The 47,733-nt window shown below is 61.3% G+C and carries 49 protein-coding genes, 1 tRNA gene and 1 pseudogene (1 of these 51 running past the window's edge); 29 read left to right on the forward strand and 22 right to left on the reverse strand.

Going from position 1 to position 47,733, the window contains the following annotated elements; translation table 11 throughout:
• Positions 1–238, forward strand: the 3' portion of a protein-coding gene (locus GA0061101_RS18925) for a succinylglutamate desuccinylase/aspartoacylase domain-containing protein (RefSeq protein WP_092574483.1). The gene continues 824 nt to the left of window position 1, outside the view; the window shows 238 of its 1,062 coding nt (coding positions 825–1,062); its start codon lies beyond the left edge, outside the window; it ends in the stop codon at positions 236–238.
• Here GA0061101_RS18925 and GA0061101_RS39455 read toward each other — a convergent pair.
• Together GA0061101_RS39455 and GA0061101_RS18930 are read right to left on the reverse strand one after the other, a co-directional pair.
• A complete protein-coding gene (locus tag GA0061101_RS39455; protein ID WP_162693711.1) occupies positions 235–390 on the reverse strand; it encodes a hypothetical protein in 156 nt (51 codons plus the stop codon). The two genes, GA0061101_RS18925 and GA0061101_RS39455, sit on opposite strands and share 4 nt — an antisense overlap.
• A gap of 132 nt (positions 391–522) precedes the next feature.
• The gene (locus GA0061101_RS18930; protein ID WP_092574485.1) at positions 523–1,044 is read right to left on the reverse strand and encodes a MarR family winged helix-turn-helix transcriptional regulator; all 522 of its coding nucleotides are present in this window, start codon (positions 1,042–1,044) and stop codon (positions 523–525) included.
• A 155-nt stretch (positions 1,045–1,199) separates the two neighbouring features.
• Between GA0061101_RS18930 and GA0061101_RS18935 the strand changes: the two genes are divergently transcribed.
• From GA0061101_RS18935 to GA0061101_RS18945, 3 genes are all read left to right on the forward strand, one after another.
• Positions 1,200–1,556 carry an ArsC family reductase gene (locus GA0061101_RS18935; RefSeq protein ID WP_047556420.1) on the forward strand — a complete coding sequence of 119 codons (357 nt, stop codon included), beginning with the start codon at positions 1,200–1,202 and terminating at the stop codon, positions 1,554–1,556.
• 10 nt (positions 1,557–1,566) lie between these two features.
• Positions 1,567–2,040, forward strand: a complete 474-nt coding sequence (gene ybaK, locus GA0061101_RS18940) for a Cys-tRNA(Pro) deacylase (protein ID WP_092574487.1) — start codon at positions 1,567–1,569, stop codon at positions 2,038–2,040.
• A 93-nt stretch (positions 2,041–2,133) separates the two neighbouring features.
• Complete coding sequence (locus GA0061101_RS18945; RefSeq protein ID WP_037197211.1) at positions 2,134–3,387, forward strand: aminopeptidase; 1,254 nt, start codon at positions 2,134–2,136, stop codon at positions 3,385–3,387.
• Positions 3,388–3,399: 12 nt separating this feature from the next.
• Here GA0061101_RS18945 and GA0061101_RS18950 read toward each other — a convergent pair whose 3' ends face one another.
• Positions 3,400–3,990, reverse strand: a complete 591-nt coding sequence (locus GA0061101_RS18950; RefSeq protein WP_092574489.1) for an NAD(P)H-dependent oxidoreductase — start codon at positions 3,988–3,990, stop codon at positions 3,400–3,402.
• Positions 3,990–5,591 carry an exodeoxyribonuclease VII large subunit gene (gene xseA / locus GA0061101_RS18955; RefSeq protein ID WP_092574491.1) on the reverse strand — a complete coding sequence of 534 codons (1,602 nt, stop codon included), beginning with the start codon at positions 5,589–5,591 and terminating at the stop codon, positions 3,990–3,992. Before xseA ends, GA0061101_RS18950 begins: the two co-directional genes overlap by 1 nt.
• 239 nt (positions 5,592–5,830) lie before the next feature.
• On the opposite strand from xseA, the gene GA0061101_RS18960 reads away from it, so the two are divergent.
• Positions 5,831–6,061 carry a hypothetical protein gene (locus tag GA0061101_RS18960; protein WP_037197208.1) on the forward strand — a complete coding sequence of 77 codons (231 nt, stop codon included), beginning with the start codon at positions 5,831–5,833 and terminating at the stop codon, positions 6,059–6,061.
• Here GA0061101_RS18960 and GA0061101_RS18965 read toward each other — a convergent pair.
• Positions 6,058–7,902, reverse strand: coding sequence for a hypothetical protein (locus tag GA0061101_RS18965; RefSeq protein ID WP_037197207.1), 1,845 nt, complete (start codon positions 7,900–7,902; stop codon positions 6,058–6,060). The two genes, GA0061101_RS18960 and GA0061101_RS18965, sit on opposite strands and share 4 nt — an antisense overlap.
• On the opposite strand from GA0061101_RS18965, the gene GA0061101_RS39460 reads away from it, so the two are divergent.
• The 3 genes from GA0061101_RS39460 to GA0061101_RS18975 all read left to right on the forward strand — a co-directional run bounded on the left by GA0061101_RS39460 (position 7,835) and on the right by GA0061101_RS18975 (position 9,539).
• Positions 7,835–8,053: a hypothetical protein gene (locus GA0061101_RS39460; RefSeq protein WP_162732653.1), complete on the forward strand. Its 219-nt coding sequence runs from the start codon at positions 7,835–7,837 to the stop codon at positions 8,051–8,053. The two genes, GA0061101_RS18965 and GA0061101_RS39460, sit on opposite strands and share 68 nt — an antisense overlap.
• 89 nt (positions 8,054–8,142) lie before the next feature.
• Positions 8,143–9,156 (forward strand): glycosyltransferase, encoded by a 1,014-nt coding sequence (locus GA0061101_RS18970; protein ID WP_037197205.1) that lies wholly within the window; start codon positions 8,143–8,145, stop codon positions 9,154–9,156.
• Complete coding sequence (locus GA0061101_RS18975) at positions 9,153–9,539, forward strand: GtrA family protein (protein ID WP_037197204.1); 387 nt, start codon at positions 9,153–9,155, stop codon at positions 9,537–9,539. The genes GA0061101_RS18970 and GA0061101_RS18975 overlap by 4 nt, the downstream gene beginning before the upstream one ends.
• Before the next feature lie 9 nt (positions 9,540–9,548).
• Here GA0061101_RS18975 and GA0061101_RS18980 read toward each other — a convergent pair whose 3' ends face one another.
• A complete protein-coding gene (locus GA0061101_RS18980; protein ID WP_047556330.1) occupies positions 9,549–10,535 on the reverse strand; it encodes a Gfo/Idh/MocA family protein in 987 nt (328 codons plus the stop codon).
• Positions 10,536–10,852: 317 nt separating this feature from the next.
• Here GA0061101_RS18980 and GA0061101_RS18985 point away from each other — a divergent pair, with 317 nt between their 5' ends.
• From GA0061101_RS18985 to GA0061101_RS19000, 4 genes are all read left to right on the forward strand, one after another.
• A complete protein-coding gene (locus GA0061101_RS18985; RefSeq protein ID WP_037197201.1) occupies positions 10,853–11,419 on the forward strand; it encodes an isochorismatase family protein in 567 nt (188 codons plus the stop codon).
• Complete coding sequence (locus tag GA0061101_RS18990) at positions 11,416–12,414, forward strand: GlxA family transcriptional regulator (RefSeq protein WP_092574493.1); 999 nt, start codon at positions 11,416–11,418, stop codon at positions 12,412–12,414. Before GA0061101_RS18985 ends, GA0061101_RS18990 begins: the two co-directional genes overlap by 4 nt.
• 106 nt (positions 12,415–12,520) lie before the next feature.
• A complete protein-coding gene (locus tag GA0061101_RS18995) occupies positions 12,521–13,471 on the forward strand; it encodes an aldo/keto reductase (protein ID WP_037197199.1) in 951 nt (316 codons plus the stop codon).
• Positions 13,472–13,485: 14 nt separating this feature from the next.
• The gene (locus GA0061101_RS19000; RefSeq protein WP_037197197.1) at positions 13,486–13,929 is read left to right on the forward strand and encodes a GNAT family N-acetyltransferase; all 444 of its coding nucleotides are present in this window, start codon (positions 13,486–13,488) and stop codon (positions 13,927–13,929) included.
• Here the strand turns inward: GA0061101_RS19000 and GA0061101_RS19005 are convergent.
• Positions 13,919–14,536: a hypothetical protein gene (locus GA0061101_RS19005; RefSeq protein WP_037197195.1), complete on the reverse strand. Its 618-nt coding sequence runs from the start codon at positions 14,534–14,536 to the stop codon at positions 13,919–13,921. The two genes, GA0061101_RS19000 and GA0061101_RS19005, sit on opposite strands and share 11 nt — an antisense overlap.
• Positions 14,537–14,686: 150 nt before the next feature.
• On the opposite strand from GA0061101_RS19005, the gene GA0061101_RS19010 reads away from it, so the two are divergent.
• Positions 14,687–15,181, forward strand: a complete 495-nt coding sequence (locus GA0061101_RS19010) for a YciE/YciF ferroxidase family protein (RefSeq protein WP_092574527.1) — start codon at positions 14,687–14,689, stop codon at positions 15,179–15,181.
• A gap of 49 nt (positions 15,182–15,230) precedes the next feature.
• Here GA0061101_RS19010 and GA0061101_RS19015 read toward each other — a convergent pair whose 3' ends face one another.
• Positions 15,231–16,121, reverse strand: a complete 891-nt coding sequence (locus tag GA0061101_RS19015; RefSeq protein ID WP_037197190.1) for a LysR family transcriptional regulator — start codon at positions 16,119–16,121, stop codon at positions 15,231–15,233.
• Positions 16,122–16,252: 131 nt separating this feature from the next.
• Here GA0061101_RS19015 and GA0061101_RS19020 point away from each other — a divergent pair, with 131 nt between their 5' ends.
• The 4 genes from GA0061101_RS19020 (at position 16,253) to GA0061101_RS19035 (ending at position 25,562) form a co-directional block, all read left to right on the forward strand.
• Positions 16,253–17,248, forward strand: coding sequence for an aldo/keto reductase (locus tag GA0061101_RS19020; RefSeq protein ID WP_092574495.1), 996 nt, complete (start codon positions 16,253–16,255; stop codon positions 17,246–17,248).
• Between the two features lie 252 nt (positions 17,249–17,500).
• Entirely contained in the window at positions 17,501–23,014 is a 5,514-nt protein-coding gene (locus GA0061101_RS19025) for an alpha-2-macroglobulin family protein (RefSeq protein ID WP_092574497.1), read from the forward strand.
• Positions 23,015–23,021: 7 nt separating this feature from the next.
• Positions 23,022–25,109 (forward strand): penicillin-binding protein 1C, encoded by a 2,088-nt coding sequence (gene pbpC, locus GA0061101_RS19030; protein ID WP_092574499.1) that lies wholly within the window; start codon positions 23,022–23,024, stop codon positions 25,107–25,109.
• Positions 25,110–25,202: 93 nt separating this feature from the next.
• Positions 25,203–25,562: a nuclear transport factor 2 family protein gene (locus tag GA0061101_RS19035; RefSeq protein WP_034514153.1), complete on the forward strand. Its 360-nt coding sequence runs from the start codon at positions 25,203–25,205 to the stop codon at positions 25,560–25,562.
• 249 nt (positions 25,563–25,811) lie between these two features.
• Here the strand turns inward: GA0061101_RS19035 and pheT are convergent, their stop codons facing one another.
• The 5 genes from pheT to infC all read right to left on the reverse strand — a co-directional run bounded on the left by pheT (position 25,812) and on the right by infC (position 31,166).
• The gene (pheT, locus tag GA0061101_RS19040) at positions 25,812–28,235 is read right to left on the reverse strand and encodes a phenylalanine--tRNA ligase subunit beta (RefSeq protein ID WP_092574500.1); all 2,424 of its coding nucleotides are present in this window, start codon (positions 28,233–28,235) and stop codon (positions 25,812–25,814) included.
• Between the two features lie 15 nt (positions 28,236–28,250).
• The gene (gene pheS / locus GA0061101_RS19045; RefSeq protein WP_047556343.1) at positions 28,251–29,333 is read right to left on the reverse strand and encodes a phenylalanine--tRNA ligase subunit alpha; all 1,083 of its coding nucleotides are present in this window, start codon (positions 29,331–29,333) and stop codon (positions 28,251–28,253) included.
• A 329-nt stretch (positions 29,334–29,662) separates the two neighbouring features.
• Complete coding sequence (gene rplT, locus GA0061101_RS19055) at positions 29,663–30,067, reverse strand: 50S ribosomal protein L20 (protein WP_047556345.1); 405 nt, start codon at positions 30,065–30,067, stop codon at positions 29,663–29,665.
• 37 nt (positions 30,068–30,104) lie between these two features.
• On the reverse strand, positions 30,105–30,308 hold the full coding sequence (rpmI, locus tag GA0061101_RS19060) for a 50S ribosomal protein L35 (protein ID WP_003544621.1): 204 nt from the start codon (positions 30,306–30,308) through the stop codon (positions 30,105–30,107).
• 321 nt (positions 30,309–30,629) lie between these two features.
• Complete coding sequence (infC, locus tag GA0061101_RS19070) at positions 30,630–31,166, reverse strand: translation initiation factor IF-3 (RefSeq protein ID WP_173411338.1); 537 nt, start codon at positions 31,164–31,166, stop codon at positions 30,630–30,632.
• A gap of 279 nt (positions 31,167–31,445) precedes the next feature.
• Here infC and GA0061101_RS19075 point away from each other — a divergent pair, with 279 nt between their 5' ends.
• Both GA0061101_RS19075 and GA0061101_RS19080 read left to right on the forward strand, forming a co-directional pair.
• Positions 31,446–32,258 (forward strand): alpha/beta hydrolase, encoded by an 813-nt coding sequence (locus GA0061101_RS19075; RefSeq protein WP_047641184.1) that lies wholly within the window; start codon positions 31,446–31,448, stop codon positions 32,256–32,258.
• 237 nt (positions 32,259–32,495) lie between these two features.
• A complete protein-coding gene (locus tag GA0061101_RS19080) occupies positions 32,496–33,095 on the forward strand; it encodes a transglutaminase-like cysteine peptidase (RefSeq protein ID WP_037197180.1) in 600 nt (199 codons plus the stop codon).
• A gap of 90 nt (positions 33,096–33,185) precedes the next feature.
• Here GA0061101_RS19080 and mbfA read toward each other — a convergent pair whose 3' ends face one another.
• The gene (mbfA, locus tag GA0061101_RS19085; protein WP_037197179.1) at positions 33,186–34,169 is read right to left on the reverse strand and encodes an iron exporter MbfA; all 984 of its coding nucleotides are present in this window, start codon (positions 34,167–34,169) and stop codon (positions 33,186–33,188) included.
• A 265-nt stretch (positions 34,170–34,434) separates the two neighbouring features.
• On the opposite strand from mbfA, the gene GA0061101_RS19090 reads away from it, so the two are divergent.
• Positions 34,435–34,902: a group III truncated hemoglobin gene (locus GA0061101_RS19090; RefSeq protein WP_092574502.1), complete on the forward strand. Its 468-nt coding sequence runs from the start codon at positions 34,435–34,437 to the stop codon at positions 34,900–34,902.
• A 62-nt stretch (positions 34,903–34,964) separates the two neighbouring features.
• On the opposite strand, the gene GA0061101_RS19095 is transcribed toward GA0061101_RS19090, so the two are convergent.
• Both GA0061101_RS19095 and GA0061101_RS19100 read right to left on the reverse strand, forming a co-directional pair.
• The gene (locus GA0061101_RS19095) at positions 34,965–35,876 is read right to left on the reverse strand and encodes an EamA family transporter (RefSeq protein ID WP_208865014.1); all 912 of its coding nucleotides are present in this window, start codon (positions 35,874–35,876) and stop codon (positions 34,965–34,967) included.
• A gap of 97 nt (positions 35,877–35,973) precedes the next feature.
• On the reverse strand, positions 35,974–36,999 hold the full coding sequence (locus GA0061101_RS19100; protein ID WP_092574503.1) for a histone deacetylase family protein: 1,026 nt from the start codon (positions 36,997–36,999) through the stop codon (positions 35,974–35,976).
• 149 nt (positions 37,000–37,148) lie between these two features.
• On the opposite strand from GA0061101_RS19100, the gene GA0061101_RS19105 reads away from it, so the two are divergent.
• Positions 37,149–37,754 (forward strand): HAD family hydrolase, encoded by a 606-nt coding sequence (locus GA0061101_RS19105; protein WP_092574531.1) that lies wholly within the window; start codon positions 37,149–37,151, stop codon positions 37,752–37,754.
• Positions 37,755–37,764: 10 nt separating this feature from the next.
• Here GA0061101_RS19105 and GA0061101_RS19110 read toward each other — a convergent pair whose 3' ends face one another.
• Complete coding sequence (locus GA0061101_RS19110) at positions 37,765–38,286, reverse strand: GNAT family N-acetyltransferase (RefSeq protein WP_037197171.1); 522 nt, start codon at positions 38,284–38,286, stop codon at positions 37,765–37,767.
• A 20-nt stretch (positions 38,287–38,306) separates the two neighbouring features.
• The gene (locus tag GA0061101_RS19115; protein WP_037197169.1) at positions 38,307–38,879 is read right to left on the reverse strand and encodes a helix-turn-helix domain-containing protein; all 573 of its coding nucleotides are present in this window, start codon (positions 38,877–38,879) and stop codon (positions 38,307–38,309) included.
• 172 nt (positions 38,880–39,051) lie between these two features.
• On the opposite strand from GA0061101_RS19115, the gene lepA reads away from it, so the two are divergent.
• Both lepA and GA0061101_RS19125 read left to right on the forward strand, forming a co-directional pair.
• Entirely contained in the window at positions 39,052–40,884 is a 1,833-nt protein-coding gene (lepA, locus tag GA0061101_RS19120) for a translation elongation factor 4 (RefSeq protein ID WP_037197167.1), read from the forward strand.
• A gap of 8 nt (positions 40,885–40,892) precedes the next feature.
• Positions 40,893–41,050 (forward strand): annotated as a pseudogene (locus GA0061101_RS19125) (type II toxin-antitoxin system CcdA family antitoxin); the annotation flags it as partial.
• 21 nt (positions 41,051–41,071) lie between these two features.
• Here the strand turns inward: GA0061101_RS19125 and GA0061101_RS19130 are convergent.
• Positions 41,072–41,527 (reverse strand): GFA family protein, encoded by a 456-nt coding sequence (locus GA0061101_RS19130; protein ID WP_047556425.1) that lies wholly within the window; start codon positions 41,525–41,527, stop codon positions 41,072–41,074.
• A 102-nt stretch (positions 41,528–41,629) separates the two neighbouring features.
• A complete protein-coding gene (locus tag GA0061101_RS19135; RefSeq protein WP_092574504.1) occupies positions 41,630–42,364 on the reverse strand; it encodes a type 1 glutamine amidotransferase in 735 nt (244 codons plus the stop codon).
• A 227-nt stretch (positions 42,365–42,591) separates the two neighbouring features.
• Here GA0061101_RS19135 and GA0061101_RS19140 point away from each other — a divergent pair, with 227 nt between their 5' ends.
• Positions 42,592–42,885 (forward strand): Rdx family protein, encoded by a 294-nt coding sequence (locus GA0061101_RS19140; RefSeq protein WP_004108029.1) that lies wholly within the window; start codon positions 42,592–42,594, stop codon positions 42,883–42,885.
• Positions 42,886–42,909: 24 nt separating this feature from the next.
• Here GA0061101_RS19140 and GA0061101_RS19145 read toward each other — a convergent pair whose 3' ends face one another.
• Positions 42,910–43,338 (reverse strand): BA14K family protein, encoded by a 429-nt coding sequence (locus GA0061101_RS19145; RefSeq protein ID WP_092574505.1) that lies wholly within the window; start codon positions 43,336–43,338, stop codon positions 42,910–42,912.
• Between the two features lie 189 nt (positions 43,339–43,527).
• Between GA0061101_RS19145 and GA0061101_RS19150 the strand changes: the two genes are divergently transcribed.
• From GA0061101_RS19150 to GA0061101_RS39465, 4 genes are all read left to right on the forward strand, one after another.
• Positions 43,528–44,949, forward strand: a complete 1,422-nt coding sequence (locus tag GA0061101_RS19150) for a phosphomannomutase (RefSeq protein ID WP_208865015.1) — start codon at positions 43,528–43,530, stop codon at positions 44,947–44,949.
• Positions 44,950–45,041: 92 nt separating this feature from the next.
• A tRNA-Leu gene (locus GA0061101_RS19155) sits at positions 45,042–45,128 on the forward strand.
• A gap of 670 nt (positions 45,129–45,798) precedes the next feature.
• The gene (locus tag GA0061101_RS19160) at positions 45,799–46,395 is read left to right on the forward strand and encodes a Fic family protein (protein WP_092574508.1); all 597 of its coding nucleotides are present in this window, start codon (positions 45,799–45,801) and stop codon (positions 46,393–46,395) included.
• Positions 46,396–46,538: 143 nt separating this feature from the next.
• On the forward strand, positions 46,539–46,676 hold the full coding sequence (locus GA0061101_RS39465; protein ID WP_167669572.1) for a hypothetical protein: 138 nt from the start codon (positions 46,539–46,541) through the stop codon (positions 46,674–46,676).
• 29 nt (positions 46,677–46,705) lie between these two features.
• Here the strand turns inward: GA0061101_RS39465 and GA0061101_RS19165 are convergent, their stop codons facing one another.
• Positions 46,706–46,972 (reverse strand): DUF982 domain-containing protein, encoded by a 267-nt coding sequence (locus GA0061101_RS19165; RefSeq protein WP_167669573.1) that lies wholly within the window; start codon positions 46,970–46,972, stop codon positions 46,706–46,708.
• 355 nt (positions 46,973–47,327) lie between these two features.
• On the opposite strand from GA0061101_RS19165, the gene GA0061101_RS19170 reads away from it, so the two are divergent.
• Positions 47,328–47,510 carry a hypothetical protein gene (locus GA0061101_RS19170; RefSeq protein ID WP_092574511.1) on the forward strand — a complete coding sequence of 61 codons (183 nt, stop codon included), beginning with the start codon at positions 47,328–47,330 and terminating at the stop codon, positions 47,508–47,510.
• The last annotated feature ends 223 nt before the right edge of the window (positions 47,511–47,733 follow it).

Below are 47,733 nucleotides of genomic sequence, written 5' to 3' on the forward strand. Positions count from 1 at the left end.
AGGCACGGTGCTCTTCCATCGCAACATCGGCGAACGCGTCGAAGAAGGCGATTTGCTGGCGACGATCATCACCGCGCCCGGCATGCCGGGTGGGACCATCGACGTCCGTGCGCCACAAGCCGGCCTCATCGTTACCCGCGTCTCGGACCGGCTGGTGCGCCGGCGCGGCGACCTGATGAAGATCGGCTGCGACAGGCCGAGCGCGGTCGCCCGCAAGCCGGGCACGCTCGAAGACTAGCGGCCGTCGATCACCTTGCACCGTATGGCGAAGGCGATGGCGGCCGCCTCCCTGAGAAGCGCGCCGAAGCGACGAACTTGATCCAGAGTGATGGCCATGGCCGCGCGGCCGGCGCGGACCGCTATGCCGAAGATTGTGCGATTTCCTGTCACGATCATGCCTCCGATCGAATTGATGCAGGCGATGTTCAGAGCATCGAAGGCAGCGTCGAAAACGACGCCGCCTCATATATATGTATGCATACTGCATATAAATTAGCTGAATGTCAAGGTCGCCGTTCGACGTTACGTCATGACGGTGATAGGGCACCTGTCCTGGTCGCAGACTCCCTGGTCGCAGACGCGGCAGACCACATCCTGATCGTCCCCGAGATCGACCAAAGCCGGCAGCAGCTTTTCCGCCAGGCGACCGAGTTGTTCGGTCTCCTCAGGCCCCAGCGCTTTGAACGCCCGGCGAATGACGGCGCGGCGGGCGGCGAGGCTCTTGTCAAACAGCGTCCGCCCGCTCTCCGTCAGTTGCAATGATCGGGCGCGCTTGTCGCCTTCGACGCCGCCGGCCCTGAGCACGAGATCCGATGTCACGAGTTGATCGACAAGGCGAACGGTCGCGGAATGGGAGAGCGCAATCAGTCTGCGCAGGGTCTCGATCGTCAGGCCCGGCTCGGTGCCGATCTGGACGATGGCCGCGATGGCGCTCGGCCCAAGGCCGGTTTCGTCGGCGAAGGCCTTTTCCATCTTGTCCACCAGAGCCAGGCTCATGGCGCCGAAGATGTTTTCCAGCCGCGATATTTCCCTATCCGTCGCCATACCCTATTCCACCGCCATAAATATGCATGATGCATATTTACAGGAAAATCAGCTGTGATCGCAACGGCCAGGCGAACCGCTGCTCCATCTGGCCGGCTTTTCCCCGCCTTCGCTTGCGTGCTATGCGCTATCCGACAGCAAGAGACGGATTCGCCATGACGATCACCATTTACGGCATCAAGAACTGCGACACGATGAAGAAGGCGCGGACATGGCTCGAGAGCCACGGCATCGCCTATGATTTCCACGACTACAAGGCCATCGGCATAGACAGGGATCATCTCGAGCGCTGGACGAGCGAAGCCGGGTGGGAAGTCGTCCTCAATCGCGCCGGCACGACCTTCAAGGCTCTGCCGGACGCAGACCGCGCGGACCTGACGAAGGACAAGGCCATTTCGCTGATGCTGGCGCAACCTTCCATGATCAAGCGGCCCGTGCTTGAGGCGGAAGGAAAACTGCTTGTTGGATTCAAGCCCGAAATTTATGCGGCTGTCTTCGGCAAGACCGCCTAGAGGCAAGGCCATGTCAAAGACCACCCGCGCGACGCAAGTGCTGACCCAGGCGAAGGTCGCCTTCACCGTGCATACCTACGACTACGATCCGAATGCCGAACGCGTCGGCATGCAGGCGGCGGAAGCGCTTGGCGAGGAGCCGCATCGCGTGCTGAAGACCTTGATGGCCGAGGTGGACGGCAAGCCGGTCTGTGCCGTCGTGCCCTCAGACCACGAAGTCAGCATGAAGAAGCTCGCTGCTGTCTTCGGCGGCAAATCGGCGAGCATGATGAAGCCTGCGGATGCCGAGCGTCTGACGGGTTACCACGTCGGCGGCATCAGCCCCTTTGGCCAGAAAAAGCTCGTGCCGACCGCCATCGAGGCCCAGGCAATGACGGAGGCCCATGTCTATGTCAACGGCGGCCAACGCGGCCTGCAAGTACGGCTCAGCCCGCAGGATGTATTGGCCGTTTTGAAGGCCAAGGCGGCATCGCTGATTGCCTGATCGGCACCGCGGACTGACAAACCGCCTTCATTTTCGCCGCAAAGCGGTCTAAGTCTGGGGACCATCCTTCCGATCAAACACGCAGGTTTTGCCATGACGCCCGACTCCCCCAACAACCATCCCGTCGATCACGCCAAGCTGGAGAAGCTTGCGGAAGTGGCCGTAAAGGTCGGGTTGCAGCTGCAGTCTGGCCAGGATCTGCTGATCACCGCGCCAGTCGCCGCGATGCCGCTGGTGCGGCTGATCACGCGCGAGGCCTACAAGGCCGGCGCGGGACTCGTCTCCACCTTCTATTCGGATGAGGAAACCACGCTTGCCCGCTACGAATACGGCCAGGATGCAAGCTTCGACCGTGCGGCGAACTGGCTTTACGAAGGTATGGCCAAGGCCTTTTCCAATAACACCGCGCGCCTTGCCATTGCCGGCGACAATCCGATGCTGCTCTCCAACCAGGATCCGGCGAAGGTGGCACGCGCCAGCCGTGCCAATTCGGCTGCCTATAAGCCGGCGCTGGAGAAGATCTCGAATTTCGATACCAACTGGAACATCGTCGCCTACCCGAACTCCTCATGGGCAAAGCTGGTATTCCCCAACGACCCGGAAGCGATCGCCGTCGCCAAGCTCGCCAAGGCGATCTTCGCCGCCTCGCGCGTCGACGTCGCCGACCCGATCGCGGCCTGGGCAGAGCACAATGCCAATCTGCGCAAGCGCTCCGAATGGATGAACGGCCAGCGCTTCGCCGCCCTGCATTTCCAGGGTCCGGGCACCGACCTGACGGTCGGTCTCGCCGACGGCCATGAATGGCATGGCGGCGCCTCGACTGCCAAGAACGGCATCACATGCAACCCGAACATTCCGACGGAAGAGGTCTTCACCACGCCACATGCGCTGCGCGTCGAGGGTCATGTCTCGTCGACCAAGCCGCTGTCGCACCAGGGCACACTGATCGACAATATCCAGGTCCGTTTCGAAGAAGGTCGCATCGTCGAGGCCAAGGCGACGCGTGGGGAAGAGGTGCTGAACAAGGTGCTCGACACCGACGAGGGTGCCCGCCGGCTCGGTGAAGTGGCGCTGGTGCCGCATTCCTCGCCGATCTCGGCCAGCGGCATCCTGTTCTACAACACGCTCTTCGATGAAAACGCATCGTGCCACATCGCACTCGGCCAATGCTATTCGAAGTGCTTCGTTGACGGAGCGTCGCTGAGCCAGGAGCAGATCAAGGCGCAGGGCGGCAATTCCAGCCTGATCCACATCGACTGGATGATCGGCTCCGACAAGGTCGACATCGACGGTATCAAGCCGGACGGTTCGCGCATGCCGGTCATGCGCAAGGGCGAGTGGGCGTAGGCAGGGACAGAGCTAAAGGGCGGCAAGAGCCGCCCTGACGCGGGCAAGATGAGCCTTGCGTCCGGCTTCGCTGACACGGTCCATGTCGTGCAGCGCCAGCATGCGGAAATTCAGCCGCTTGGCACAGAAGGCGGCAATGCCGCGCTTCAGCAGACGCCGCACCGGATTGCCCATGTAGAGGTGGACGATCCACCAGGGCGAACCGGTCGTCGTCAGCGCCCAGAACAGGCGGATATTGGTGAGCTTCGGCACGATGCGGCCGCCGGCGGGATCGTGCGTGAAAGCGATGCCGGGCGCAAAAGCGCGATCGAAGAAGCCCTTGAGAATGGCCGGAAAATTGAACCACCATTGCGGGAAGACCAGTATGAGGCCCTCGGCCGCGCGCAGCCGCGCGACGATGGTGTCGACGCCCGATGTATCATAGGGCTGGTCGAAATAGCCGCGCCGCTCGGCTTCGGACAGGCGCGGGTCGAAGCCCTCACGATAGAGATCGAGCAGATCGACCTGATGCCCTCCGGCGGCAAGCGTCTCCTCCGCAACCCTTGCCACCGCAGCGGCAAAGCTATCCTCCAGCGGATGGGCCAAGACCAGCAGGATACGCATCAAAAAAGACTTCCCTGCTTCGGCGGAGCGGCGGGATCGGCTGCCTTTGCGCTTCGCTTCTTCGATGGCGGCGTACCGGCTGACGGCGTTGTCTCACCATCGCTCGTGACCGCGCCGACGCGGCCATCGGCGAATTCGATCGAGATGGCGGCACCAGCCGTAAGCGCGGCGGCAAGAGAAACCGGCCGGTCGTCTTCGTCGCGCACCACGGCATAGCCGCGTTTCAGGACGTTCTTGTAGGACAGCGACTGCAGAATCCGCTCCTGCGCGACGAGTTCGCTGCGCGCGCGCGTCAACTGATGCCGTATCGCCGTGTCGGCGTGGCGGACGAGATTGCCGAGGCGATCGCGGGCCCGGCCGGTTTGCGCTTCCAGGCGCGACGGCAACGTGGCGAAGACGGCATCGGCCCTGTCTATACGAGCGCGGGAACGGTCGATCATGCGCTCGATGGTGCGTTCGGCGCGGGTCATGCGCTCGTTGAGCTGCTGGCGGCGCTCGGCAATCCGGTTCGACAGGATATCCGGCCGCAGCTGCGAGGCCATGCGCTCGAAGGAACGGCGCTTATTCAAAGTATTCAGCTCCAGCCCACGGCCCAGGCCGGCGGCCGCCTCATCGAAGCGACGGCGCGGCAAGGCGAGAAGCTGGTCGAGCGAAGGCAAAGCGCGCAGGAGCGCACGCACCGCCTGCCGCCGCTGGTCCATCTGCCTGGTGACACCGCCCTGCAGACGGGCGGAAAGACTTGCGAGCTGCGCCTCCAGTTCGGCCTTGACCGGCACAGCCATTTCCGCCGCTCCCGTCGGCGTCGGCGCACGCACGTCGGCGGCATAATCGATCAGCGTCCAGTCGGTCTCGTGACCGACGGCGGAGATCAGCGGGATCTCGCTGGCGGCGGCGGCGCGAACGACAACCTCGTCGTTGAAACTCCAGAGATCCTCCAGACTGCCGCCGCCGCGCGCGACGATCAGCACGTCGGGCCGCGGGATCGGGCCATTGGGGGCGAATTCATTGAAGCCGCGAATGGCGTTTGCCACCTCGTCGCCGGACCCCTCGCCCTGCACCTTCACCGGCCAGACCAGCACATGCACGGGAAAGCGATCGGAAATGCGATGCAGGATGTCGCGGATGACGGCGCCGGTCGGCGAGGTGACGACACCGATCACGCGGGGCATGAAGGGAAGGCGGCGCTTGCGCTCGGGATCGAAAAGGCCTTCGGCGCCAAGCTTGCGCTTGCGCTCCTCCAGCAGCGCCATCAGCGCACCAGCGCCGGCCGGCTCCAGCGTCTCGATAACGATCTGATATTTCGACGAACCGGGAAAAGTCGTCACCTTGCCCGTCGCGATGACCTCCATCCCCTCTTCAGGACGGAATTTCAGCTTCGAGAATGTGCCTTTCCAGATTACCGCGTCGATGCGGGACCTGTCATCCTTCAGCGAGAAATAGGCATGGCCCGAGGAATGCGGCCCGCGATAGCCGGAGATTTCCCCGCGCACGCGCACCTGGTCGAACGCATTCTCGACCGTGCGCTTGATCGACCCGGACAATTCCGAGACGGAATATTCCGTCAGGTTCGACGGCGAATCACTCTCAAAAAAGCTGCTCATGGGCTTTTTCTAACCGATGTCGCGAAAAATGCGGAGCCTTGTGCGTAACGCCTTCAATCGGAATCGATTGAAGGAAAGGATTATGCGCAGATTTAAAGTGCTCCTGTGTCCTTTGCGCGTCCCACAGGACACGCGGAGCTTATTGCTTCATCAAACGTTAACCCTGTCGACAAAGCCTTTCTTAGCCATCCGTGCGTAATTCTGTGCAAAGTGATTTTTGGTAAAGAGGATATGGAGCGATGATATTCGTGACCGCCACGATCATCGGAATTGCCGCCGGCCTGCAGCGCTCGACGATCGCTGCGATGCTGGGTGTGGCGCTGGTGAGTATCGCCTTCATGGCAGCCGTCGCCGTCTCCATCGTTGTGCCGCCGCTGACGACGCTGTTCGTCGCGCTGGGCGGCTACAATCTCGGCTTCATCGGCTATCTCATTACCACCGATATGATGGAGCACGGCCGCCGCGCCTAGGATCGCTCCTGCGGCTTGAACCGGAAGAACTGCACATCCGATTTGGTCGGTGTGGGAATGGGCTCGAGATAAGCGGGCACATGGCCCGCGCCCAGCTGAGCATAGAGTCCCCGAGGTTTCAGTTCGGACAGCGTCTCCACCTGCGGATCGCCCTTGCAGAATGCGACCAGCGTCACATGCGCGTCGCGCAGAAGCGCTTCCGCCTGCTGCGGCTCCGCAAGGCCGATATGCAGTTCGGCCAGCATCCCATCCGGATCACGATGATATGGGCCGGACAAGGTGCGATGCGGCGTGAAGCGCAGCAGCGGTGCACCCATGTTGGATGCCGCAGCTATGACCCCCGGCGGAAGGTTGGCAATCGGCGCCAGAGCTTCCTTTGACGCGCAGTTCGACGTCTCTTTGGCCTTGGCGGGTGGGGCGACGGTAAAGCTGTTGACGATGCCTTTATCTGCAAGCGCGCCGCCGACGGCCCATACGGCCGGCGCAGAAATCAAGGCCGTCACCACATAGAAGAAGGCAGCGCCGACATCCTCGGTATCGGCCGCCGAGATACGGCGCAGATCGGCGAGCAGCAATGCCAGCGGTGGAATGGCAAGCAGATTGGAAAATTCCGCGCCACGAACCTGCACGAGCGTGATCGCCCAATTGACGGCGACCAAGGCCATCAGGATCGCATGCAAACGGGCGCGTTCACCGCGCATAATGCGGAACGCGCAGACAAGCATCGCCAGGAAGCCCGTCGCGTAGAACGCACCGAGCCCGTCCGGTGTTGTGCGAGCGATCGAGAAGATCGACTGCGCCTCGGTCACCTTGCTCAGCCAGAGTTCCACCAGCATCGGGTCCAGATCGGCAAGCGGATTGCGCAGGCATTGCGGAGCGATCGCGACGGTCGTGGCTAAGACCGCTGCACCATTGGCCGCCAGCACGGCCATGCGCCACGGCCGGGACAGACGGCTGGCGAAGAGTGCGGACAGGAGGAGCCCGACGCAGCCGACGCTGATGATGCCATAAAAGCCGAGCGAGAGATTGTCGCAGGTGACCATCGAATAGAGGCGCGGCGGCACCAGCGAGAAGAAAGCGCCGCTGACGGCAATCGTCAGCGTCAGGGCAAAAGCCCGGGCGGCGGGCGCAAAGACCGCGCCGTCCCAGGCCCACAAACAGGCGACCGCCACGCAGGCGACCGCCACGAAGGGCGTCGTCTCCGCACCAATACCGAGCTGGATGGCAAGGGCGACAGCAGCGATGGCGAAATTGCGGGGCTTGTAGCTTTCGTCGGCCAGCATGGCGACCGCAAGGGCGACGAGGCCGAGCTGAATATTGTCGTGATCGATGGATCCCGGCACGAAACGGCCTGAGGTCAGAACAAACAACGATGTCAGGATCAGCGAAAAATGCATGCCTTCGACGCCGCCGATGCGGCGGCCCGCGAGGCCCATGAAGGCCATCAGCGGCAGCACGAGCATGAGCGGCCAGACGGTCAGCGCCGCCGCCTCCGCGCCTTCCGGCGAGAAGAACAGCCGGAAGAAGAGGATGAGGCTGGCGATCGGCAGATCGATGAAGCGCGACCAATGCATCAACGTTCCGCCGTCGAGACCGAGGCGGTATTGCATCATGTCGAACCAGCCCTGACCACCCAGGAAATCTCGCACTTCGACAAGACGCATGACGTCGTCATTGTCGGGGCCGACATAGTCCGTGAGGTGGCGATGAATGACCAGCTGGGCGAGGATGATGACGATGGCGTAGATCAGTGGCACAAGGACAGGATGTGACTTGCGCAGCAATGCTTTCCTTTCTGCCGCCGCAGCTGCTTCGGGCGGCATTGCCAGCGTCTGTGCCATGTTGATGAACCCTGTATTTGAAGGATATTCGAGGCTGCACGCTAATCGCTGTGCATCAAGAAAAAGTAAAGCGCGTGCACGCGGCGGCATCCATCACGACAATGTTCCCGGCAAGGGCGGCATTCCCGCCATTTTTCCTTCGCAACCATAGGGTCTTATTAACAGCCAACGGGATAAGCTCTCGTCCGGATCGTCCATCGGGCCTCAACTTGAAATCACGCGTAGGAACCGGCCAAGACCATGTGGAATGAGAAGTTGAACATCGCCGTTCTTCTGCCCTGCTACAACGAAGCCGCCACGATCGGCGATGTCGTTCGCGGTTTTCGTAGGGCGTTGCCGGATGCCGGCATCTATGTCTACGACAACAACTCGACCGATGGCACGGCGCTGCATGCCATGCTCGCTGGCGCGACCGTGGTGCGCGAACGGCGGCAAGGCAAAGGGCACGTCGTGCGGCGCATGTTCGCCGACATCGACGCCGATATCTATGTCATGGCCGACGGCGACGGCACCTATGCGCCCGAAGACGCCGAAGAGCTCATCCGCACGCTACTGACGGAAGGCGCCGACATGGTCGTCGGCACTCGCCGCAACGTTCACAACGACGCCGGTCGCCAGGGCCACGCCTTCGGCAACCGCATCTTCAACTGGCTGTACCGTACGATCTTCGGCGCGGATTTCACCGACATCTTCTCCGGCTATCGCGCCTTCTCCCGCCGTTTCGTGAAGAGCTTCCCCGCCGTGTCGGGCGGTTTCGAGATCGAGACGGAGATGTCGGTTCATGCCTCGCGGCTGAAGCTGCCCGTCAGCGAGCTGGAACTCGATTACGGTCGGCGGCCGGAAGGCTCGCACTCGAAACTCTCCACCTTCCGCGACGGCTGGAAGATCCTCTGGATGTTCGCGATGCTGATGAAGGAAACGCGGCCTTTCGTCTTCTTCGGCATTCTCGGCGTCATTTCCATGGAACTGAGCATCGGCTTCTCGATCCCCGTCCTCGTCGAATATTTCGAGACCGGCTTCGTGACGCGCATGCCGACCTGGGTGCTCTCCGTGGCGCTGATGATGATTTCCTTCATGCTGTTCACGGCCGGACTGATACTCGATTCCGTCGCCCGTGCCCGCGCAGAACAGCTGCGCATCCACTATATGAGCTTGGCCAAGCCATCATCCCGCCAGATCGGCGACGACAGGCCGGTCTACATGGCGGAACTCGAAAAGCCGGTGAGCCGGAAGAAAAGGGCAAAGGCCGCATGAAGAAGCTTTTTCGCTTCCTGATCGCTGGCAGCGTCGGCTTTGTGGTCGATGCGGGCGTGCTTCACCTGCTGCTCTGGTTCACGCCCTTCGGCCCTTTCATCGGCCGGGCGATATCGATACCGAGCGCGCTGCTTGCCACGTGGTTTCTCAACCGCAATTTCACCTTCGGCCGCTCCGACCGTTCGCTTGCGGCCGAAGGCTTCCGCTATGGCTCGGTCGGCCTGACCTCGGCATTGCTGAACTATACTCTGTTCAGCTCGCTGCTGGTGGCCGAGCCGAGCTTGCGCCCGATCATCGCGTTGACGCTGGCATCGGCGGCGGCGACCGCGTTCAGCTTCTTCGGCTATTCACGCTTTGTCTTCCGCCACCGGCAAAATCCCTGAGAAGCCGGTTCAGACCGGCTCCCAGCCATCCTTCTCGCTGGCGCGGTAGATGGCATCGATGACCTTCTGATTGAGCTTCGAGCTTTCCAGCGATACGACCTCCGCCCCCTCACCGAGTGCCGCCGAAGCGAAGGCTTCCGCCTCGCGCTTGTATTGGCGGCTGTCGGGGAAGCGGAAGATCTGCGATTCCGTGTGGCTGCGATTGGTCAGCTCCAGTTCCTCGGCGCCGTAGCGATCGGCGTTGAAGGGCGATTTCACCTCGATGAAACCTTCCGTGCCGTGGAAGACCATGACCTGGCGATTGGCCATCTGCGTCGAGATGTAGAAGCTCATTTCGAAATCGCCGAAATCGGCTTTGACGCTGGAATAGATGTCGGTGCCGAATTCCGGGTCGCGCTCGGTCACTGCCTGGATGCGCAGGGGTTCGCGGCCGGTGACGAAACGGGTGCTGATGGTCGGGTAGACGCCGATATCGGGCAGGCCGCCGCCGCCGAGCGACGGAATATTGCGCATGTTGCCGGCATCACGATTGAAATAGGTGAAGGCGCCCTGGATATGGCGCAGGCGGCCGATGGCGCCATCGGCCAGCAGCGAGCGGACCTTCCGCCATACCGGTGCATAGGTGACCATATAGGCCTCTGTCACCAGCACCTTGTTGCGGTCGCGGGCCACGATGAGGCTGTCGATTTCATCCGCCTTGAGCGCGATCGGCTTTTCACAAAGTACATGCTTGCCGGCATCGGCGGCCTTGATCGTCCATTCGACGTGCTGCGACGTCGGCAAGGGAATATAGACGGCATCGATGGTGTCGGAGGCGAGCATTTCCTCATAGGAACCGAAGGCGTGCGGCACGGAGAAGCGGTCGGCCATCTGCCGGGCGCGCGCCAGGTCGCGGCTGGCGATGGCGGTGACAACGCAATTTTCCGCATCCTGAATGGCCGGCACCACCAGTTCGCGGCCGATTTTTGCCGTCGATAGAATTCCGAAACGCAACATGATCTTCCTCCTGAAGCATCATCCCGAAGCGAACGGCCGCAGCGATGGTCGCGACACGGCCTTCCGGCGGGATCCCTTGTCAATACGGCGGGTGGAGAGCGAAACGAGACCATTCCGCTCTGGGCAAAACCAAGAGCAACCTTATTCGGCCGTTTCAGATGGCGCAACGGCTTGGGGACGATCATTGCTCGCAGACATCTCGCCGAACTGTATGAAGACATGTCCGAATTTGTCCTCTTTCTGTCAGATAGGTGGCTTTCGGACCTTTTGACTGGCGCCTAGTTTCGGCTATCCTTTCAACCATAGGAGATAAGAAAATGTCCCATCCCGGCACCGCATTGCTGGTTATCGATGTTCAGGAATCGTTTCGCCAGCGTCCCTACTGGCAAACAGACGACCTGCCCACCTTCACCAGCCGCCTGCAGGCGCTGATCGATGGGGCCAAGGCCAGGGGCATTCCCGTCGTCCAAATCTTCCATGTCGACGACGATCCGCATTTCAGCCTGAAAAGCGGCTATGTGCGCACGCTCGATGAGGTCTCGCTGGAAGCCGATGCAATATTTCACAAAGCTCGCCACTCGGCACTCGTCGGCTCCGGCCTGGATGTCTGGCTGGTGGAAAACGGTATCCGCAAGGTCATCGTCTCGGGCATCCGCACCGAACAGTGCTGCGAGACGACGACCCGGCATGCATCCGATCTCGGCTACGAAGTCGACTACGTGACTGCGGCGACGCTGACCTTCCCGATGACGCATGCTTCGGGCACGGTCTTCAGTGTCAACGATATCAAGAAGCGCAGCGAACTGGTGCTGTCAGGCCGCTTCGCCCGCATCGCAACGGTCGAAGAAGCACTTGTCGATGCCCCGATCCGGAGCGCTGCATGAGCCATAGCGACGGACGCCTCCATCGCCGGAACATTCCCGTCTACGTCCTTCTGCCGCCCTATACGCTGCTGATGGATGTGGCCGGGCCGATGGAGGTGCTGCGCCGCGCCAACATCGAACAGGACGATATCCGGTTCGACTATCGTTTCATCGCCGCCCGCCCCTCGCAAACGACCTCGGTCGGGTTGACGCTTGCCGATCTCGAACTCCTGCCAGATCACATTCCCGACGACGCCTATGTCATCATATCCGGCAGCGTCACGCCGCCTGATGATGCCGAAGACATCGAGCGGGAAATCGACACGCTTGCCGCATGGCTGAAAGCTGCAATCCGCCCCGGCATTGTCCTCGTCACCATCTGCTCGGGCGCCGTCATTGCGGCCCGTGCCGGCCTGATGGACGGCTACGCATGCACGACGCATGCCGGCTGTATCGATGAAGTCCGACAATATGCCCCGACCGCTAGGGTTCTCGACAACCGGCTCTATGTCGAAGACCGGGAACGTTATTCCAGCGCTGGCATCACGACAGGCACAGACCTGATGCTGCACCTCACCTCCAAGCTGACCTCGCCGATGACCGCTTTGACGATCGCCCGTCATATGGTCGTCTACATGCGAAGAACCGGTGCCGAACCGCAGCTTTCGCCTTGGCTCAGCGGCAGAAACCATGTGCATCCCGCCATCCACCGCGTTCAGGATGCAATCATGGCCGATCCCGCCCATAGCTGGTCGCTCTCAGAACTCGCCGGCATCGACGCGATGAGCGCACGGCATATTTCCCGGCTGTTCCAAGAGCATGCCGGCCTGTCGGTCACCGGCTATGTCAACCTGATGCGCGTCACGCTGGCGCGCGACGTGCTCGCCAATTCACGGCTCGACATGGAGCGCGTGGCGGAGAAGTCCGGCTTCGCCTCACCAAGACACATGCGGCGTGTCTGGTCGAAATACAACACGCTGCCGCCCAGCCACTATCGACGCTCAACGCCAGAATAAAGAAATCGTTAGTGGAATTTCACGGCTTGCGGCGGTAGCCTTCCTTGTCCTTCCCCTCCGGCGCCTCTGACGCCGGCTTCCCGCTCAAGTGATTTGGAGAGATATCATGGACCTGCGCAAGCTTGGACGAACCGATCTTTTTGTTGCCCCCATCGTTTTCGGCGGCAATGTCTTTGGCTGGACAGCCGATGAGAAGACCTCCTACGCACTGCTCGACGCCTTCTTCGACGCCGGCTTCAACACGATCGACACGGCTGATGTCTATTCGCGCTGGGTTCCCGGCAACAAGGGCGGCGATTCCGAGGAGATCATCGGCAAATGGCTGAAGCAGGGTCGCGTCGCCCGCGACAAGGCCATCATCATCACCAAGGTGGGCTCGGACATGGGTCCGGGCAAGAAGGGTCTCAAGGGCGACTATATCGTCGAAGCCGTCGATGCCTCGCTGAAGCGGCTGCAGACCGACTATATCGACCTCTACCTGTCGCACTGGCCGGATCCGGAAACGCCGCACGAGGAATCGCTTGCCGCCTATGCGAAGCTAAAGGAGCAGGGCAAGATCCGCCATGTCGGCTGCTCCAACCTCGATGCGAAGCAATTGCAGGCATCGCTCGATGCCGCCGCCAAGGCCGGCCTGCCGCGCTATGACGTGCTGCAGCCGGAATATAACCTCTATGCACGCGACAGCTTCGAGGGGGCGCTGGCGGATCTTTGCGTGAAGGAAGAGATCGGCGTCATCACCTATTTCAGCCTCGCAGCCGGCTTCCTGACCGGCAAATACCGCACCAAGGCGGATACGGAGGGACGGGCGCGCGAAAATCGCGTGGCAGCCTATCTCGACGACAAGGGTTTTCGCATTCTCGCGGCGCTCGACAAGGTTTCCGCCGAAACCGGCTCGAAGCCGGCCGAGGTCGCGCTTGCCTGGCTCTTGCGCAAGCGCGGCGTGACCGCTCCGATCGCCAGCGCCACTAGCCTCGGGCAGCTCGACGCGCTAATCAATTCGGCGAAACTCTCCCTTTCCGATGAAGCCATGCGCCTGCTCGACGAAGCCGGCGCCTAAGCAAGGGCCAACAGATGACCGTGACGATCCGTGACGCCAGACCCGAGGACGAAGCGCGCTGGCGGGCGCTCTGGGATGGCTATCTCGCCTTCTACGGCGTCACCATTGCTGCTGATATCACCGATGCGACATGGCGCCGGGTCTTCGATCCGGCGTCGGCAATCTTCATGCGCGTGGCCGAGGTTGACGGCGAGGTAAAGGGTTTCACGCTCTGCATCACGCATGAGGGCACATGGGTGCGCGCACCGGACTGCTACCTCGAAGATCTGTTCGTCGATGAAAGCGCCAGGGGTCGCGGTGTCGGCCGGGCACTGCTGGACGACCTCGTCGCGCTCTGCAAGAAAAACGGCTGGGTGCGCCTCTACTGGCACACGGACGAAACCAACGCGACCGCCCGCAAACTTTACGACACCTATGTCGAGAGCGACGGGCATATCCGGTACCGCATCAACATCTGAGCTTCGGAAAGCCCTCGTAAAGGGCGGAATGATCACCCTCCCAGTTCGCCATGCCCGGCTTGGTGAGCATGCCGCGCGGGCTGACATAGCTCTGGATGGTCCGCATCGGCCGCTCATGCCACTGGATGTTGAAGGCCCAAAGCTTCGGGAAGAAGCACAGCGAAGCGTAAGGCAGGTGGTCGTGGATCCACCAGGCAAGTTTCTGCCAATCGCCCTCGTGACTGTGATGGTCGATCAGCCAGGGCACGACAATGCAGACGGCCGCACCCATGCAGCCATCGAGATCGCGCATGTCCCAGATATGATGTGCGGCGGTATGGGCATTGGTGGAGCAATTGAGCCCATTCCTGTTGCCGAAGGCATTGACATCAGGCGAACGATAGCCGGAACGGATATGCAGACGGCCGAAGGTCGTCTCCAGCGGCTCCAGCAATTCCTCGCACAGCCTTCGACCCGCCTCGATCGCCAGATTCGGATCCTCGGGGATGTTGGGGATGCGATAGAAATCCGCGATCTCCGAATGCAGGAAATCGCGGAAGAAGAAGTTCTTTGACAGTCTGACGCGGCCAAGCTCTTCCAAACCCTTCATCGACCCCGGCTTTTTCATCGGCAACACCCCCTATTCCCTGTCGTCGATTCAACATTCCGTCTTTTTTAAAACTTCGCCACCCGAATTTCTTCGGAACATTAGCGCTGCCGCTCCCTTGTAAGAGGGTCACCGTCAGTGACTCCCACCCCAAAAACAAGGATGGAAACCATGTCCAAGGACAAGACGCTGGAAGACCTTTTTTACGACACACTGCAGGACATCTACTATGCCGAACGGAAGATCCTGAAGGCGCTGCCAAAGATGGCACGCGCGGCTCAATCCCCCGAATTGAAGGCAGGCTTTGAAAAGCACCTTGAGGAAACTGAAGGGCAGGTCGAGCGCCTGGAGCAGATTTTCGAGCTGATGGGCAAACGCGCCAAAGGCAAGACCTGCGACGCAATCGAGGGCATACTTGCCGAGGGCGAAGAGATCATCGAGGAATTCAAGGGAACACACGCCCTCGATGCCGGCCTCATCTCCTCTGCACAAGCCGTGGAACATTATGAAATGGCCCGCTACGGCTCACTGAAGACCTGGGCGCAAACGCTGGGTCTCAAGGAGGCTGCCGGCCTGCTCGACCAGACGCTGCAGCAGGAAACCAACACCGACAAGACCCTGACCAAGCTTGCAAACAGCAGCGTCAATCAGAAGGCAGCCGCCTGAATTGCGACACCCGAAAAGCGGCCGGACCATCCGGCCGCTTCCTTCTGCGTCATCCGGTGTATTTGAAGAAATCGATGAAGGCTCTCAGCGCCGGGCGCATCTGGCGGCGGCTCGGATAGTAGATGCAGAAGCCGGGATAGGGCGGGCACCAATCCTCGAGCACGCGGATAAGGCTGCCGTCCGCCAGTTCCTGCTTCACGCGTATATCGAACAGATAGGAGAGGCCCGCGCCATTGACCGCCGCCAGAACCGCGAGCCGGTCCTCGATCACGATCAAGGGACCGTCGACGGCAACGATCAGCTCTCGCCCGTCCTTCTCGAATTCCCAACGGTAGATCGAGCCGTCGGTGAAACGCCGCTTGATGCAGCGGTGATGGACGAGATCGCGCGGATGCAGCGGCTTCGGATTCTTCTCGAAATAGGCCGGCGAGCCGGCGATGACGGTCCGGATATCAGGCGAGACCTTGACGGCAATCATGTCGCCCTCGATGCTCTCCTCCAGCCGAATGCCGGCATCGAAGCCCTCCTTGACGATGTCGCTGAAGCCGTCCTCGTTGGCGATCTCCAGGGTAATATCCGGATAGGTATTGAGGAAATCGCCGAGCCGCGGCGCCATCAGCAGGTCAGAGGCAAAGCGCGGCGCGGTGATGCGGAGAGTGCCGGCGGGCCGACCACGGGTGGCCAGCGTATCCTCCAGCGCGATATCGATTTCCTCCAGCGCCGGCGCCAGCCGTTGCAGCAGCGCCTCGCCCTCCTCGGTCGGCAACACGCTGCGGGTGGTGCGCGCCAGCAGCCGCACGCCGAGGCTTTCCTCGAGGCGTGAGACGGCATGGCTGACCGCAGACGGCGCGATCGACAATTCCTTGCCGGCGGCGCGGAAGCTGCGATGGGCGGCGACGGCGGCAAAAACCGCCAGTTGGGAGAGTTGGGTCCTGTTCATTAATCTAAATAATAGAACAGCCTATGAGAATTTGCATGGATTTTCATTCACTATGCCGGGACATAGTTTGAACCCGTCGGCCGGCCTTGATGGCCGCCGCCGATCCAACAAGGTTCAAAAGGAACGCAATTATGAAAACCCGCAGGCTTGGCAAGGATCTCACCGTTTCCGCCGTCGGGCTCGGCTGCATGGGCATGAGCTTCGCCTATGGCGCGACTGATGACAACGAATCCGTCAAAACGCTGCATCGCGCCGTCGATCTCGGCGTGACCTTTTTCGATACCGCCGAAACCTATGGCCCCTTCACCAATGAAGAGCTGCTCGGCCGGGCACTGAAACCCGTTCGCGACCGCGTGGTCATCGCCACAAAATTCGGCTTCAAGCTCGACCCTCAGAAATCCGGCCTCGCCGCCATAGTCGGCGTCGACAGCCGTCCCGAGCATATCAAGGAGGTTGCCGAAGCCTCCCTGAAGCGGCTCGGCACCGATGTCATTGATCTCTTCTACCAGCATCGCGTCGATCCGAACGTTCCGATCGAAGACACGGTCGGCGCCATGGCGGAGCTGGTGAGAGCAGGCAAGGTGCGGGCGCTCGGCCTTTCCGAGGCCAGTGCCGCCACCATCCGCCGCGCCCATGCGGTGCATCCGATCGCCGCCGTGCAGAGTGAATATTCGCTCTGGAGCCGAGATCCCGAAGAGGATGTGCTTGCCACCTGCCGCGAACTCGGCATCGGCTTCGTCCCCTACAGCCCACTCGGCCGCGGCTTCCTGACCGGCGCGATCCGCAAGACGGACGACCTCGCCGATGACGACTTCCGGCGCTCGCTGCCGCGCTTCCAAGCCGAGAATTTCGATGCCAACGCCGCCCTCGTGGCCAAGCTCGAATCCCTTGCGAAGGAAAAAGCAGTCACGGCGGCACAACTGGCGCTCGCATGGGTGCTGCATCAGGGCGATACCATCGTCCCGATCCCCGGCGCCCGCAAACTGCATCATCTCGAGCAGAATGCGGCGGCCGCCGATATCGTACTTTCGCCACGAGAAGTGGAGGAACTCGGGGCGATCATCCCGCTCGAAAGCGTCGCCGGCAAGCGCTATACCGATGCCTCGCTGGCCATGACAAATATATGACGCGCAAGCTCTCATTTCTTTACGCAAAGGCATCGGCCCGGCGGCCGGTGCCATTTTAGGGCTGAAAAGAAAAGTGAAGTGACGCGACAGGACCACGAAGTCCCCAAAAGCCGCGGAATTGCCGCCCGTTTGACGCCACGGGGGCGCATCGGCATGGTCGCAAACCCCGCGCTTCCACTCGACGCTCGGTTGACAAACCAACCCGAAATTTTAAGGTGCGGCCAATCAAAACGGGCAGCGTTGGGAGGACTTATGTCTAAGCGCGCGTTTATCGGCTTCTCCGCTTTTCTACTCGCCATCTTCACATCTCTGAGCCCCTCGGCGGCAGCTGATGTCAAACGACAGGTGGTCACCACCAAGGACGGCGATTACTTCGGCTTCGATCTGCGAACGGAGCAGAACGTGACGCTGGATCAATGCTCCGCGTCCTGCATCGGCGACAAGTCCTGCAAGGCCTTCACCTACAATCCCAAGGTGAAGTGGTGCTTCATGAAGTCCGACTTCAATCAGCTCAACAGTTTCCCAGGCGCCGTCGCCGGCAAGATCGTCGAAACCGCCGCAGCCAACGAACCGGATATCGGAGCCGCACCCGCCCTTTCCTTCCTGTCAGACAATTTCGTTCAAAGTGCACGCGATGCAAAGAGCACGCTGACGCTCGGCAGCGAACTGAAGGGGCAAGGCGTCGAAAGCCTGATCGCGCTTGGCCGCATCGAATTGACCTCCGGCAACGTCAACAATGCCCTGAACGCATTCCAGGGCGCGCTCTCGCTCAACCCCGACAATGGCGACCTGTGGATCGAGATGGCGCGGGCCGCCAACACGATCACGAACGATACGTCCGTTGCCACCAAGGCGGCCTATGCGGCGCTCAACGGCTATCAGCTGACCCGCACGACGAACAGCCGCGCCGATGCGCTGGCTGTTCTCGCCGAGTCGCTGAAGAACGCGCAGAACTATCGCCCGGCGCTCAGCGCCTACAAGGCAAGCCTCGATCTCGCCAGCTCCGCCGCGGTCCAGGCGGCCTATGACGATTTGCGCGCTCGCCAGGGTTTCCGCGTCACCGGCAACACGCTCGATAATGACAATGCATCGCCGCGCGCCTGCGTGCAGTTCTCCGAAAAGCTGGTGAAGAGCGGCGTCGATTATACGCCATTCGTCACCGTCAATGGTGCTGCGCCGAAGGGCGTCGACGCCAAGGACAATCAAATCTGCGTCGAAGGCCTGGAATTTGGCCAGCATTACCGTATTTCGGTGCGCGCCGGCCTGCCCTCCTCCGTGGATGAAAACCTTGCCGCACAGGTCAATGTCGACGTTTACGTCAAGGACCGCACGGCCTCGCTGCGCTTTACCGGCGACAATTTCGTGCTGCCGTCCACCGCGCGGCGCGGCATCCCGATCGTCTCGGTCAACGCCACCACGGCCAATCTCAAGCTCTACCGCATCGGCGACCGCAACATTGCGCAGATCCTCAACAACTCGCAGTTCCTGACGCAGATGGACAGTTACAGCGCCCAGACCATCCAGGATACCAATGGCGAGCTGGTCTGGCAGGGCTCGATCGAGATCAAGCAGGAACTCAACAAGGATGTCGCGACCAGCTTCCCGGTCGATGAGGCTCTGCCCAAGCGCAAGCCAGGCGTCTATGTGCTGACGGCCGTGGCGCCCAACAGCGGCGGTCAGGAATGGGATCCGCAGGCGACGCAGTGGTTCGTGGTGTCCGATATCGGCGTCACCACCTATGCCGGCACGGACGGCCTGAACGTGTTTGCCCGCTCCCTCGGCAGCGCCAAGCCGCTCGCCGGCGTCCAGCTGCAGCTGCTCGCCAAGAACAATGAAATCCTCGGTACCGCAAAGACTGACGATAACGGCCGCGCCACCTTCAGCGCCGGCCTGATGCGCGGCACGGCGGGCATGACGCCGGCCGTCATCACCGCACAGAACGGCGATCAGGACTATGTCTTCCTCGACATGACGCGCGCCGGCTTCGATCTTTCCGACCGTGGCGTTGCCGGCAGAACCGCGCCCGGCGCGATCGACCTGCTGACATGGACGGAGCGCGGCATCTACCGCGCCGGCGAGACGGTGCATGCCTCGGCGCTTGCCCGCGACGTCAGCTCGACGGCGGTGGAAAACCTGCCGCTCACCTTCGTCTTCCTGCGCCCCGATGGCGTCGAGGACCGCCGCATCGTCACCGATGGCGGCAAGCTCGGCGGCTACAATGTCGACCTGCCGCTGCAGCAGACCTCCATGCGCGGCACCTGGACGATGAATATCTATACCGACCCGAAGGGCGCCTCCATCGGCTCGCAGACGTTCCTCGTCGACGACTTCGTGCCGGATCGTATCGAGTTCGACATGACCAGCGACGCCAAGGAGATCGAAGTCGGCCAACCGACGCCTGTTAATGTCGACGGACGCTACCTCTATGGCGCGCCGGCCGCCGGCCTCAACCTCGAAGGCGAAGTGACGCTGAAGCCGACGCGCGAAAGCGCCGACTACGTGGGCTATCAGTTCGGCCTTGCCGACGAGGGCGCCGGCAAGGAAAACAATGACGGCGACAGCAGCAGCGGCGACAGCAAGGCCGAAAGCACACAGGTGCCGCTCGAAGATCTGCAGGCGCTGGACGAGAACGGCAAGACCACCTTCGACGTCACCATCAACGACACGCCTTCGACCACGCAGCTTTTGAACGCCAACATCACCGTGCGCATGCAGGAGGCCGGCGGCCGCGCCGTCGAGCGCTCCCTCACGCTGCCGGTCAAGGCCGACGGCTCGCGCATCGGCATCAAGCCGGAATTCGACGGCGATCTCGGCGAAAATTCCGTCGGCAACTTCCACGTCATCGCCATCGACGCGAATGGCCAGAAACAGGCCATGCAGGGCCTGACATGGAAGCTGCTCAGCATCGAGCGCGACTATCAATGGTATCGCGACGGCAACAGCTGGAAATACGAGCCGATCATGTCCACCAAGCAGGTGGCTGTCGGCACGGTGAACGCCACCACCGACGGCGCGGCAATTTCCGTGCCCGTCACCTGGGGCCGCTATCGGCTTGAGGTCTCCACCGCCGATGCGAACGGCCCTGAATCCAGCGTCGAATTCAACGCCGGCTGGTATGTCGCCTCCACCTCGACGGAAACGCCGGATGCGCTGGAGATCGCACTCGACAAGCAGAGCTATAAGGTCGGTGATACCGCCAAGCTCAAGGTAACCTCGCGCTATGCCGGCCAGCTGATGGTGACGGCCGGTGCCGAGACGCTGATTTCGGTCACCAATGCCGATATCGGCGCCACTGGCGGCGAGGTCGACATTCCCGTAACCGCCGATTGGGGCGCCGGCACCTATCTGACCGCGACCCTGTTCCGGCCCGGCGATGCCCAGGAAAGCCGAATGCCGATGCGCGCCATCGGCATCAAATGGGCGCCGGTCGATCCCGGCGAGCGCAAGCTGCAGATCAAGCTCGATGCACCGGCGAAGACCCTGCCGCGCCAGCCGTTGACCATCGGCGTGCAGGTCTCGGGCGCAGGCGCCAATGAAGACGCCTATGTCACGGTTGCTGCCGTCGATGTCGGCATCCTCAACCTGACGCGCTATCAGCCGCCGGCACCGGACGACTGGTATTATGGTCAGCGTCAGCTCGGCCTGGAAATCCGCGACATCTATGGACGCCTCATCGACGGCTCGCTCGGCGCGACCGGCAAGCTGCGTACCGGCGGCGACGGCGGACAGGCGGCCCTGCAGGCGAGCCCACCGACGGAAAAGCTGGTCGCCTTCTTCTCAGGCGCGGTCAAGCTGGATGCCAGCGGCAAGGCCAATATCAGCTTCGATATCCCCCAGTTCAACGGCACGGCACGGCTGATGGCTGTGGCATGGTCGAAATCAGGTGTCGGGCATGCGACGCAGGATGTGATCATCCGCGATCCGGTCGTCGTCACCGCGAGCCTGCCGAAGTTCCTGGCTCCCGGGGATAAGGCCAATCTGCGGCTCGACGTCGCCAACACCGATGCGCCTGCCGGCGACTACACGCTTGCGGTCACGGGCAATAGCGCCGTGAGCGTGGATGCGAATGCCGCGCAGCAGAAGATCAACCTGCAGGCCGGCGGAAAATACAATATCACGCTGCCTCTGACAGGCGGACAGCCCGGTGCCGGCACTATCGCGATCAAACTTTCGAATGCTTCGGGACTATCGCTCGATCAGTCGGTCGATATTCCCGTTCGGCCGGCGCAGCTGCCGGTCACCGAACGGCGCGTCATCGCGCTTGCGCCCGGCAAAAGCCTGACCGTCAATGCCGATCTTCTCGCCGACAGCGTGCTGCCGGGCGCCTCGGTCAGCGTCAATGTCAGCCGCTCCAGCGCCTTCGACGTGCCGGCGCTGCTGATGAGCCTCAGCCGTTATCCCTATGGCTGCGCCGAACAGACGGCGAGCAGCGCGCTGCCGCTGCTCTATTTCAGCGACATGGCGATCAAGAACGGCCTTGCCGACGACACGGAGATCCACAAGCGTGTTCAGGACGCCATCTATCGCGAAATGTCCTACCAGTCGTCGACCGGCAGCTTCGGCCTCTGGGGTCCGGGATCCGGCGATCTCTGGCTTGATGCCTATGTGACTGACTTCCTGACCCGCGCCCGCGAGCAGAAGTATATCGTGCCGGATCAGGCCATGGTGCAGGCATTGGAAAACCTCCAGAACTCGCTGAGCGCCAACACCAACGTCAAGGATAACGGCAACGAGATCGCCTATGCGCTCTATGTGCTGGCGCGCAACAAGAAGGCCTCGATCAGCGATCTGCGCTACTACGCCGATACGATGCTGAACGACTTCCCGACGCCGCTGTCCAAGGCGCATCTGGCTGCGGCATTGGCCCTCTATGGGGATGCCCAGCGCTCGCGCAACATCTTCGTGGATTCCCTGCAGATGTCGCAGAAGGCGGCGATCACCAAGGTCAGCTTTGCCCGCTCCGACTACGGCTCGTCGCTGCGCGACGGTGCCGCGGTGCTGGCGCTCGCCGCCGAGAGCCGCCCGGTACCGCCGATCATTCCGGATCTGGCAAGCGTCGTTGGCAAGGAATGGCAGAGCCGGGGCTACACCAGCACCCAGGAACAGACCTGGATGCTGCTCGCCGCCAGGGCGCTGCAGAACGGCGACGACGGGTTGACGCTTGATGTCAACGGCGCTGCACACTCCGGCACCTATATGGCGCAGATGTCAGGCGATGCCCTGATGGGCCATCCGCTGACCGTCACCAACACGACGCGCCAGCCGCTGTCTGCGGCCGTCACCACCGTCGCCGCTCCCGTCACGCCGCTGCCGGCCGGCGGCAACGGCTTCAAGATCGAGCGCAAGTACTACACGCTCGACGGCGAAGAGGCGAACGTCAGCCAGGCACAGCAGAACGAGCGCTACGTCGTCGTGCTGCACGTGATAGGAGACAATGACTGGCCGCAGCGCCTGCTCGTCACCGACCTCCTGCCCGCGGGCTTCGAGATCGACAATCCGAGCATCGTCAGCAGCGCCCAGTTGTCGAACTTCGACTGGCTGAGCGATGTGCAGCCCGCCCATGTCGAATTCCGCAACGACCGCTTCGTCGCCGCCTTCGACCAGACCTACGGCGCCAACCGTGACCTGAGCTTCGCCTATGTCGTGCGCGCCGTCACACCCGGCGTCTACGATCATCCGGCGGCGAGCGTCGAGGACATGTACCGTCCGCAGTTCTCGGCCCGCACGGCGATGGGCCGCATGGAGGTGCTGGCCGCCCAGCAGTAAGAGAGCCATGAAGGCGCGATGGAAGATTGCGACTGGCCTTGGAGCCACTGTCCTGACGGCGGTAGCGCTGGTCTTCGGCCTTAAAGCCGCGGACCGGGCCTTTCCGCCGCCGCTGGACACTGCCCGCGTGGTCTCGGCGGAAGTACTCGACGCCAACGGCGACCTGCTGCGTGCTTTCGCCACGCCCGAGGGGCGCTGGCGGCTGAAGACCGGCGTTGCCGACGTCGATCCGCAATTTCTGCGCATGCTGGTCGCCTATGAAGACAGGCGCTTCTACAATCACCACGGCGTCGATCCCATGGCGATCGGTCGCGCGTTCCTGCAGCTCGTCACCCACGGCCGCATCGTCTCCGGCGGCTCGACGCTATCAATGCAGGTGGCGCGCCTGATCGAGCCGCGCAGCGAGCGGTCTGTCACGGCGAAGCTTCTGCAGATCGTCCGCGCCATCCAGATCGAGCGGCGGCTGAGCAAGGAGCAAATCCTCGACCTCTATCTGACGCACGCGCCCTATGGCGGCAATCTCGAGGGTGTCCGAGCTGCGAGCCTTGCCTATTTCGGCAAGGAGCCGCGCCATCTCAGCGTCGCTCAAGCCGCCCTGTTGGTCGCCCTGCCGCAACTGCCGGAAAAGCGCCGGCCGGACCGCAATCTCGCCACCGCCCAGGCCGCCCGCCACCGCGTGCTCGAGCGCGCTGCGGTCGCCGCCATCATCGGCGAAGGGGAAGCCGAACGCGCTGCTCTTTCACCCATACCGGCCAACCGACGGCAGCTGCCAGCCTATGCGGCCCATCTCGCCGAACTGGCGCTGAAGAAGCAGCCTGGCATCATCCAGCATCGAACCACCCTGCGGCGCGATGTCCAGCAGGGGCTGGAAGCAGTTGCCGATGCGGCGGCAAAGCGGCTTGGGCCGAAGGTGTCGGTTGCGATGGTGATGGCCGACGCCAAGAGCGGCGAGATCATCGGCGAGGTCGGCTCGGCCAATTACTTCGATTCCGGCCGCTCGGGCTGGATCGACATGACCCGCGTGCTGCGCTCCCCCGGCTCGACGCTCAAACCCTTCATCTATGGCCTGGCTTTCGAGCAGGGCTATGTGGCGCAGGAGACGATCATCGAGGATCGTCCGGCCGATTTCTACGGCTACCGTCCTCGCAATTTCGACATGACCTACCAGGGCGATGTGAGCGTGCGCCAGGCGCTGCAGCTGTCGCTCAACGTGCCGGCCGTACGCCTGCTCGACGCCGTCGGACCGACCCGGCTGCTGGTGCGCTTCCGCCGCGCCGAGGTGAAGCCGAAGCTTCCGCCGAACGAAGCTCCGGGTCTTGCCATCGGCCTCGGCGGCGTTGGCATCACCCTCAAGGACCTCGTGCAGCTCTATGCCGGGCTTGCCAATCGCGGCAAGCCGATGCGGATCGGCGACGGCATTCAGGACCGGCCGGGACCGATCGACAGCGAACCGCTGATGGAACCGATCGCCGCCTGGAACATCACCGACATTCTCTCCGACATCATCGCGCCCCGCGGCAGCAAGCAGCTCGGCATCGCCTACAAGACCGGCACCAGCTACGGCAACCGCGATGCATGGTCGATCGGCTATGATGGCGCGCATGTGCTCGGCGTCTGGGTCGGTCGTTCCGACAACGGCGCGGTGCCGGGGCTGGCGGGCTATGTTTCGGCGGCACCCATCCTATTCGAAGCCTTCGCCAAATCGGGCGTGGCGATCACGCCTTTCCCGTCGCCTCCCATGGGCGCGGTGCGCATCTCCGCGACCGAGCTGCCGATCAGCCAGCGGCGCTTTTCCGTGACCGCTGCCGGGCTGCTGTCGGCCTCGAACCGCGAGCCGGCGCCACAGATCGTCTATCCCCCGGAAGGGGCGCGCGTCGATCTCGGTGCCAGCGGCGGTGCTGACCAGATCACGCCGCTGGCGCTGAAGCTGCAGGGTGGCCGCGCACCATTCCGATGGCTCGCCAACGGCAAGCCGCTGCCGGATCTTTCGCGCCGCCGCACGAATCAATGGACGCCTGACGGCGCTGGATATTCGACCCTCACCGTCATAGACGCCGCCGGACGTGCGGCAAGCGTGCGGGTTTTCGTCGAATAAGAGCTGTCAAATCATCGCGAGCACGCCGTCGCATTTTTGCCAGCCGGCACCGCCTATGTTATGTTAGACATAACTCAAACGAGGAATGGCGAGATGTCGGAAGAGCAGGCAATCCGTGCGGTTGTTCACCTCTATGTCGATGGCATGGCATTCGCGAATGAGCCCGCGCTGCGAAAGGCGTTCCATCCGCGAGCTGATATCATCGGCAATTATCAAGGCGCAGTCGAATGGATGACGCGGGATGAATTCATCTCGGCGATCGTCGAGGAAGGCAGCGCCCCGCCCGGCACCATACCGTTTATGGAAATCGAACTGATCGACATCGAGGGCGATGCGGCAAGCGTCAAGGTCGTCGACGAATTCGCCGGCATGCGCTTTTCGGACTACCTGTCATTGCTGAAGATCGATGGGCGGTGGAGCGTGGTGAATAAGGTTTATCATTTGCATCGGTAGAGGAGCGGCATTTGAGTATGCGGCGACCATACGCCCTCTGTCAGCTTCGCTGACATCTCCCCCAACAAGGGGGAGATCGTTGGGAGCTTGCGGCTCTTTACCCGTAAAACAATAAGCTGCAGTTTCTGCGGACTCGTGTTGCTTGAGGCGGGCGAGTTCAGCGAGCTACCAATCTCCCCCTTGTGGGGGAGATGTCGCAACAGAGACAGAGGGGGTGGCCGCCCCCTCCGCAAACTCGATAGCAGCAGATTAACCCCGCAAAACTCCACCCGTCGCCTTCGTCACATTGGCGACGATCTTCTGCGTGAGCGCCTCGAAATCCTCGTCGGTCAGCGTGCGCTCGGCCGGCTGGATCTGCACCTCGATGGCGATCGACTTCTTGCCTTCGCCGAGCGATGCGCCCTCGAAAATGTCGAAGACGTTGACGCCGGTCACCAGCTTGCGGTCGGCGCCGACAGCGGCGCGGACGATGGCGCCGGCTTCCACCGTCTTGTCGACCACGAAGGCGAAGTCGCGCTTGACGGCCTGGAACGGCGAAAGCTCAAGTGCCGGCTTGGTGCGCGTCGCCTTCTTCTTCGGCTCGGGCATGGCATCGATATAGACTTCGAAGCCGGCGAGCGCGCCTGACACGTCGAGCGCTTCCAGCGTCTTCGGGTGGAATTCGCCGAAGTAGCCAAGCACGACCTTCGGGCCCATCTTGATGGTGCCGGAACGGCCGGGGTGATACCAGGCGGGGCCACCATGCTCGATCTGGATATTGCTCATGGGCAGGCCGCAGGCTTCGATGACCGCCAGCGCGTCAGCCTTGGCATCGAAGACATCAACCGGCTTGCCGCCGCCCTTGGCGGCGTTCGACCACATGCGCCCGGCGCCGGCGAGCGTCGCCGTGCCACGGCGAATGCCGCCGGCAACGCGGCGCTGACCCTCGGGCGTGTCGTTCTCATAGGTGCCGGAAACTTCGAAGATCGCGGCGTCGCCATAGCCCTTGTCGGCGTTGCGCTGCGCGGCCGAGAGCAGACCCGGCAGCAGCGAAGGGCGCATGTCGGACATGTCTGAGGCGATCGGGTTGGCGAGCTTCAGCGCGTTGGAGCCGCCGCCGAAGAGCTTCGCCTGGTCTTCAGCGATGAACGACCAGGTGACGGCTTCCAGCATGCCGCGGGCAGCAAGCGCCCGCTTGGCCGAGCGGGTGCGGATCTGCAGCACCGTCAGGATCTTGCCGTTGACCGCGGCATGACTGCTAAGCGGCTGCGGCTTGATGTTGTCGACGCCGTGGATGCGCATGATTTCTTCGACGAGGTCGGCCTTGCCGTCGACATCCGGACGCCAGGAGGGAACGGCGACGGAGACACGTTCGCCGGAACCGGACACCGAGAAGCCGAGCTTCGTCAGAATGGACTTGCTTTCCTCGGCAGAGACCTCGAGGCCGGTCAGGCGCTTAACTTCCGACAGCGGGAAATCGACGATCTTGGGCTCATAACCCTTGTAACCTTCGACCTTGGCCATGGCGGCCGTGCCGCCACAGCAGGCAAGCACCAGCTCGGTCGTGCGCTCGAGGCCTGGAACCATATATTCCGGATCGACGCCGCGCTCGAAGCGATAGCGCGCATCGGTGATGATGCCGAGGCTGCGGCCGCTCTTGGCGATGTTCATCGGGTCCCAGAGCGCCGACTCGATCAGCACATCGGTTGTGTTCTCGTCGCAGCCGGAATGCTCGCCGCCCATGATGCCGCCGATCGACTCGACGCCGTTATCATCGGCGATCACGACATTGCTCGGGTTCAGCTTGTATTCGCGCTGGTCGAGCGCCAGCACGGTCTCGCCGTCCCTGGCGCGGCGCACCACCAGATTGCCCTTGACCTTGGCCGCGTCGAAGACGTGCATCGGCCGGCCCTGGTCGAAGGTCATGTAGTTGGTGATATCGACCAGCGCGCTAATGGGGCGAAGGCCGATGGCGAGCAGCCGCTGCTGCATCCACTTCGGGCTCGGGCCGTTCTTGACGCCGCGCACGAGGCGAAGGGCGAAGCCGGGGCAAAGCCTGGTATCGTCGAGCACGATCTTCAGCGCGACGGGCGTTTCGCCTTCGACGGCGAAGGCCGGCATCGCGAGCGGCTTCAGCGTACCGAGGCCGGAGGCGGCGAGATCGCGGGCAATGCCGTAGACGCTGGTGCAATCCGGGCGGTTCGGCGTCAGGTTGATCTCGATGATCGGATCGTCGAGGCCGGCATAGGCAGCAAAGCTGGTGCCGACAGGCGCATCCTCGGGCAAGTCGATGATGCCGTCATGGCTGTCGGAGATTTCCAGTTCCTTTTCCGAGCACATCATGCCGCGGCTCTCGACGCCACGGATGTTGCCGACGGCGAGCGTCACATCGATGCCGGGAACGTAAGTGCCCGGCGCAGCAAAGGCGCCGACGAGGCCGGCGCGCGCATTCGGCGCACCGCAGACGACCTGAACCGGGGCGCCACTGCCCGTATCGACCATCAGCACCTTCAGACGATCGGCCTGGGGGTGCTTTTCGGCCGTCAGAACCTTGGCGATGACGAAAGGCTTGAAAGCGGCCTTGTCGTCGACATCCTCGACCTCAAGCCCGATCATCGTCAGGCGGGCGCAGATTTCGTCGAGCGCGGCATCCGTTTGCAGGTGCTCTTTCAGCCAGGAGAGTGTGAATTTCATCTGATCAATCCTTGCTTACGCGCTCAGGCCGCCGAACAAAGTCGGCATGTCGAGGGGGCGGAAGCCGTAATGGTTCATCCAGCGGACGTCGGCATTGAAGAAATCGCGCAGGTCCGGCATGCCATATTTCAGCATGGCGATGCGGTCGAGGCCCATGCCCCAGGCAAAGCCCTGATACTCATCCGGATCGAGGCCGCCATAGCGCAGCACGTTCGGATGCACCATGCCGCAGCCGAGGATTTCCATCCAGTCGGTGCCCTCGCCGAACTTGACGATCGGGCCGGAGCGGTCGCACTGGATATCGACCTCGAAGGACGGCTCCGTGAACGGGAAGAAGGACGGACGGAAACGCATCGTCACATTGTCGACCTCGAAGAAGGTCTTGCAGAATTCTTCCAGCACCCAGCGGATATTGGCGACATTCGCCGTCTTGTCGATGACCAGGCCCTCGACCTGATGGAACATCGGCGAATGCGTGGCGTCGCTATCCTGGCGGTAGGTCTTGCCGGGAATGATGATGCGGATTGGCGGCTTTTGCGCTTCCATAGTGCGGATCTGCACCGGCGAGGTGTGCGTGCGCAGCACCTTGCGCTCACCCTTATCGTCCGGCTGGAAGAAGAAGGTATCGTGCATCTCGCGGGCCGGATGTCCTTCAGGGAAGTTCAGCGCCGTGAAGTTATAGTAATCGGTCTCGACATCCGGGCCTTCGGCGATCGAGAAGCCCATGTCGCCGAAGATCGCGGTGATCTCGTCGACGATCTGGCTGATCGGATGAATGCGGCCGCGTTCAGCCGGAGAAGAGCGCACCGGCAGGCTGACATCGACGGTCTCGGCCTTCAGCTTCGCGTCGATGGCGGCATCCTTCAACGCGCCCTTGCGGGCATTGATGGCCTCGGTGACGGAGTTCTTCAGCGCGTTGATCGCAGCACCCCGTGTCTGCCGCTCTTCCGGCGACATCGAGCCCAGCGTCTTCAGCAGTTCCGAAACCGAGCCCTTCTTGCCGAGCGCGGCCACCCTGATCGCCTCGATCGACTGCTCGTCGGTCGCCGCGGCCACATCGGCCATGAGTTGGGTTTCAAGTGTTACGAGTTCCGTCATCTGATCCTGCCTTGCGGGCGGCGGGCTTGGAACGCCGCTCAGTCCGCGGAATAATGGATGAACGCCCACATCAGACAGCTTTTGGCAACGATGAGGCGCTGCAGATCACTACCCATGTGCAAGCGGCCAATCAACCGGGCAAATGACAAAAACCCGCCGAGAAAGCGGTCCTTGGCACTTGCCGCCCGATACGCGATCCATTTCCCGGGGTTCCGCCCGACAGGACCGCCTGACACGATGGAAAAGCGTAGGCTGCAAAACACAAAACCCGCGCCGGTTTTGCCAGCGCGGGTTTCATAATGAATTTACGAAAGACGTGCGAAGCGGCGTTAGCTAACGACTGCTTCAAACTCGTTCTTCGTGCCGGCATCCTTCAGGTACTCGAGCGCCTTCTTGGAGGCAGCAACGAGCGCACCGAAAGCTTCCGGCTCATGGATCGCCATATCGGAGAGAACCTTACGGTCGACTTCGATGCCAGCCTTGGTCAGGCCGTCGATGAAGCGGCCGTAGGTCAGGCCGGATTCGCGGACGGCAGCATTGATGCGCTGGATCCAGAGGGCGCGAAAATTGCGCTTGTTGACCTTGCGGTCGCGGTAAGCGTACTGCTTGGAACGATCGACAGCGGCCTTGGCGGTACGGATGGTGTTCTTGCGGCGGCCGTAGAAGCCGCGAGCCTGCTTCAGAACCTTCTTATGCTTGGCGTGGGCGGTAACGCCTCTTTTTACACGTGCCATTTCATGATCTCCTTAGTCTATAGCGTTACGAATAGTCTTAGAGACCGTTCGGCAAGTAGTTCTTGATTACCTTACGGCCATCCGGTTCTGCGAGAACCATGGTGCCGCGGGCATCGCGAATGAACTTGTTGCTACGCTTGATCATGCCGTGGCGCTTGCCAGCAGCGGCTGCCTTGACCTTGCCGGTCGCGGTGATCTTGAACCGCTTCTTGGCAGAGGACTTCGTCTTCATCTTGGGCATTTTGCTACTCCTTTGGTGCTTCCGTGCGCGCTTTGCTAAAAAGCCCTTCCCACAGATCCGGCTAGGCCGGGCTGCGACAAGGTGCCGGAGCGTTTGTTGTTGAACGGCGGATACGGTGATGAACCGCCCCGCCAGCATTCTGAACTGCCACGGCATGCCCTGCCGGTCAGTTCGGACGCGCGCTTATAACCGCAGTTGCCTCAGAGTGCAACGGGCCAGACGCGTGAATCTTTGCAGATCGATGACAGGCATCGACATTGCTGCAAAAAAGGAAAAAGCCGCCCAATGGGACGGCTCCGACCTCTTACTCCAACCTGCGCCTCACTTCGGCGCAAGCACCATCATCATCTGACGGCCTTCGAGCTTGGGCTCGGCTTCCACCTTGGCGATCTCAATCGTGTCTTCCTTGACCTGCTGAAGAAGCTTCATGCCGAGTTCCTGGTGGGCCATTTCGCGGCCACGGAACTTCAAGGTCACCTTCACCTTGTCGCCTTCCTCGAAGAAACGGCCGATCGCCTTCATCTTCACCTCATAGTCATGGGTGTCGATGTTCGGACGCATCTTGATTTCTTTGACTTCGACGATCTTCTGCTTCTTGCGCGCCTCGGCGGCCTTCTTCTGGTTAGCGTATTTCAGCTTGCCCAGATCGAGAATCTTGCACACAGGCGGTTCAGCATTGGGGGAAATCTCCACCAGATCGAGGCCGGCCTCCTCTGCCATTCTCAACGCCTGGTCCGTCGCGACGATACCCATATTAGCGCCGTCAGCTCCAATGAGCTGAACTTTGGGAATGCGAATTTCCCTGTTGGAACGTGGCCCGTCCTTTACGGGCGCATCGGTTTTAAAGGGTCTGCGAATGGTCGTATTCTCCACGAATTGTTTCGGATTAGCTGCAGCCTCTCGCTCCCATCAGCGCAACTGACGGAAATGTCGTAAAAGCTGTGTTGAAGTCAATAGCATGACATCAGGAAAAAATCACCTCTTGCGTGTCAATACAGTATCACGGCAGCGCAAGATGCGCGAAGGACACAGTATTATTCCAAAAAGAAGTGGAAACCCGCGTGAAAAGCCCGACGATTTTTCGGGTCATGCGCGCGCGAATCTGCTCTATAGGGCAAAAATTCCGGGAGTTTCTTGATGTCCGAAGCAGCCGCAGGCACTCAGCCGACCTTCCTTTCCGTTGGCACGGGCGACGGCCAGCGTCAAATCGCCGTCTGCCAGCGTGCCGCCGGCAAGGGCTCGAAGGACATAAGCTTCGTGTGGCTATCCGGCTATCGATCCGACATGAGCGGCGCCAAGGCGCTGGAACTGGATGCGCTCGCCGAGCGGCTCGGTCTCGGCTGCATCCGCTTCGACTATTCCGGCCACGGCCAATCCGGCGGCAAGTTCACCGACGGCACGATCTCGCGCTGGCTGGAAGAGGCGCTTGATGTCATAGAGCATGCCAAGCCGACCCGGATCGTCCTCGTCGGCTCCTCCATGGGCGGTTGGATCGCGCTCAGGGCCATCCAGGAATTGCGCAAGCGCAAAGAGGCGCCTGCCATCGCAGGTCTCCTGCTGATTGCGCCGGCCCCGGATTTCACCGTGGATCTCATCGAGCCCAATCTCTCCGATGTCGAGCGGCGCTCGCTGGCAGAGCGCGGCTATTTCGAAGAACCGTCGGACTATAGTCCCGAGCCGAACATCTTCACCCGCGCCCTCATCGAGGACGGCCGCGCCAATCGCGTGCTGACCGGCATCATCGAGACCGGCTGCCCGGTCCATATCCTGCAGGGGATGCAGGACGCCGACGTGCCCTTTGCCCATTCGTTGAAGCTGGTCGAGCACCTGCCTGCCGACGACGTGGTGTTAACACTTGTGCGTGACGGCGATCACCGCCTGTCACGACCGCAGGATCTGGAGCGCATGCTGGCGGCAGCGGAGACGCTGGCAACGCATAATATTGCATAAAATCAAATAGCTATCATGTCGCCAGATTGATAAGCGGCTCCCTCGTCGTGGCGGGTTGGCTTGGTACCTCCGTAATCGCAGGAGGCATGAGATTATGGCAACTATCTCCTTGATTGTGCCGAAATTAACCATATAGGCCGGTTCCGACGTTAACACTTAAGTAACGATTGACTTCGCACGCCCCCCTACATTAACAATTTGTTAACAAATGCAGGGACGATACAAGGAATAGTGGGCGTGCGTATTAAGGGCCTTTTGGTTGCTTTCGCTGCTATAGTTGCGATGTCGTCGTCGGCGATGCCGGCGTCTCAGCAGACCGCGTCGATGACCGTCGGCAACGTCACTTCCCAGCCTATCGGGCACTATGATTTCTGCCAGAGGCACACCGACGAGTGCGGCCCGACCCGCAATGTCGGCCCGGTCGACTTGAATGCCGCCTCCTGGGCGCTGGTCAACCAGATCAACCTGCGCGTCAACAAGACCATCCGGCCCGCGACGGACATGGAAGTCTACGGCCAGGAAGAATATTGGGAATATCCGAAGACCGCCGGCGACTGTGAGGATTTTGCCCTATTGAAGCGCAGGCTGCTGATGCAGAGCGGCATCTCCGCCTCCGACCTGTTGATGACGGTCGTGCGCAAGCCCGACGGCGAGGGCCATGCCGTGCTGACGCTACGCACGAAGCAGGGCGATTATATCCTCGACAATCTCGAGGACGAGATAAAGATCTGGTCCAAGACCCCCTATTCCTACCTGAAGCGTCAGGCGAGCTTCAACGCCGGTCGCTGGGTCACCATCGAGAACGGCAACGACGTTCTGGTCGGCGCCGTCAAGTAAGCACCGAAATCATCGACCTCGCAAAGAAGGCCGGCAGATTTGCCGGCCTTCTTTGTTCATTGGTTCAGGAAAGCAGGGCGGCGACACGCCCTAAGCGTTTCCGATCAATATGCCCGCTGCGAGCACGAGGGAGCCGCCGACCACCACCTGGAAGGCGGCACGCAGAAACGGTGTCTCCATATATTTGTTCTGGATGAAGGCAATGGCCCAGAGCTCGAAGAAGACGACGATGGCCGCGATGATCGTCGCCGTCCAGAACTGCGGAATGAGATAGGGCAGCGCATGACCAAGGCCGCCGAGCGTAGTCATGATCCCGCAGGCAAGACCGCGCTTGATCGGCGAGCCACGACCGGAAATCTTACCGTCATCATGGGCGGCTTCAGTGAAACCCATGGAAATGCCGGCACCGACCGAGGCCGAGAGGCCGACCAGGAAGGTCTGCGAGGTCTGCTGCGTGGCGAAGGCGGCGGCGAAGATCGGCGCGAGCGTCGAGACGGAACCATCCATGAGGCCAGCGAGACCCGGCTGCACATACGTCAACACGAACTGGCGACGCGCATGCGCGTCCTCCTCGTGCTTGACGGTTTCCGGCGTATGCTTGTCGCCGAGCATGCGGGCGACGTCCTCGTGGCCCTGCTCGGCCAGCGCCAGATCGCCGAGAAGCCGGCGTGTCGAGGCATCCGAGACCTGCTTGGCGGCCTCGACGTAGAAATTATAGGCCTGCTGCTCCATCGCCTCCGCTTCCTCGCGCATGGCGTCGAGCGAGAGGTTCTTGCGCAGCCAGTCCGGCTTGCGTTCATAGAAACCACTCACATGCTCGCGCCGGATCAGCGGAATGCGCTCGCCGAACCGCTTGCGATGCATGTCGATCAGGGTCTTGCGATGAGTATCCTCGACCTCGGCCATATCCTCGAAGACTTTGGCGGACTCGGGAAAATTCGGGCGCAATATGTCGGCATAGGCGAGATAAATGCGTGAATCGTCCTCTTCGGCGGCGATGGCTATGGCCAGGATCTCCTGCTCGGACAGGGAGGTAAAGGAACGTTTCGGCGAACGGAAAAAACCCAACAACATGAGAGGCAGCCTCTTACTTTTAGAATTATTCTAAAAGTAAAGTGAGCCGTCGTGCCGGTCAAGCGCCGAGGCGATGTCTCCAACGGAAATCTCGCCTCAGAAAGGGGGTAATGCATAAATAAGGAGAGCGGAATATTGTAACGCCACTTTGACAGATTGCCGCAACGCCTGCATGACGTCTTGGCTTTGCCATGAAATAGCATAGACAGGCGGGGACGAAAGCCGGCCGCCGCGGCGTTCCGCGCAGGACCGGCGGGAGCATCATATGGAAAACCACATACAGGGACGAGCCGCCCATCTCGCCGGCATTCGCGAAAAAGCCGAAGCGGAGATGACGCGCATGGGCATCGATGCCGCCTTCATCGACAGGTTGGTCGAAACGTTTTACGCGCGCATCCAGACCCATCCGCGCCTCGGGCCGGTATTCGACGGCCGCCTTGCCGGGCGCTGGCCGGATCATATGGAAAAGATGAAACGCTTCTGGTCCTCGGTCGCCTTCAAGAACGGCGCCTATGGCGGCAAGCCGGTGCAGGCGCATCTCGGCGTCGAGGGTATCGCCGCCGATCTCTTTCCGGAGTGGCTGGCGCTGTTTTCGCAGACACTTGATGATATCGCGCCCACCGAGGAGGCGAAAAGCTGGTTCATGGCCACCGCCGAACGCATCGCCAAAAGCCTGGTATTGTCGTTGTTTTACAATCCAGCGGTGGATGATCCGGCGCGACAGGGTGGATGAGCGATCATCTTGCTTCGAGTTGGCGGAGGGGAGTGTGAGAGGCTCAGCATAGCGAAAGCTCATCAACTCCCAGCAAACACAGTCGCCCCGATACTGGCGGCAACGACAAGCCCCGTGCCGAACATCTGCGACGGGGTCATCGGCTGCGACAGGATGACGAAGCCCGCGAAGGCGCCGATGGCGGGCTCGAGGCTCATGAGAATGCCGAAGGACGAGGTGGGCATGCGCCGCAGCGCCACCATTTCCAGCACATAGGGAAGCAACGGAACGAGCAGCGCCAAGCCGGCTATTTCGAGGAGGCCAAAGGCCGTCAGATGCGGGACCGCGGAGACGAAGCCGAAGGGCGTCGAAACGACTGCCGCAACCAGCAGCGACACGGAAAGCCCTTCAAGGCCCTGAAAAGCATTGCCGACCTTCTTCGTCAGCAGGATGTAGCAGGCCCATCCCGCGCCCGCGCCGATGGCAAAGAGGATACCAGGCAGGTTGCCCACCCATTCCTCGCCGTCATAGGCCAATAGCAGAACGCCGACAGCGGCAAAGACGGGCCAGAGAAGCTGACGGCTGAGGCCGAAGCCGAGGGTCGCGACAAGCAGAGGTCCGAGAAATTCGACGGCGACGGCAAGACCCAAGGGAATACGAGCAATCGCCGAGAAGAAGGACGTCGTCATCAGCGCCGATACGGTGCCGAGCGCCAGCACGCCGAGCCATTGCGTGCGGCTGTAGCTCATGATCTTCGGACGGACGATGAGCGCCAATGCGGCGGACGCGAAGACAAGCCGCAGCCATGTCGCGCCGGCCGGACCATAGGCGTTGATGATCGGAGACGACAGTGCCGAGCCGAATTGGATCGATGACATGGACAGCAGGCACATGAGCACACCGGCGGCGATGCCGCCCGAGGACGTCGCCACATCCGGATGCGGCATCAGCGCCGCGCCGCCATCCGAGCCGCCTTCGACAATCTTCTGATCCATGGCCTCTCCTCTTATGCGAGGCTTTTGGAGGCCGAGCCAGAGACTGGCAAATTCAAACTTTTCATCCTGCGATCAGACGCTTTGATACAAGAATCGGTCAGCCTTCGAGGCCCTTCAGCACGTTAGCGACATTCAGCCCGATCTCCGGCACGCCATAGCCGCCCTCCATACAGACAAGAACAGGCAAGCCGGCAGCCGCGATACGCGCACCCATGCGAATGAAATCCTCCGACGCCAGTTTGAAGAAGGAGATCGGATCGCGCTCGAACGTGTCGACGCCGAGCGAAAGCACGATCGCCTCGGTACCGAATGCCTTGATCCGGGACAGCGCGTCGTCCAGCGCCGCCGACCAGACCTCCCAGGGCGTGCCGCGCGGCAGGGGATAGTTGCGGTTCGTGCCGAGCCCGTCACCTTCCCCTTCCTCGTCTGCATGACCGAGGAAATAGGGAAAGGCATGGATCGGATCGCCGTGCAGCGAGGCGGTGAAGACGTCGCCGCGCTGGTAGAATATGTCCTGCGTGCCGTTGCCGTGATGGAAATCGACGTCGAGCACCGCCACCTTGGCCGCACCATGATCGCGCAGGCGCTGCGCCGCGACGCTGGCATTGTTGATGAAGCAATAGCCGCCGAAGAGATCGAAACCGGCGTGATGACCGGGCGGGCGGCAGAGCGCGAAGGCGAAACGATTGCCCGCATGGAGCCAGTCGGCCCCCGTCAGAGCGCAGCGCATCGAGGCGATGGCTGCCTCGTAGGATCCCTTGGTAATCGAGGTATCGGCGGCATTGGCATAGTGGCCGATCAAGCCGACGATGTTTTCCGGTATGCGCTGGCTGGTGCGCCTGACGGGAAAGGAATTGGAGATCGCCTCGCCCTTGTAGCCAGCCGCAACCCAGCGCTCCCAGACCACACCCAGGAAATCGAGATAGGCGGGATCATGCACCTTGCGCGCTGTCTCCAACCCATACGCCTCGGGGGCGACTACGTCGCGAAAGCCCGCCTCCTTGACGGCGGCGAGGATCCATTCGGCGCGGAACGGCGCTTCGAAGGGCGTGACGAGCTGACCGTCATGCAGCTCGGTCTTGGCGTCCCTGAGCTTATGATCCTCCGAGTAAATGACCCGCATTGTCGTCCCCTCCATGACAGGCTAAGTTATGTCGACGCAAAGGCTTACATGCATCGTCGCCAAGAAAAAAGAGCCGGGTGTGCGCCCTTGAACGCAATGGGAAACGACGGCATCTTCCGCTCACATCTCGCAAATTGGGGGCATTCGGCATGAAAATCCTGATGGTCGATGTCGATGGCGTATTGATCCATGGCCGGCCGAGCGACGGCCTGCCGCTTTTCACCTATCTGCAACGCGATCTGGGGCTGCAGCTGGATGTGCTGCAAGAAGCATTCTTCAAAACCTATTGGCGCGATATCGTCACCGGTCGCGACGCGCTGGAACCGAGGCTGGTCGAGGTTCTCGGCACAATTGCTCCCCACCTCAGCGCGAGAACGCTGATCGACTACTGGCTCGAAAACGATTCTCGCCTCGACCACACACTGCTGGACGACCTCGCCGCGCTGCGGGCGGAGGGGACGCAAATGTTCCTTGCGACCAATCAGGAGCATCTGCGCGCCGGCTATCTCATGGAGAAGCTCGGGCTTTCCGCGCGCTTTGACGGCATTTTCTATTCCGCCGCTCTCGGCTATCAAAAGCCGGCAGCCGAATTCTTTCAGCTGGCGACCGAGAAGGTCGGCATCGCCGCCGACGAGATCGGCTTCATCGACGATGTCGAGGCGAATATCGCGGCGGCGCGTCAGTTTGGCTGGAAGGCGAAGCAATGGACATCCGGCATGAGACTGCAGGACGCCATCGCCGCCTTTTCCGCCTGAGACGGCACTCTCACGCAGCGATGCGCTTGTAGAAAATGGTCGTGTCGCAGAGGCCGCCCTCCGGCCACATCGCATAATCCGGGATCACGCCGACGCGTTGCCAGCCGAGACGCGGATAGATCGCCTCGGCTTCGCTGCCGGTAGCCGTATCGAGCACCAGCAAGCTCTTGCCGGCGCGGGATGCCTCGCGCTCCGCCGCTTCCATCAAGAGACGGGCGAGACCCTTGCCGCGGGCGGCGCGGTGCACCAGCAACTTCTTCAGATCGCCACGATGCGGCTGGTTCGGCATCTGCGCCGCGCCCACTTGCACGGTGCCGACAACCTTGCCTTCGATCTCGGCGACAAGAAGCAATGTCGCGCCGCTCTCGACACTATCGGCAACGCCTTGCCAATAGGGCACGGCATCAGCAGATCCATAGGGCTGCATGAATCCGACGGAGGCACCGCCATTGACGCAATCGGCAAGCACCTCGCAAAGATCGGAGAGGACAGTACGGGCATCAGCAGCGGATAGAAGGCGAATGTCGGGCATGAAACGGTCCTTGGATGGTTTTATGAACGGCCGCGATCGAGGATGACGCAATAGCGCGCAGGGGCCTCACCGGGATTGTGGAAGGCATGGCCATCGCCGACGCCCATGTAGAGGCAATCGCCGGGCATCAGGCGATGCGTGATATCGCGGTGGGTCACCTCCATCTCGCCCTCGAACAGCCAGACATGCTGGGTCATGCCGAGGCTCGCGCTATTCGGCGGAAAGCTGACGCGTGCGCCGACGGGAAAGACGACTTCGACGAGATCGACCTTCGAGCCCGTTCCAGGCGGCGAGACGGCACGCCTGACATAGCCGGTTTCCGGATCGCGCCAGACCGCCTGCTGGTCGCGGCGAGCCAGCGGCGACACATCATTATCGTCCTCGGCGAAGAAGGCCGAAAGCGACAGGCCGAGCGCCGCGCAGAGCCGCGACAGCAGGGACGCCGTCGGGCTTGCCTCGGCCCGCTCGATGCGCGAGATCATCGCGCGGCTGACGGCGGAGGCATTCGCCAACTCGTCCAGCGTCAGGCCGCGAGCGATACGCAGATGCTTGATCCGCGCGCCGATCGCCAGTTCCAGATCATCATCAGCCATTTGACTCCATCATCTGCGCTGAAATTCTATTATAAGAGAATTACACGATCCAATGATGGAATCAAGCATGATCATAATCTGCCGGCCGTGACGTCAGAAAACCCTGCCACAGCGTGAATATAGCCGTCAAAACCCCGCTTTTCCGCTTTGCGGCGCGGGGCGGCGCTGCTATATGGCGCGCATGAGCACCAATTCCACCACACCGCTTTCGCACATCCGCAACTTCTCGATCGTGGCCCATATCGACCACGGCAAATCGACGCTGGCCGATCGTCTGATCCAGACGACGGGTGGCCTGGCCGAACGCGAGATGTCGGAGCAGGTGCTCGACAGCATGGATATCGAGCGCGAGCGTGGCATCACCATCAAGGCCCAGACGGTGCGCCTGCACTACAAGGCCAACAATGGCGAGACCTATATCCTCAACCTGATCGACACACCCGGCCACGTCGACTTCGCCTATGAAGTCTCGCGCTCGCTGTCGGCCTGCGAAGGCTCGCTGCTGGTGGTCGATGCCAGCCAGGGCGTGGAAGCGCAGACGCTCGCCAATGTCTATCAAGCGATCGACAACAATCACGAGATCGTCACCGTTCTCAACAAGATCGACCTGCCGGCGGCCGAACCGGACCGCATCAAGGCGCAGATCGAGGAAGTCATCGGCATCGACGCCTCCGAGGCCGTGCTGATCTCGGCCAAGACCGGCCTCGGCATTCCCGACGTTCTCGAAGCCATCGTCCACAAGCTGCCGGCGCCCAAGAGCCCCGGCGGAGAAAAGGCACCGTTGAAGGCGCTGCTGGTCGACAGCTGGTACGACACCTATCTCGGCGTCATGGTTCTCGTGCGCATCATCGACGGCGTGATGACCAAGGGCCAGACCATCCGCATGATGGGCACGGACGTGAAATACCAGATCGAGCGCGTCGGTGTTCTCACGCCGAAGATGCTGACCGTCGAGAGCCTCGGCCCCGGCGAGATCGGTTTCATCACCGCCTCGATCAAGGAAGTGGCTGATACCCGCGTCGGTGATACCATTACCGAGGACAAGCGCCCGACCGCCGCGGCCCTGCCCGGCTTCAAGCCGGCCCAGCCTGTGGTGTTCTGCGGCCTCTTCCCGGTCGATGCCGCCGATTTCGAAGATCTGCGCTCGGCCATGGGCAAACTGCGCCTCAACGACGCCAGCTTCTCCTTCGAGATGGAATCGTCAGCTGCACTCGGCTTCGGCTTCCGCTGCGGCTTCCTCGGCCTGCTGCATCTGGAAATCATCCAGGAGCGCCTGGAGCGCGAATTCAATCTCGACCTGATCGCGACGGCCCCTTCCGTCGTCTATCAGCTCACCATGACCGACGGCACCGAGATCGAGCTGCACAATCCGGCCGACATGCCCGATGTGGTCAAGATCGCCGAATTCCGCGAACCGTGGATCAAGGCGACGATCCTGACGCCGGACGATTATCTCGGCTCGATCCTGAAGCTCTGCCAGGACCGCCGCGGCGTCCAGACCGAGCTGACCTATGTCGGCAACCGCGCCATGATCACCTACGACCTGCCGCTCAACGAAGTCGTCTTCGATTTCTACGACCGCCTGAAGTCGATTTCCAAGGGCTATGCCTCCTTCGACTACAGCCTGACCGACTATCGCGAGAGCGATCTCGTCAAGATGTCGATCCTCGTCAATGCCGAGCCGGTCGACGCGCTGTCCATGCTGGTGCACCGCTCGGCCGCCGAAAAGCGCGGCCGCGTCATGTGCGAGAAGCTGAAGGACCTGATCCCGCAGCACATGTTCCAGATCCCGATCCAGGCTGCTATCGGCGGGCGCATCATCGCCCGCGAGACGGTGAAGGCGCTGCGCAAGGACGTGACCGCCAAGTGCTACGGCGGCGACGCCACCCGCAAGCGCAAGCTGCTGGACAAGCAGAAGGAAGGCAAGAAGCGCATGCGGCAGTTCGGCAAGGTCGAAATCCCGCAGGAAGCGTTCATTGCGGCGCTGAAGATGGGGGATGAGTGAGCGACTCGAAGATCGATACCTCACATCCTATTGAAGACAAATCCGCTCGCGCCAGCAAGATTGAGCGCGAACGTTTCTGGCTCGTCGAAAATGCAGAGGCGATTGCCGAAGCAAATGCCTATATCGAAAAGCACGTCTGCCTTTTGCGAAATACCGGCAATTCTGACGGCGTGGGTTCGCTGCAGGTTTAGGCCTGCGCCATATATTCCTTCGTCAAACCTTCATACTCTTCCATCGCCGGCAGCGCGGCGTAGCTGTGCTTGGCCGGTGTCGTCACCCAGGGCAGTTTTTCGCTCGTCCAGGTTTCGATGAAGGGCGTGAACCAGCTGGGGTCATCGAGCATGGTGGCGCGCAGATTGACGAACCAATCCACGCCGTCGAGCTTTGTGAACATCCAGCTCATGCAATGCGGGCAGAAATAATGATGGATGGCGTCGCCATGCAGGCCGCCGATGACCGGTTCGCCCTGCGTCACCTCGAAACCATCGGAGGGGATAGCGGCGCTCAGCGAATAGGCGCTGCCGGTCATGCGCTGGCAGCCGGTGCAATGGCAGGCCATGGTCAGCAAGGGCTTGGCGCTGATCTTCAACCGCACCTGCCCGCAACGGCAGCCGCCCTCGCAGGGTAGTTCCAGCGTCGTCATGATCTTATCTCCTCCCGTCTTCGATGATATATCGGCGCCGGCATTCATCTTCGGATGATGCCGACACCGGCTTCCCTCTGAATTGGAAGCCTATAGCAATCCTCATGCTTCCTCTGCCTGAAGAAGCCTCTGCCGCGTTCCGATCGTCTGGACCCAAGCGCGCGCAATCGCCAAGCCCGCAGTCTCCGCAGCTTCCGCATGTTGGGCAACAAGCTCCGGATAGCTTTCCAGCCAACCCGGTTCCTTGCTTTCGATCGTCGCCTTGAATTCGGTACGCCAGCGGTCGACCACGGCTGCATTGGCCTCGAAGTGGAACTGCGTGCCATAGGTGGCGCGGCCGATGCGATAGGCCTGGTTCTGCGCGACGCCGTTGGTCGCCAGGCGCACGGCGCCGGCCGGCAGGGTGAAGGTATCGGAGTGCCATTCGAAAATGGTGAACTGGTCGCCGACGCCGGCGAGCAGCGGATCCGTCTTGCCCTCCTCGGTCAGGCCCACCGTTTTCCAGCCGAATTCGTCGGCTGCGCCGATGAGATTTTCCGCCTCGTAGGCGCGCGCAAGGATCTGGCTGCCGAGGCAGATGCCGAGCACGGCCTTATCCTCACTCTCGAAGCGGCGCATCAGCTGCGCCAGCTCCGGCAGGTAGGGATGGGTTTCGTCGTCGCGGGCATTCTGTTCGCCGCCGAGCACGACGAGCGCGTCATAAGATGCCGTATCCTTGGGAAGCGCTTCGCCGTCCCATGCGCGGAACCATTCGGCCTCAGCTCCCGCCTCCTCCAGCGCGATGCCGAGGGCGCCGAGCGGGGTATTCTTCATATTCTCGATGATTGCGACGCGCATGCCGATGATTCCCGAGCAATGTTCTCGCCAGAGATGAGCACGAGGCGGGGTGATCAGGCAAGGGCCTAGCTTGCAGCCCGCCAAGGTTGAGCCTGGAGCGCTTCCGTTCCAAACAAGGTCACGGCAGCGCTCTATCCTTTTGTTTTTGCGCATTTCCGCACGGAAAACCGCTTCACACTTTTCCTGGAAATGCTCTAGATGTCATCAAACGACGAAGGATGACAACGATGAGCGACAAGCCGCGGATCACCATTCTCTATTGCACGCAATGCAACTGGCTGCTGCGCTCCGGCTGGATGGCGCAAGAGCTGCTGCAGACTTTCACCGACAGTCTCGGCGAAGTGGCGCTGATACCCGGCACCGGCGGCGTCTTCGAAATCCGCATCGATGGCGAGCTCTTGTGGGAACGCAAGCGCGACGGCGGTTTCCCCGGGCCGAAGGAGCTGAAGCAGCGGGTGCGCGATATCATCGACCCCGAGCGCGATCTCGGCCATACGGACCGCGCATCGCTGGAAAGCTGAGCTGCCTATTGCCGGCCGCAGCCCTCAGTCAAAGGGCGAACGGCAGGTCTGGAAGCCGTGATGGATGGTGGAATAGAGGTTGGTGCCTGGGTTATAGGTCCGATAGCGTTCGGCGCACCACATCTGATGCCGCGCGCGCTGCTGCGCCGGCGACGGATAGACGACCCTCGGGGGCCTATAGTCTTCGCGCGGAGGGATCTGAATCCGCGGGCTGTCGTAACGGTTCGTGCCGCCGGTATAGGGCGGCGTGATGGGAAGGGGCTGGCCGGGACGGGTATAGAATTGCCGTGACCCGAAGCCGAAGCAGCCGCGAGAATCACAAATGACGGAGTTGGTGGTGCGCGGCGGAATGACGATCCTCGGAGGATCGGAAGCGGCAGCGGCGAAATCCGCATGCGCCAGCAAGGCGAAACCGAGAGCGCAACCGAACGCGATCCTGCCGAAAACAGCCATGATAAACTCCTGTAGCGGGCGCCGCCAGCCGATGTCGCTGCCGCGGCGCTTCCATATCTATTTGGGGTCATGACGGTGGCAAAACCAGTGCTGCCGCAACCGGAAAACAACGCTTCACGATCGGTTGATCCTTAAGACGGCTTGCGCCATAACAGCGCAATCATTCCGAGGAGATTGCCCGTGAGCAGCTTGAAATTTGGCACCAGCGGCCTTCGCGGCCTGTCCGTCGACCTCATCGGACGGGCATCCGCCCTCTATGCGACCGCCTTTGCCCACCACCTGTTGAAGAGCGGCCATGCCAAACCCGGCGACCTCATTCTCGTCGGCCGCGACTTCCGCGAGTCGAGCCCTGCCATTTCAGCCACCTGCATCGGCGCCCTGAAGCGTGCCGGTCTGACGCCGATCGATTGCGGCGCGCTGCCGACCCCCGCACTGGCGCTTTACGGGCTGCACCTCAAAGCCGCCTCGCTGATGATCACCGGCTCGCATATTCCCGCCGATCGCAACGGCATCAAATTCTACCGGCCGGACGGCGAGATCGACAAGCAGGACGAGCTGGCGATCAGCGCGGAAGCAACCGCGATCATCGACACGCTCATCGACGAGACATCAGGCAGTGCCGAAAATCGCACGGCGGAGACCGAAGCGCTGTTCCTGGAACGCAACAAGGGTCTGCTTCCCGCAGGCAGCCTCGCGGGCCTCACCATCGGCGTCTATCAGCACAGCACGGTCGCCCGCGACCTCTTCGGCCAGGTGCTTGCCCATTACGGCGCTCGCGTGGTGCCGCTCGGCCGCTCCGAGAGCTTCATTCCGGTCGATACCGAGGCCGTTTCCGCCGATACCATCCGGCTGCTGAAGGGCTGGGCGCCGGAGCACGGGCTTGATGCCATCGTCTCGGCTGATGGCGATGGCGACCGGCCGCTTGTCGCGGATGAAACCGGCGAGCCGCTGCGCGGCGATCTGCTCGGCCTCATCGCCGCGAACTTCCTCGGCGCCGAGGTCGTGGTGACCCCGATCACCTCCAATTCCGGCATCGAAGCCGCCGGCTCCTATGCGGTCACCCGCACCCGCGTCGGCTCGCCTTATGTGATCGCCGGCATGGACGAAGCCGTTGCCGCCGGCAAGGCCAATGTCATGGGTTTCGAGGCCAATGGCGGCACGCTGACGGCGAGCCGCTTCACCGTCGCGGGCAAGCCCTTCGACGCCCTGCCGACACGCGACAGCTTCCTGCCGATCCTCGCGACGCTCTATGCCGCCGCACAGGCGAAGAAACCGCTCTCCGCCGTGGCCGGCGGCTATCGCCTGCCCTTTGCCGCCGCCGACCGTCTGGAGAATTTCCCTGTGGAAACCAGCGCCGCGCTGATGGCCTATTTGCGCGCTTCCGACGCCAATCTCGCGGACTTCCTTAGCCCCATTGCCGGAGTGACATCGAAGAGCGACATAGACGGGCTGCGGGTAACGCTTGTGGACGGCCGAATCATTCATTTCCGCCCCTCCGGAAACGCGCCGGAAATGCGCTGCTATGTCGAAGCCGGAAGCGAAAACGAGGCAAAGGCCCTGCTGGAACAGGGACTTGGCCTGATCACCGCGTGGGCGGCAGCCCGGGTCTGACCCGGGCTTCAACCGCTTTTTTCCAGATTGACACGAAAACTTCAAAAACCCTGTTGACACCAGACGGCCACCCCCTTACATGCGTGTCCGTCGCCCAGATGGCGGAATTGGTAGACGCGCCAGCTTCAGGTGCTGGTACCCGAAAGGGTGTGGAGGTTCGAGTCCTCTTCTGGGCACCATTCCATTTTCTCAGCATTGATATTGCTGATATTTTCATCAAATATTGTCTCACAATTTTTTGCCCTTCGGGGCGTGGGACAAAATTTGCGCTCCCAATGTTCTTTTTAATGTCGCGCTAAGCACATATATTCGTGATTGGACAAACTTGAGTTGCGGGAGTACAAAGCGAGTACATGTGGCAAATATGCACTGCCCGGCGGAAAAGGGCTGTTGGACGGAATCTTATGATTCGTCGATGAGAAAATACGCTAGTCCGATATCGGCGAAGCAGCTACTCTCACCAAGGCAGAGTTCCAACGCGGGAACAGGTTGGGGCAACAACCGTTCCTAAGATTGGAAGGTATGGCACCGGCTTAAGCTGCAGGGCCTATTAATTTATTTGTGCGATGGTTGGCACCGCAAAAGGGAGATTCCTATGGCCGCTCGAAAATCAACGATGACACCTGCGCCAGCTCGTCCAGAGCTTGATGCGCTTTTGAATAGCGCCAGGTCGGCGAGGATTACAGACGAGCAACTTAGGGAGCAGCGCGCAAGCTTTGCCTATGGCAATGCTCCGGAAGGCTCGAAAATTACTAAAGACTCGGCGCGACAGGCCTCAATGACGGTTAGATTGCAACGAGCTTCTTAAATCCAATTTGGAGAGCCTGCCTTTGGCAGGCTTTTTTGTTTATGCTGGTTACCGAAAAACAATATCCCGATTTGTATAATGCGCTTCTCGAAAAGAATCTAATTCGTCAGTACGATTTGCTTACGAATTTCATCGAGATAGGTATCGAGCAAGGCCCGCAGGCAATCGATAAATATATGCTGTGGGCTCTGAATCACACCGCCGTCGCGGGGATTTCGCAATTTGGCGGGCGATTTAGGGAAGAACCTATATACGTTGGCAATCACATACCGCCTCATTTCGAGGATGTGCCCGATCTCATGGATAGGTTTATCTCTTTCATTCATGAGAATTGGGATAACCTAACGCCCCCACAACTGGCTGGATATGGCTTGTGGCGATTGAACTGGATACATCCATTTGTGGAAGGCAACGGCAGAACCGCACGGGCTGTATGTTACTACCTGCTCTGCGCGCGATCGGGAAGCCTTCTACCAGGTCGTAAAATCGTACCGGAGCGCATTCGCGAAAACAGAGATCCATATATTACTGCCTTGCGCGAAACCGACAGAATTTGGGCCAATGGAAATCTAGAGTTAAGCTATATGGAAGCCTATATGGCGGGGCTCCTGCTCGACCAGCTTCGAGATGAGGATTGAGGTAGTTGGCTTATGGCCTGCCATCCAGTCTTCGCAATGAAATCTTGGCGTACGCACCCATGACCCATATTCATGCATCATCTTTAAGCCGTTGACTGTGGAGAAAATGGCGACCTAATAGGCGAGACCTTGAGGGACTTCTGATGAGCGACAATCGCGACTGGTACGATCTGATTGTCGGCAGCGGTAACGTCAACGAAGGACTGGGCAGGATGGTGGGTTCCATCCTTGCGTTCATCGTCGTCGTGGGCCTTATTTTCTGGATGATCTACCCAAACTGAGCGCCTTGCGTGCTTGATGCAGGATAGGCCTAGTGAAAACGCTCCGAGTCCGATTTGACGTAAAGCCCGGCCTCGCGCGCTGCCTCGAGAAAAGCGTCGCGCGAATCCTCGGCGGACACCTTGCCCAGAATGGCATCAAGACACACCAGCACGGCCTCACTCACAGCCGCCCCGCCATATACAGGCCACTCCTCGCTCATACAGTTCGCCGCATCGAGCGCATTCGTGATGATCGCGTATCGGCCGATCCCATCGAGGTCGACTATGACGGGATTGCTCCAATCACCATATTCCATAGCCGATCTCCTTACCCGTAAAGCGCCATCAACGCGGCGATGAGGAATGATCCCGTGCCGGCGCATGCGGCCATCGTCGTGTAGTAGTCCATGGGTCTAGCTCCTCGCCCTCGGATGATGGTTTGATAACGTGGAGAAATGGCGGATGTTCCTCGGCTGAGAGCGTTCCGTTCAGATTTTCTTAGGATTTCGGTCCGAGCGACCTGTTGTGGGACGCTGCTTGGATATTCACCTTGTTGCCTTCCGTCTCCCATTTTACGCAACCCTCCATCCCGCTTGAGAGCTACCTCTTGGCCTCCCGTCTGGTTAACCTTCCACACAAGGAGGGGAAAGACGAATAAGGGGAACAATAAAGATGGATCACATCTGCAACCTTCTCTGGCTTGCCTTCAGTGTCGCGCTGCTTTTCGCAGCATTGAACAGGAGACTGGTCGGAGACTATGTGAGCATGTGGTATTTGCTCGTCATCACAGCCATGGCCGTGTTGGCCTGGATTGGGGTCTTTCCGACCGACGTACCCACAGCGCTGGCCGGATAGTTTGCCTGTCGGGACCGGTGCGGTCCAGCTTTGCCGACTCCCGCTTTTCAACCTCATGCTGGACATGAAAAAGACCGCCGAAGGTCCCTTCGGCAGTCTCGTGCGCGGTACCGTTACGGTATGAACTACGGTTCATGACTTATGGGAATCCGTTCTGGATTCCCAAATCAGCGGAATTGTGATTCATGATGGATGCTGGAATGGAGGCCAGCATCCATGACGC

It is taken from the genome of Martinezella lusitana, from assembly GCF_900094565.1.
GTDB lineage: Bacteria > Pseudomonadota > Alphaproteobacteria > Rhizobiales > Rhizobiaceae > Rhizobium > Rhizobium lusitanum.

Excerpts from the sequence above, each read along its gene's own strand:
- GA0061101_RS18985 (WP_037197201.1), top strand. The coding sequence starts at position 10,853 with ATGTCCCATCCCGGCACCGCATTGCTGGTTATCGATGTTCAGGAATCG.
- rpmI (WP_003544621.1), bottom strand. The coding sequence starts at position 30,308 with ATGCCCAAGATGAAGACGAAGTCCTCTGCCAAGAAGCGGTTCAAGATC.
- mbfA (WP_037197179.1), bottom strand. The coding sequence starts at position 34,169 with ATGTTGTTGGGTTTTTTCCGTTCGCCGAAACGTTCCTTTACCTCCCTG.
- GA0061101_RS18930 (WP_092574485.1), bottom strand. The coding sequence starts at position 1,044 with ATGGCGACGGATAGGGAAATATCGCGGCTGGAAAACATCTTCGGCGCC.
- GA0061101_RS18980 (WP_047556330.1), bottom strand. The coding sequence starts at position 10,535 with ATGTTGCGTTTCGGAATTCTATCGACGGCAAAAATCGGCCGCGAACTG.
- GA0061101_RS18990 (WP_092574493.1), top strand. The coding sequence starts at position 11,416 with ATGAGCCATAGCGACGGACGCCTCCATCGCCGGAACATTCCCGTCTAC.
- ybaK (WP_092574487.1), top strand. The coding sequence starts at position 1,567 with ATGTCAAAGACCACCCGCGCGACGCAAGTGCTGACCCAGGCGAAGGTC.
- GA0061101_RS19130 (WP_047556425.1), bottom strand. The coding sequence starts at position 41,527 with ATGACGACGCTGGAACTACCCTGCGAGGGCGGCTGCCGTTGCGGGCAG.
- xseA (WP_092574491.1), bottom strand. The coding sequence starts at position 5,591 with ATGAGCAGCTTTTTTGAGAGTGATTCGCCGTCGAACCTGACGGAATAT.
- GA0061101_RS18970 (WP_037197205.1), top strand. The coding sequence starts at position 8,143 with ATGTGGAATGAGAAGTTGAACATCGCCGTTCTTCTGCCCTGCTACAAC.
- GA0061101_RS19135 (WP_092574504.1), bottom strand. The coding sequence starts at position 42,364 with ATGCGCGTCGCAATCATCGAGAATATGAAGAATACCCCGCTCGGCGCC.
- GA0061101_RS39465 (WP_167669572.1), top strand. The coding sequence starts at position 46,539 with ATGAGCGACAATCGCGACTGGTACGATCTGATTGTCGGCAGCGGTAAC.
- GA0061101_RS19105 (WP_092574531.1), top strand. The coding sequence starts at position 37,149 with ATGAAAATCCTGATGGTCGATGTCGATGGCGTATTGATCCATGGCCGG.
- GA0061101_RS19110 (WP_037197171.1), bottom strand. The coding sequence starts at position 38,286 with ATGCCCGACATTCGCCTTCTATCCGCTGCTGATGCCCGTACTGTCCTC.
- GA0061101_RS18965 (WP_037197207.1), bottom strand. The coding sequence starts at position 7,902 with ATGGCACAGACGCTGGCAATGCCGCCCGAAGCAGCTGCGGCGGCAGAA.
- GA0061101_RS19170 (WP_092574511.1), top strand. The coding sequence starts at position 47,328 with ATGGATCACATCTGCAACCTTCTCTGGCTTGCCTTCAGTGTCGCGCTG.
- GA0061101_RS19145 (WP_092574505.1), bottom strand. The coding sequence starts at position 43,338 with ATGGCTGTTTTCGGCAGGATCGCGTTCGGTTGCGCTCTCGGTTTCGCC.
- GA0061101_RS19165 (WP_167669573.1), bottom strand. The coding sequence starts at position 46,972 with ATGGAATATGGTGATTGGAGCAATCCCGTCATAGTCGACCTCGATGGG.
- pheS (WP_047556343.1), bottom strand. The coding sequence starts at position 29,333 with ATGACGGAACTCGTAACACTTGAAACCCAACTCATGGCCGATGTGGCC.
- GA0061101_RS18935 (WP_047556420.1), top strand. The coding sequence starts at position 1,200 with ATGACGATCACCATTTACGGCATCAAGAACTGCGACACGATGAAGAAG.
- pheT (WP_092574500.1), bottom strand. The coding sequence starts at position 28,235 with ATGAAATTCACACTCTCCTGGCTGAAAGAGCACCTGCAAACGGATGCC.
- lepA (WP_037197167.1), top strand. The coding sequence starts at position 39,052 with ATGGCGCGCATGAGCACCAATTCCACCACACCGCTTTCGCACATCCGC.
- GA0061101_RS19075 (WP_047641184.1), top strand. The coding sequence starts at position 31,446 with ATGTCCGAAGCAGCCGCAGGCACTCAGCCGACCTTCCTTTCCGTTGGC.
- GA0061101_RS19100 (WP_092574503.1), bottom strand. The coding sequence starts at position 36,999 with ATGCGGGTCATTTACTCGGAGGATCATAAGCTCAGGGACGCCAAGACC.
- GA0061101_RS19010 (WP_092574527.1), top strand. The coding sequence starts at position 14,687 with ATGTCCAAGGACAAGACGCTGGAAGACCTTTTTTACGACACACTGCAG.
- GA0061101_RS19020 (WP_092574495.1), top strand. The coding sequence starts at position 16,253 with ATGAAAACCCGCAGGCTTGGCAAGGATCTCACCGTTTCCGCCGTCGGG.
- GA0061101_RS19140 (WP_004108029.1), top strand. The coding sequence starts at position 42,592 with ATGAGCGACAAGCCGCGGATCACCATTCTCTATTGCACGCAATGCAAC.
- GA0061101_RS19090 (WP_092574502.1), top strand. The coding sequence starts at position 34,435 with ATGGAAAACCACATACAGGGACGAGCCGCCCATCTCGCCGGCATTCGC.
- GA0061101_RS19095 (WP_208865014.1), bottom strand. The coding sequence starts at position 35,876 with ATGGATCAGAAGATTGTCGAAGGCGGCTCGGATGGCGGCGCGGCGCTG.
- GA0061101_RS19000 (WP_037197197.1), top strand. The coding sequence starts at position 13,486 with ATGACCGTGACGATCCGTGACGCCAGACCCGAGGACGAAGCGCGCTGG.
- pbpC (WP_092574499.1), top strand. The coding sequence starts at position 23,022 with ATGAAGGCGCGATGGAAGATTGCGACTGGCCTTGGAGCCACTGTCCTG.
- GA0061101_RS18945 (WP_037197211.1), top strand. The coding sequence starts at position 2,134 with ATGACGCCCGACTCCCCCAACAACCATCCCGTCGATCACGCCAAGCTG.
- GA0061101_RS19015 (WP_037197190.1), bottom strand. The coding sequence starts at position 16,121 with ATGAACAGGACCCAACTCTCCCAACTGGCGGTTTTTGCCGCCGTCGCC.
- GA0061101_RS18975 (WP_037197204.1), top strand. The coding sequence starts at position 9,153 with ATGAAGAAGCTTTTTCGCTTCCTGATCGCTGGCAGCGTCGGCTTTGTG.
- GA0061101_RS18960 (WP_037197208.1), top strand. The coding sequence starts at position 5,831 with ATGATATTCGTGACCGCCACGATCATCGGAATTGCCGCCGGCCTGCAG.
- GA0061101_RS19035 (WP_034514153.1), top strand. The coding sequence starts at position 25,203 with ATGTCGGAAGAGCAGGCAATCCGTGCGGTTGTTCACCTCTATGTCGAT.
- GA0061101_RS19115 (WP_037197169.1), bottom strand. The coding sequence starts at position 38,879 with ATGGCTGATGATGATCTGGAACTGGCGATCGGCGCGCGGATCAAGCAT.
- GA0061101_RS19005 (WP_037197195.1), bottom strand. The coding sequence starts at position 14,536 with ATGAAAAAGCCGGGGTCGATGAAGGGTTTGGAAGAGCTTGGCCGCGTC.
- GA0061101_RS19160 (WP_092574508.1), top strand. The coding sequence starts at position 45,799 with ATGCTGGTTACCGAAAAACAATATCCCGATTTGTATAATGCGCTTCTC.
- GA0061101_RS18995 (WP_037197199.1), top strand. The coding sequence starts at position 12,521 with ATGGACCTGCGCAAGCTTGGACGAACCGATCTTTTTGTTGCCCCCATC.
- GA0061101_RS19025 (WP_092574497.1), top strand. The coding sequence starts at position 17,501 with ATGTCTAAGCGCGCGTTTATCGGCTTCTCCGCTTTTCTACTCGCCATC.
- GA0061101_RS18950 (WP_092574489.1), bottom strand. The coding sequence starts at position 3,990 with ATGCGTATCCTGCTGGTCTTGGCCCATCCGCTGGAGGATAGCTTTGCC.
- rplT (WP_047556345.1), bottom strand. The coding sequence starts at position 30,067 with ATGGCACGTGTAAAAAGAGGCGTTACCGCCCACGCCAAGCATAAGAAG.